The sequence below is a fragment of the Aliiroseovarius salicola genome, from assembly GCF_027891095.1.
GTDB classification, from domain to species: Bacteria; Pseudomonadota; Alphaproteobacteria; order Rhodobacterales; family Rhodobacteraceae; genus Aliiroseovarius; species Aliiroseovarius salicola.
This window is the reverse complement of record NZ_JAQIIO010000008.1, coordinates 57,374-113,129: the sequence shown is the minus strand read 5'-3', so window position 1 is coordinate 113,129 and position 55,756 is coordinate 57,374. Positions and strand designations below refer to the sequence as shown.

At 56.7% G+C, this 55,756-nt stretch carries 57 protein-coding genes (2 of these 57 cut by a window edge); 33 read left to right on the top strand and 24 right to left on the bottom strand.

The window, feature by feature from the left end:
• The 4 genes from O2N63_RS14230 to O2N63_RS14215 all read right to left on the bottom strand — a co-directional run.
• Positions 1–564, bottom strand: partial view of an AbrB family transcriptional regulator gene (locus O2N63_RS14230; protein WP_271054949.1) — the 5' portion only. The gene continues 519 nt to the left of window position 1, outside the view; the window shows 564 of its 1,083 coding nt (coding positions 1–564); the start codon lies at positions 562–564; its stop codon lies off the left edge, out of view.
• On the bottom strand, positions 545–1,420 hold the full coding sequence (locus O2N63_RS14225; RefSeq protein WP_271054948.1) for a branched-chain amino acid aminotransferase: 876 nt from the start codon (positions 1,418–1,420) through the stop codon (positions 545–547). The genes O2N63_RS14230 and O2N63_RS14225 overlap by 20 nt, the downstream gene beginning before the upstream one ends.
• Positions 1,421–1,709: 289 nt before the next feature.
• Positions 1,710–2,381, bottom strand: a complete 672-nt coding sequence (locus tag O2N63_RS14220; RefSeq protein WP_271054947.1) for a phytanoyl-CoA dioxygenase family protein — start codon at positions 2,379–2,381, stop codon at positions 1,710–1,712.
• Positions 2,382–2,398: 17 nt separating this feature from the next.
• Positions 2,399–2,827 (bottom strand): DUF1489 family protein, encoded by a 429-nt coding sequence (locus O2N63_RS14215; protein ID WP_271054946.1) that lies wholly within the window; start codon positions 2,825–2,827, stop codon positions 2,399–2,401.
• Between the two features lie 183 nt (positions 2,828–3,010).
• Here O2N63_RS14215 and O2N63_RS14210 point away from each other — a divergent pair, with 183 nt between their 5' ends.
• Positions 3,011–5,266: an adenosylcobalamin-dependent ribonucleoside-diphosphate reductase gene (locus tag O2N63_RS14210; protein WP_271054945.1), complete on the top strand. Its 2,256-nt coding sequence runs from the start codon at positions 3,011–3,013 to the stop codon at positions 5,264–5,266.
• 568 nt (positions 5,267–5,834) lie between these two features.
• On the opposite strand, the gene O2N63_RS14205 is transcribed toward O2N63_RS14210, so the two are convergent.
• Together O2N63_RS14205 and O2N63_RS14200 are read right to left on the bottom strand one after the other, a co-directional pair.
• Entirely contained in the window at positions 5,835–6,542 is a 708-nt protein-coding gene (locus tag O2N63_RS14205; protein WP_271054979.1) for an IS6 family transposase, read from the bottom strand.
• A 255-nt stretch (positions 6,543–6,797) separates the two neighbouring features.
• Positions 6,798–7,721, bottom strand: coding sequence for a zinc ABC transporter substrate-binding protein (locus O2N63_RS14200; protein ID WP_271054944.1), 924 nt, complete (start codon positions 7,719–7,721; stop codon positions 6,798–6,800).
• A gap of 124 nt (positions 7,722–7,845) precedes the next feature.
• Here O2N63_RS14200 and O2N63_RS14195 point away from each other — a divergent pair, with 124 nt between their 5' ends.
• The 4 genes from O2N63_RS14195 (at position 7,846) to O2N63_RS14180 (ending at position 11,170) form a co-directional block, all read left to right on the top strand.
• Positions 7,846–8,337: a Fur family transcriptional regulator gene (locus tag O2N63_RS14195; RefSeq protein ID WP_271054943.1), complete on the top strand. Its 492-nt coding sequence runs from the start codon at positions 7,846–7,848 to the stop codon at positions 8,335–8,337.
• Positions 8,334–9,125 (top strand): ATP-binding cassette domain-containing protein, encoded by a 792-nt coding sequence (locus O2N63_RS14190; protein WP_271054942.1) that lies wholly within the window; start codon positions 8,334–8,336, stop codon positions 9,123–9,125. Before O2N63_RS14195 ends, O2N63_RS14190 begins: the two co-directional genes overlap by 4 nt.
• Entirely contained in the window at positions 9,122–9,928 is an 807-nt protein-coding gene (locus tag O2N63_RS14185; RefSeq protein WP_271054941.1) for a metal ABC transporter permease, read from the top strand. Before O2N63_RS14190 ends, O2N63_RS14185 begins: the two co-directional genes overlap by 4 nt.
• Before the next feature lie 180 nt (positions 9,929–10,108).
• A complete protein-coding gene (locus tag O2N63_RS14180) occupies positions 10,109–11,170 on the top strand; it encodes a Hint domain-containing protein (protein WP_271054940.1) in 1,062 nt (353 codons plus the stop codon).
• A 43-nt stretch (positions 11,171–11,213) separates the two neighbouring features.
• On the opposite strand, the gene O2N63_RS14175 is transcribed toward O2N63_RS14180, so the two are convergent.
• Entirely contained in the window at positions 11,214–11,663 is a 450-nt protein-coding gene (locus tag O2N63_RS14175) for a DsrE family protein (RefSeq protein ID WP_271054939.1), read from the bottom strand.
• A 94-nt stretch (positions 11,664–11,757) separates the two neighbouring features.
• A complete protein-coding gene (locus O2N63_RS14170; protein ID WP_271054938.1) occupies positions 11,758–13,056 on the bottom strand; it encodes a hypothetical protein in 1,299 nt (432 codons plus the stop codon).
• 332 nt (positions 13,057–13,388) lie between these two features.
• Here O2N63_RS14170 and rpsD point away from each other — a divergent pair, with 332 nt between their 5' ends.
• Complete coding sequence (rpsD, locus tag O2N63_RS14165) at positions 13,389–14,009, top strand: 30S ribosomal protein S4 (RefSeq protein ID WP_271054937.1); 621 nt, start codon at positions 13,389–13,391, stop codon at positions 14,007–14,009.
• 81 nt (positions 14,010–14,090) lie between these two features.
• On the opposite strand, the gene O2N63_RS14160 is transcribed toward rpsD, so the two are convergent.
• Positions 14,091–14,624, bottom strand: coding sequence for a cysteine dioxygenase family protein (locus tag O2N63_RS14160; protein WP_271054936.1), 534 nt, complete (start codon positions 14,622–14,624; stop codon positions 14,091–14,093).
• A 222-nt stretch (positions 14,625–14,846) separates the two neighbouring features.
• Between O2N63_RS14160 and O2N63_RS14155 the strand changes: the two genes are divergently transcribed.
• Complete coding sequence (locus O2N63_RS14155; protein WP_271054935.1) at positions 14,847–15,098, top strand: hypothetical protein; 252 nt, start codon at positions 14,847–14,849, stop codon at positions 15,096–15,098.
• Positions 15,099–15,320: 222 nt separating this feature from the next.
• Here O2N63_RS14155 and O2N63_RS14150 read toward each other — a convergent pair whose 3' ends face one another.
• Complete coding sequence (locus O2N63_RS14150) at positions 15,321–15,734, bottom strand: universal stress protein (RefSeq protein WP_271054934.1); 414 nt, start codon at positions 15,732–15,734, stop codon at positions 15,321–15,323.
• Positions 15,735–15,956: 222 nt separating this feature from the next.
• Between O2N63_RS14150 and hisC the strand changes: the two genes are divergently transcribed.
• From hisC to O2N63_RS14135, 3 genes are read left to right on the top strand one after another with little or no spacing between them, the layout of a single operon-like run.
• Positions 15,957–17,081 carry a histidinol-phosphate transaminase gene (gene hisC / locus O2N63_RS14145; RefSeq protein WP_271054933.1) on the top strand — a complete coding sequence of 375 codons (1,125 nt, stop codon included), beginning with the start codon at positions 15,957–15,959 and terminating at the stop codon, positions 17,079–17,081.
• On the top strand, positions 17,078–18,007 hold the full coding sequence (locus tag O2N63_RS14140; RefSeq protein WP_271054932.1) for a prephenate/arogenate dehydrogenase family protein: 930 nt from the start codon (positions 17,078–17,080) through the stop codon (positions 18,005–18,007). Before hisC ends, O2N63_RS14140 begins: the two co-directional genes overlap by 4 nt.
• The gene (locus O2N63_RS14135) at positions 18,004–18,924 is read left to right on the top strand and encodes an extensin-like domain-containing protein (protein ID WP_271054931.1); all 921 of its coding nucleotides are present in this window, start codon (positions 18,004–18,006) and stop codon (positions 18,922–18,924) included. Before O2N63_RS14140 ends, O2N63_RS14135 begins: the two co-directional genes overlap by 4 nt.
• 94 nt (positions 18,925–19,018) lie before the next feature.
• Here the strand turns inward: O2N63_RS14135 and O2N63_RS14130 are convergent, their stop codons facing one another.
• The gene (locus O2N63_RS14130) at positions 19,019–20,020 is read right to left on the bottom strand and encodes a DUF2125 domain-containing protein (protein WP_271054930.1); all 1,002 of its coding nucleotides are present in this window, start codon (positions 20,018–20,020) and stop codon (positions 19,019–19,021) included.
• Between the two features lie 66 nt (positions 20,021–20,086).
• Here O2N63_RS14130 and O2N63_RS14125 point away from each other — a divergent pair, with 66 nt between their 5' ends.
• The 3 genes from O2N63_RS14125 to O2N63_RS14115 all read left to right on the top strand — a co-directional run bounded on the left by O2N63_RS14125 (position 20,087) and on the right by O2N63_RS14115 (position 23,685).
• Complete coding sequence (locus O2N63_RS14125; RefSeq protein ID WP_271054929.1) at positions 20,087–20,632, top strand: gamma-glutamylcyclotransferase; 546 nt, start codon at positions 20,087–20,089, stop codon at positions 20,630–20,632.
• 89 nt (positions 20,633–20,721) lie between these two features.
• Complete coding sequence (locus tag O2N63_RS14120) at positions 20,722–21,945, top strand: biopolymer transporter ExbB (RefSeq protein ID WP_271054928.1); 1,224 nt, start codon at positions 20,722–20,724, stop codon at positions 21,943–21,945.
• Positions 21,946–21,948: 3 nt separating this feature from the next.
• Positions 21,949–23,685, top strand: coding sequence for a peptidoglycan -binding protein (locus O2N63_RS14115; RefSeq protein WP_271054927.1), 1,737 nt, complete (start codon positions 21,949–21,951; stop codon positions 23,683–23,685).
• Positions 23,686–23,838: 153 nt separating this feature from the next.
• Here O2N63_RS14115 and O2N63_RS14110 read toward each other — a convergent pair whose 3' ends face one another.
• From O2N63_RS14110 to gloB, 3 genes are all read right to left on the bottom strand, one after another.
• On the bottom strand, positions 23,839–23,994 hold the full coding sequence (locus O2N63_RS14110) for a hypothetical protein (protein WP_271054926.1): 156 nt from the start codon (positions 23,992–23,994) through the stop codon (positions 23,839–23,841).
• 223 nt (positions 23,995–24,217) lie between these two features.
• Positions 24,218–26,542, bottom strand: a complete 2,325-nt coding sequence (gene clpA, locus O2N63_RS14105; protein WP_271054925.1) for an ATP-dependent Clp protease ATP-binding subunit ClpA — start codon at positions 26,540–26,542, stop codon at positions 24,218–24,220.
• 306 nt (positions 26,543–26,848) lie between these two features.
• Complete coding sequence (gloB, locus tag O2N63_RS14100; RefSeq protein WP_271054978.1) at positions 26,849–27,613, bottom strand: hydroxyacylglutathione hydrolase; 765 nt, start codon at positions 27,611–27,613, stop codon at positions 26,849–26,851.
• A 151-nt stretch (positions 27,614–27,764) separates the two neighbouring features.
• On the opposite strand from gloB, the gene O2N63_RS14095 reads away from it, so the two are divergent.
• The 11 genes from O2N63_RS14095 to O2N63_RS14045 all read left to right on the top strand — a co-directional run bounded on the left by O2N63_RS14095 (position 27,765) and on the right by O2N63_RS14045 (position 37,833).
• Positions 27,765–28,427 (top strand): DUF938 domain-containing protein, encoded by a 663-nt coding sequence (locus O2N63_RS14095; RefSeq protein WP_271054924.1) that lies wholly within the window; start codon positions 27,765–27,767, stop codon positions 28,425–28,427.
• Between the two features lie 396 nt (positions 28,428–28,823).
• Positions 28,824–29,612: a methyltransferase domain-containing protein gene (locus tag O2N63_RS14090; protein WP_271054923.1), complete on the top strand. Its 789-nt coding sequence runs from the start codon at positions 28,824–28,826 to the stop codon at positions 29,610–29,612.
• Between the two features lie 29 nt (positions 29,613–29,641).
• Entirely contained in the window at positions 29,642–29,920 is a 279-nt protein-coding gene (locus tag O2N63_RS14085) for a hypothetical protein (RefSeq protein ID WP_271054922.1), read from the top strand.
• A 481-nt stretch (positions 29,921–30,401) separates the two neighbouring features.
• The gene (locus O2N63_RS14080) at positions 30,402–30,962 is read left to right on the top strand and encodes a F0F1 ATP synthase subunit delta (protein WP_271054921.1); all 561 of its coding nucleotides are present in this window, start codon (positions 30,402–30,404) and stop codon (positions 30,960–30,962) included.
• Positions 30,962–32,500 (top strand): F0F1 ATP synthase subunit alpha, encoded by a 1,539-nt coding sequence (gene atpA / locus O2N63_RS14075; protein ID WP_271054920.1) that lies wholly within the window; start codon positions 30,962–30,964, stop codon positions 32,498–32,500. The genes O2N63_RS14080 and atpA overlap by 1 nt, the downstream gene beginning before the upstream one ends.
• Positions 32,501–32,515: 15 nt before the next feature.
• Positions 32,516–33,391 carry a F0F1 ATP synthase subunit gamma gene (locus tag O2N63_RS14070; protein WP_271054919.1) on the top strand — a complete coding sequence of 292 codons (876 nt, stop codon included), beginning with the start codon at positions 32,516–32,518 and terminating at the stop codon, positions 33,389–33,391.
• An 18-nt stretch (positions 33,392–33,409) separates the two neighbouring features.
• Positions 33,410–34,834 (top strand): F0F1 ATP synthase subunit beta, encoded by a 1,425-nt coding sequence (atpD, locus tag O2N63_RS14065; protein WP_271054918.1) that lies wholly within the window; start codon positions 33,410–33,412, stop codon positions 34,832–34,834.
• Positions 34,835–34,893: 59 nt separating this feature from the next.
• Positions 34,894–35,304: a F0F1 ATP synthase subunit epsilon gene (locus tag O2N63_RS14060; RefSeq protein ID WP_271054917.1), complete on the top strand. Its 411-nt coding sequence runs from the start codon at positions 34,894–34,896 to the stop codon at positions 35,302–35,304.
• A gap of 148 nt (positions 35,305–35,452) precedes the next feature.
• Positions 35,453–35,938, top strand: coding sequence for a GNAT family N-acetyltransferase (locus tag O2N63_RS14055; protein ID WP_271054916.1), 486 nt, complete (start codon positions 35,453–35,455; stop codon positions 35,936–35,938).
• 289 nt (positions 35,939–36,227) lie between these two features.
• On the top strand, positions 36,228–37,421 hold the full coding sequence (locus tag O2N63_RS14050) for an MFS transporter (RefSeq protein ID WP_271054915.1): 1,194 nt from the start codon (positions 36,228–36,230) through the stop codon (positions 37,419–37,421).
• Between the two features lie 61 nt (positions 37,422–37,482).
• Positions 37,483–37,833, top strand: a complete 351-nt coding sequence (locus O2N63_RS14045; protein WP_271054914.1) for an H-type lectin domain-containing protein — start codon at positions 37,483–37,485, stop codon at positions 37,831–37,833.
• Between the two features lie 69 nt (positions 37,834–37,902).
• Here O2N63_RS14045 and O2N63_RS14040 read toward each other — a convergent pair whose 3' ends face one another.
• On the bottom strand, positions 37,903–38,916 hold the full coding sequence (locus tag O2N63_RS14040) for a ribose-phosphate pyrophosphokinase (RefSeq protein ID WP_271054913.1): 1,014 nt from the start codon (positions 38,914–38,916) through the stop codon (positions 37,903–37,905).
• Between the two features lie 105 nt (positions 38,917–39,021).
• Between O2N63_RS14040 and O2N63_RS14035 the strand changes: the two genes are divergently transcribed.
• Both O2N63_RS14035 and O2N63_RS14030 read left to right on the top strand, forming a co-directional pair.
• On the top strand, positions 39,022–39,618 hold the full coding sequence (locus O2N63_RS14035) for a 2-hydroxychromene-2-carboxylate isomerase (RefSeq protein ID WP_271054912.1): 597 nt from the start codon (positions 39,022–39,024) through the stop codon (positions 39,616–39,618).
• A 10-nt stretch (positions 39,619–39,628) separates the two neighbouring features.
• On the top strand, positions 39,629–40,474 hold the full coding sequence (locus tag O2N63_RS14030; RefSeq protein WP_271054911.1) for an alpha/beta fold hydrolase: 846 nt from the start codon (positions 39,629–39,631) through the stop codon (positions 40,472–40,474).
• Between the two features lie 109 nt (positions 40,475–40,583).
• Here O2N63_RS14030 and O2N63_RS14025 read toward each other — a convergent pair whose 3' ends face one another.
• From O2N63_RS14025 to O2N63_RS14000, 6 genes are all read right to left on the bottom strand, one after another.
• A complete protein-coding gene (locus O2N63_RS14025) occupies positions 40,584–41,633 on the bottom strand; it encodes a threonine aldolase family protein (protein WP_271054910.1) in 1,050 nt (349 codons plus the stop codon).
• Positions 41,633–42,085, bottom strand: coding sequence for a YcgN family cysteine cluster protein (locus tag O2N63_RS14020; RefSeq protein WP_271054909.1), 453 nt, complete (start codon positions 42,083–42,085; stop codon positions 41,633–41,635). Before O2N63_RS14020 ends, O2N63_RS14025 begins: the two co-directional genes overlap by 1 nt.
• A 7-nt stretch (positions 42,086–42,092) precedes the next feature.
• On the bottom strand, positions 42,093–42,392 hold the full coding sequence (locus tag O2N63_RS14015; RefSeq protein WP_271054908.1) for a Dabb family protein: 300 nt from the start codon (positions 42,390–42,392) through the stop codon (positions 42,093–42,095).
• A gap of 11 nt (positions 42,393–42,403) precedes the next feature.
• On the bottom strand, positions 42,404–43,342 hold the full coding sequence (locus O2N63_RS14010) for a bifunctional riboflavin kinase/FAD synthetase (RefSeq protein ID WP_271054907.1): 939 nt from the start codon (positions 43,340–43,342) through the stop codon (positions 42,404–42,406).
• Positions 43,343–43,487: 145 nt separating this feature from the next.
• Positions 43,488–43,925 (bottom strand): MaoC family dehydratase, encoded by a 438-nt coding sequence (locus O2N63_RS14005; RefSeq protein ID WP_271054906.1) that lies wholly within the window; start codon positions 43,923–43,925, stop codon positions 43,488–43,490.
• A gap of 105 nt (positions 43,926–44,030) precedes the next feature.
• Positions 44,031–44,906 carry a TIGR01459 family HAD-type hydrolase gene (locus O2N63_RS14000; RefSeq protein ID WP_271054905.1) on the bottom strand — a complete coding sequence of 292 codons (876 nt, stop codon included), beginning with the start codon at positions 44,904–44,906 and terminating at the stop codon, positions 44,031–44,033.
• A gap of 112 nt (positions 44,907–45,018) precedes the next feature.
• Here O2N63_RS14000 and O2N63_RS13995 point away from each other — a divergent pair, with 112 nt between their 5' ends.
• A complete protein-coding gene (locus tag O2N63_RS13995; RefSeq protein WP_271054904.1) occupies positions 45,019–45,819 on the top strand; it encodes a M48 family metalloprotease in 801 nt (266 codons plus the stop codon).
• 135 nt (positions 45,820–45,954) lie between these two features.
• Positions 45,955–46,758 carry a glutathione S-transferase family protein gene (locus O2N63_RS13990; protein ID WP_271054903.1) on the top strand — a complete coding sequence of 268 codons (804 nt, stop codon included), beginning with the start codon at positions 45,955–45,957 and terminating at the stop codon, positions 46,756–46,758.
• Between the two features lie 59 nt (positions 46,759–46,817).
• Here the strand turns inward: O2N63_RS13990 and O2N63_RS13985 are convergent, their stop codons facing one another.
• A complete protein-coding gene (locus O2N63_RS13985; protein ID WP_271054902.1) occupies positions 46,818–47,738 on the bottom strand; it encodes a manganese-dependent inorganic pyrophosphatase in 921 nt (306 codons plus the stop codon).
• A 247-nt stretch (positions 47,739–47,985) separates the two neighbouring features.
• On the opposite strand from O2N63_RS13985, the gene O2N63_RS13980 reads away from it, so the two are divergent.
• Positions 47,986–48,636 (top strand): DUF2161 domain-containing phosphodiesterase, encoded by a 651-nt coding sequence (locus O2N63_RS13980; protein ID WP_271054901.1) that lies wholly within the window; start codon positions 47,986–47,988, stop codon positions 48,634–48,636.
• 190 nt (positions 48,637–48,826) lie between these two features.
• Here the strand turns inward: O2N63_RS13980 and O2N63_RS13975 are convergent, their stop codons facing one another.
• Positions 48,827–49,846 (bottom strand): TraB/GumN family protein, encoded by a 1,020-nt coding sequence (locus O2N63_RS13975; protein WP_271054900.1) that lies wholly within the window; start codon positions 49,844–49,846, stop codon positions 48,827–48,829.
• Positions 49,847–50,065: 219 nt separating this feature from the next.
• On the opposite strand from O2N63_RS13975, the gene O2N63_RS13970 reads away from it, so the two are divergent.
• The 4 genes from O2N63_RS13970 (at position 50,066) to O2N63_RS13955 (ending at position 54,255) form a co-directional block, all read left to right on the top strand.
• Positions 50,066–50,353: a co-chaperone GroES gene (locus O2N63_RS13970; RefSeq protein ID WP_271054899.1), complete on the top strand. Its 288-nt coding sequence runs from the start codon at positions 50,066–50,068 to the stop codon at positions 50,351–50,353.
• A gap of 41 nt (positions 50,354–50,394) precedes the next feature.
• Positions 50,395–52,044 (top strand): chaperonin GroEL, encoded by a 1,650-nt coding sequence (groL, locus tag O2N63_RS13965; RefSeq protein WP_271054898.1) that lies wholly within the window; start codon positions 50,395–50,397, stop codon positions 52,042–52,044.
• 184 nt (positions 52,045–52,228) lie between these two features.
• Complete coding sequence (locus O2N63_RS13960; RefSeq protein WP_271054897.1) at positions 52,229–53,365, top strand: hypothetical protein; 1,137 nt, start codon at positions 52,229–52,231, stop codon at positions 53,363–53,365.
• A gap of 128 nt (positions 53,366–53,493) precedes the next feature.
• Positions 53,494–54,255 (top strand): lipase family protein, encoded by a 762-nt coding sequence (locus tag O2N63_RS13955; RefSeq protein ID WP_271054896.1) that lies wholly within the window; start codon positions 53,494–53,496, stop codon positions 54,253–54,255.
• Positions 54,256–54,513: 258 nt separating this feature from the next.
• On the opposite strand, the gene hemN is transcribed toward O2N63_RS13955, so the two are convergent.
• Positions 54,514–55,756, bottom strand: the 3' portion of a protein-coding gene (gene hemN / locus O2N63_RS13950; protein WP_271054895.1) for an oxygen-independent coproporphyrinogen III oxidase. It continues 113 nt past the right edge of the window; the window shows 1,243 of its 1,356 coding nt (coding positions 114–1,356); the start codon falls outside the window, past its right edge — the gene reads right to left on this strand; the stop codon is at positions 54,514–54,516.

The window sequence follows — 55,756 nt, the reverse complement described above, 5'->3', positions numbered from 1 at the left end:
GATCCCGATCATCGGCCATGAGGATACGGCACGCCCAACCGGCAGACCCGGGCCCAGTTCCAACCCTGACAATCTGGCGGCCAAAGGGACAAACAGGCTGATTGCGAGTACCCTGAACGATGCCAGCAAGGCAGGTCGGGTCAGCGCGATGTTCAGCGTGTCTGCCAATGAAACCACAAGGCTCAGATGTCCCGGCGCGGCTGACAAGAACCCTTCAGTGCGGGAAAACCCCATATGCCGGGTGAGCAGGCGCTGTCCGACAAACGGTGTTGCGGCGGTCAGGCAGGCCAGAATGGCAAAAGCCAACGGCCAGCGTGCAATGGCGGCGATGCTGGTGGGCGTGACCATTGACCCCACTGCGATGCCCACAAGCACAAAGATTACGTTTCGCAGAGGCATGGCGATGGCGGTTTTCATGCCCATCACGCTGGCAAATGCCACGGCCAATGCCGGGCCTGCCAGCAGACCCAGCGGCATGTTGATCGCCCAGGCAAAGGCCGCCCCTACCGCACCGACGCAAATCGTGAGCGCCGTTTGGCGCAGATCAGCTGGTACGACCATCATCGGAATGGGCCCAATCCCAGTAAAGTTCACGCGCGCGGCGAGCAACGGGGCCAAGTTGATACATGGTGCCATCAAACTCGGTCACTGGTGTGATCTTATGCATGTTGCCGGTCAGGAACACCTCGTCCGCCGCACGGAAATCATCGAAGGTAAGGGTGCATTCATGTATTTTGACTCCCTCGGACCGGAGGTTCTTCATGTGGCGCGCACGGGTGATGCCGGCAAGGAAGGTGCCGTTGGCAATCGGGGTGAAGACTTCGCCATCCCTGACCATAAACACATTCGAGGACGCACTTTCCGCGACATTTCCCAAAGCATCCGCCACCAGCGCATTGCCATACCCTTTCGACACCGCTTCTGCGACCATCCGGGCGTTGTTGGGGTAGAGGCACCCCGCCTTGGCATTCACCACCGCGCTTTCAAGCACGGGGCGGCGAAACCGTGTGGTGGTGAGGGTGGTTGTGGCCGTGTCTGGCGCCAGTGGCACCTCTTCCAGACTGATGGCAAACCCGGTGGCGTTCTGCCCGGGTAAAATCCCCAACGCCCCACTGTCCAATCCCCAATACATCGGGCGGATATAAACGGCTTGGTCCGGGGAATAGGCAGATAGGCCTTCGCGTACGATCTCGACCATATCTTCAGTGGAAACGGTTGGCGTGAGCATCAGCGCCTCTGCCGAGCGGTTCACCCTTTCACAATGGGCGCGCAGATCAGGTGACAGCCCATGGGCATAACGCGCACCATCAAACACCGTGCTGCCCAGCCAGCTGCCATGATCGGCGGCCTTCATCACCGGAACATCCCCGTCATGCCAGCTGTCGTTGAAATAGGTGCGGATATTGCTGCCAAGCGCCATGGCCGGATCCTTCTGATCGGGAAGGGTAGAGGTTGCGGTGATCCTAGCGACCCGACAGACCTTGTCCAGAGCATTAGAGCGCGGGGAAAGCTCCCCCGGGGAAAGGACCGACCCCCGAGGGAGGGCGCATGCCACGTGGAATGGATCGGCACGCACTTGCCCGCGAGGATCCTGACCGGACGGGCAAGCCGGTTAGGAAGGGGAAACGGCGGGCAGGGACAGGGTAGCCGAGGAAAGAATCGATTCTGTGACAGGTCTATCCACTGCAAGAAGCCTGAACTCAGCAGGCTCAGTTTAGCCCATCGGTCAGATCGAACGGTGCGTAGTCGACTCGTAACGTGCGTCGTCGCTCATTGGATTCTTTGGCAGTTGCCGATGATCCAGATCGATGCAGGGTCAACATGGCGAGGACAAGCACGTCCCCAGCTTCTGCAGTTGTTATTTCGGTTGGATAGGTTCCGGCGATTTCTGATGCCCGGGGAGAGGAAACCTTACCTTCGCGATGGCTGCCAAGGGCGATTTCCATCGCGCCGTTTTCAACCGTGCTACGATCAAGGTGCACACGAACAAACAGCATAGTTTCAAGCTGTTCCAACGGTGGTTCGCAATGCCAGATGCCCGCCTTCTGTGACCAGTTGGTGTAACCGGGGACCTGTGTTTTTTCGGCAAGCTCAATGATGCGATCCTGATGCCAGGGCACACCCCAGTTTGCTTCTTTGCTTTTGTCAAATGACAGGAGCCGAACCTGTTGCATATTAGGCCAGGTTTGAGTGATCAGCTCATTAAACCCCATGTCGGGCAGAGTTTGGAAAAGAGGATCGGTATGAGCGATCCGCGCACCGGGTCGCCCCTCCATTACTGAAAGATTTCGAAGGCCTTCCAGCTCTTCCTCAGTCAGGGCCTTGCGAAGCCAGACCCGCCCTTCGGATTTCAACTGTTCACGATAATGATCCGGGTCCATGAAAAGTGTCCTGATTTCTAGCGGATACCTATTTCCGCAAGCGCCGAAGCAAGCTCGGAGGGCAGATCATCATCGCCCTCTCGCAGTTCGGGCAGGTCGCGGGGCGCGTCTTCGGGTTTAAGATAGCGCCAGCCCTGAAAAGCTCGGCGGGGTTGGGATTCGGTAAGAATGACGTCGTTCGAGAGGACAATGCCACAGCGGCGGATCCCATCCTGCCCGATCACCTCTTCGAGCCGCAACACCTCTTGCCGGGCCAGCACCTGCCCCTTAAAGACCCAATATAGCGAGCCGCCGTTCACCAGTTCAGATTCGCGCTTGGGCCACATTCGGGTGACATGCACCGGATTGGGTCGTCCGGTCTCGCCCCGGCGCATCTCTTGCCAGGCGGTCAGATCTTCGACTTTTTCCGCTCCAACGCAGAGTTTTAGCAGGTTTACATAGCTCATAGTATTTACCAGATGTATGTGGCGCTTTGGTGACGACACACTAAATGTTGATATTTTTTTAACAAAGCTGGTGACAGCCCCCACATTATTGGTATAAATGCCATCCCTGACAGGGAGGGGCAAGCCGCTGCCAAAAAGCTATGTCCCAATTAAAATCAACAAGATAGCCAAGAGAGAGCTTTGATGACTCGTTTTGCCGCCCCCATTGCCGAACAAATCTGGGACATGAAATACCGACTCAAATCGTCGGAAGGGGAGGCGCAAGACAAGACGGTTGAAGATACCTGGCGTCGGATCGCCCGCTCGCTGGCAGAACATGAGCCGGATCGCGAAGGCGACTTTTACGACGCGCTGGAAGATTTCAAATACCTGCCCGCTGGCCGCATCACCGCAGGTGCTGGCACGGGTCGTTCGGTCACGCTCTTCAACTGCTTCGTGATGGGCACGATCCCGGACAGCATGTCTGGTATTTTTGACATGCTGAAAGAGGCGGCCCTGACCATGCAGCAGGGTGGCGGCATCGGTTATGACTTCTCGACCATCCGCCCGCGCGGTGCGGATGTGAAAGGCGTTGCCGCAGACGCCTCTGGCCCGCTTTCCTTTATGGATGTTTGGGACGCGATGTGCCGCACCATTATGTCGGCAGGCTCGCGCCGTGGGGCCATGATGGCGACCATGCGCTGTGATCACCCGGATATCGAAGACTTCATCACCGCCAAATCGGATGCCGCCCGCCTGCGCATGTTCAACATGTCGGTGCTGGTGACCGATGACTTCATGAAGGCGGTGAAGGAAGATGGCAGCTGGGATCTGAAATTCGGCGGCAACGTCTATCACACGGTTGAAGCCCGTGATCTGTGGAACAAGATCATGCGCGCCACCTATGATTACGCCGAACCCGGTGTGATCTTTATCGATCGCATCAACCAGATGAACAACCTGAACTATTGCGAGCAGATTGCGGCAACCAACCCCTGTGGTGAACAGCCCCTGCCGCCTTATGGCGCTTGCCTGCTGGGCTCGGTCAACCTTGCCCGTCTGGTGAAAAATCCGTTTGAGAAAAACGCCAAGCTGGATCCGAAAGCGCTCGATAAACTGGTGCGCACAGCGATCCGCATGATGGACAACGTGGTCGACGTGTCGAAATTCCCGCTGGAAGCCCAGCGTCAGGAAGCACAGGCCAAGCGCCGTGTGGGTCTTGGTGTAACCGGTCTGGCCGATGCACTTCTGATGCTCGGCCTGCGTTACGGGTCGGACGAAGCTGCAAAGCAAACCGAAGCCTGGATGAAGCTGATCGCCCGCGCATCGTACCTCGCGTCGGTTGATCTGGCGAAAGAAAAAGGTCCGTTCCCGCTGTTTGATGCCGAGGCCTATCTGAACTCGGGCAACATGCTGCAGATGGATGATGACGTGCGCGAAGCCATTCGTGAACACGGCATCCGCAACGCGCTGCTGACCTCGATTGCCCCCACCGGGACCATCTCGCTTTACGCGGGCAACGTGTCTTCGGGCATCGAGCCGGTCTTCGCCTACGCCTATACCCGCAAGGTGCTGCAAAAAGATGGCACCCGCACCGAGGAAGAAGTGGTCGACTATGCGGTGCAGATGTGGCGCGATAAGTTCGGCGACAAACCGCTGCCGGATTACTTTGTAAACGCGCAGACGCTGGCCCCTGCGGACCACGTGAAAATGCAGGCTGCTGCGCAGAAATGGATCGACTCTTCGATTTCCAAAACCATCAACTGTCCGGAAGACATCTCGTTTGACGCGTTCCAAAGTGTCTATATGCAGGCGTGGGAGTTGGGCTGCAAAGGCTGCACCACCTATCGCCCGAATGACGTGACCGGTTCGGTTCTGTCGGTGAACGAAGAAAGCGAGAAGGCACCTGAGGTCGAAACCGGTGCCGATGTGGTTTACCTGTCAGAACCGCTGGGTCGTCCGCAGTCGCTCGAAGGGCATACCTACAAGGTGAAATGGCCTGACAGCGAACACGCGATCTACATCACCATCAATGACCTGCTCATTAACGGCCACCGCCGCCCGTTCGAAGTGTTCATCAACTCGAAGAACATGGAGCATTTCGCCTGGACGGTTGCCCTGACTCGCATGATCTCCGCCGTGTTCCGTCGCGGTGGCGAGGTGAGCTTTGTGGTCGAAGAACTCAAGGCCGTGTTCGACCCGCGTGGCGGGGCGTGGATGGAAGGGAAATACATCCCGTCGATCCTTGCTGCGATCGGCGGTGTGATCGAGCGCCACATGATCGCCACCGGGTTCCTTGAGGCCGAAGGCATGGCGCCGAAGTCAGATCCGCAAGCCGAAGTTATCGCCGTGGGTGAAGCCCCGCGCGGTCCGGCCTGCCCAAGCTGTGGTCAATTCGACATGCGCATGGTCGAAGGTTGCATGACCTGCGGCAGCTGCGGCCATTCCAAGTGCGGTTGATCTGACGCTCAGACAGTTGTTGTTGTGGGACACGCCATAACTTGGCCACTTAGGGGTGATTTTTGACCACTCTGCACAGATCAAATGACCATCGGCAGGTAACCTGTCGGTGGTTTTTTATATTTATCAGTGGGTTACCATGTTTAAGATGTTTCGGCTTTGGCATGAGGTAGTGGTTCGCCGTCATTGAAACGTCCTGTTGATCTTCCGCTGATTTCGTTCCCTAAGTGTTCTCACGGGCTCCGGAGCCTTTCATACACAATCGCCGAACCAATACGGTTCAGGCCTTTGGCAAGAACCACATGGGTTCGCGCTCTGAAAGGAATCCACCATGACGCTTTCGAAAATGCCTATACCATTTTGTTCCCTCAAATTTGTCGATGAACTCCCCCGCCTTAGAGAGGTTGATGATCGCCTGAAGGAAACCTTGCGGGAGATAAAGAACCGGAAGCTGATGGCAGCGGGAAGCGTTGATCACAGCAATGATCCAGTCCTATGGCATCAACTGATCAACGTGTGCTGTCAGACTAATTCGAACTCGTCTCAGCTAGGCCCGTATGGCTGTCCATTATCCCGCGCAAAGGCTGCGCCACTCAGAGAGAGCGACGGTTCGGTTGAGCTTGAAATGTTCACGTTTCGATAGGCTGCGGTCCTGATTGAAGTGGTTGAAGACTGAGGAGTGGATGGCGACAAATTTTTGCAAACTTCGCATACGCCGAAACCGCGACATGGCGCGCTCTCGTCGTCGAAAAGGAAGATGCGAGTTCTCAATCCGGTTGTTTAAATAGCGACCAGTTGACTGCTCGTCCGCGTTTCCAATCTCGCGCATGGCAGCCGCATAGGACCGAAGACGATCTGTAACGACAAGCTCTGGCTGACCATATCGCTTCATCACCTTCCTCAAGAATTTAAGGGCTGCGCGCTTGTTTCGACGCTTGGTGACGTAGCTTTCCTGCACCTCTCCTTCGTGATCCACGGCCCGCCATAGGTAGTGCCGCTCGCCGTTGATCTTCACGAACACTTCGTCCAGGTGCCACTGCCATCGTGAAAATGCACGAAGCTGCTGAACTCGTTTTCTCTGAATTTCCGATGAGAACAGCGGTCCAAATCTGTTCCACCAATATCTCACGGTTTCGTGGCTGATATCGATGCCACGTTCATGGAGCAAATCTTCCACATTGCGCAGCGAAAGTGGAAACCGAACATACATCATTACCGCGAGGCGGATGATCTCAGGGCTGGTTTTGAAATAGCGGAAAGGGGAGCGTTTAGGCATGGCAGGATGCTTGATTAGCGTCCTGCCCGTCTCAACCCGGTTTCCTCTGACAGAGCCGGTTGGCTTGTTCAAGGTGTGGGTTTCAGCAATGGCTCATCACTTTCACCTTCGCTCAGCCGCTTCATAGCCACCGGGTTCCAATGCGTTTGGACGCGCGCGCTTGTGGCCCGATATACGTCCATTACGTCCCTGAAATAGCTTATTGAAACCACCGCCAAACATGTCGCCGGGGCTCTTAGTCGACGTTCTCATCGTCTATTCTGCGCAAGAAGTCAGCCCCCGCGCCATATCGTTGATCAGATCGCCATAAAGCGTCGTGCCGGGGGTGAGCTTGGTTCCCAATGGGTCAATCACGCGGATCGACGCCTTGGTGTCTTCAAACACAGTTTCGAACAGGCTTGAATTGAATTGCGGCTCGGTCAGTGCGCAACGAATGTCGGCCTGTTTGATTGCGGTCTTCAGTTCAGCAATGCGGGCGGGGCTGGGGCGCGTGGCGTCGCTCATTGAAATCGCGCCTGTCGCCGCCAGATCAAACCGAGCTTCAAAATACTGATAGGCGTCATGAAAGACGATATACGGGGTGTCTTTTAGTCGAGCCAACTGGGTGCGGATCTCGTCAATCTGCCGCGTCAATTTCGCCTCGGCCCGTGCTGCGTTGTCCTGATAAGCCTGTGCATTGGCTGGATCCAGATTGGACAGAGCCTCTGCTATGACATCCAACCAGATGCGTGCGTTTTCCGGGTCAAGCCAGACATGCGGGTCGGTGGCGCCGTCTGAATGGTTGTGCGCGTCGTGATCATGCTCGTCCTCATGTTCCTCAGGCGCAAACAGCGCGGTTTCCCGGTTGGTCAGGCGCATCGTGTCTTTATGTTCCAGCAATGCAAGCTGAGATGTATTCGCTGAGATTGTTCGCAGTGGCTTTTCCAGCCAAGGGGTAAGTTCCAGCCCGACCCAGACCACCAGATCCGCATTTTCCAAAGCGGCCGCTTCGGATGGGCGCATCGCATAACCATGAGGCGAGGCGCCGGGCGGCAGGATCAAATCAGGTGTGCCAACGCCTTCCATAACCTGTGCAACAATCGAATGGATTGGGGCAATGTCGGTGACGACATTGGGGCTTTCGGCCAGTGACGGACTGGACAGAAGGCAGGCAAGCGACAGGAGGGTTGCGCGAAACATGGGGCCTCATTCGGGTCAGTTGGGCGGTTTTGGGGTGTTACTCTATAACAATCTGCTGCTTGCTATATGTAATACTATATCATATCAACCGCTAAATGCTCTCAGCCTAGAAACCGGATTTCCTATGAACACGCTTGGATTTGCCCAACATGATCACCGCAGCTGCATCAACACCGCCCTGGCCGCGGCAGAAGCGCATTGTGCGCGAGAGGGGTTGCAGCTGACCCCGGTGCGCAGGCGGGTGCTGGAGATCTTGTTGGAGCGTCACACAGCGTTGGGCGCCTATGACATCCTGGATGTGCTGCGCAATGAAAATCTCGGCTCGCAACCGCCGGTCGCTTACCGGGCGCTGGATTTCCTTGTCGCCCATGGGTTTGTTCACAAGATCGAGCGACAGAATGCGTTCATTGCTTGCGCCCATCCCGACGAAGAGCATGCCCCGATCTTTCTGATCTGTCGCGGCTGCGGCAAGGTGGCGGAAGCGCATTCCGACCTGTCCGTCGGTCGCCTTGGAAAGGCGGCTGATGCAGTTGGGTTTGCCATCGAGCGGATGGTGGTGGAGGTTGAGGGGCTCTGCCCTGCCTGCCAGTCCGCTCCGGAAGGGGCGCCCGCATGAGCTTAATCACAACCGACGGGCTAACCATGCGGCAGGGGGGCAAAACCGTCCTCTCCAACGTGGATTTTTCCATTTCGAAAGGCGAGATTGTCACCATCCTCGGCCCTAATGGATCCGGCAAGTCCACGCTGCTGCGCCTGCTGATCGGGGCGCTGCGCCCCAGCGCCGGCAAGGTGGTCCGGCAAAAGGGGTTGAAGATCGGGTATGTGCCGCAAAAGCTGCATATCGACCCGACATTGCCCCTTGCCGTGTCGCGGTTTCTTCAGCTGCCGGGAAGGGTTGCGCCTGCTGCGGCCAAAGCAGCCTTGCAGCGGGTGGGGGCAACGGGTTTTGAAGACCAGCAACTGGCCAGTCTCTCTGGCGGTCAGTTTCAGCGGGTGCTTCTGGCCCGAGCCCTGTTGTCGCAGCCCGACATTTTGGTTTTGGACGAAGCCACGCAGGGGCTCGACCAACCGGGATCTGCTGCTTTCTATTCACTGATCGAAGAGCTGCGACAGGAGCTGGGTTGCGCCGTCCTCATGGTCAGCCATGAATTGCATGTGGTGATGGCCGCCTCTGACCGGGTTCTCTGCCTGAACGGCCATGTCTGCTGCCAAGGCGCACCGGAACACGTGGCATCAGCGCCAGAATACCGCGCACTCTTTGGGACGGGCACCCATGGGGCGCTGGCGCTGTATCGCCATGAGCATGACCACGACCATGACCATGACGGGCATCACCATCACGATGGGTGCGACCACGATCACGCCCACACCCATGATCATTCCCATCAGGAGGGCAGCGTATGAGTTTCCTGGATGGTTTCATGATCCGCGCCGCCCTCGCCGGGCTTGGTGTGGCTTTGGCAGCCGCCCCGTTGGGCTGCTTTGTGGTCTGGCGGCGCATGGCGTTTTTTGGCGACGCGACCGCCCACGCGGCCATTCTGGGCGTGGCCCTTTCCCTGACATTCGAAGCCCCGATCTTTGCCGGTGTCCTTATTGCCGCGCTTGGCATGGGGTATATCGTGTCCACTTTGGGCGCGCGGGGGCATGCAATGGATACTCTCTTGGGGGTATTGTCACATTCCGCGATCGCCTTCGGCCTTGTGGCGGTGTCCTTCTTGTCCGGCGTGCGGGTTGACCTGATGGCTTACCTGTTTGGCGATATCCTTGCAGTGAGCCGTATGGATCTGCTGGTGATCTGGGGTGGGGCCATATCGGTTTTGGGGCTCTTGTGGTGGCGCTGGTCAGCGTTGCTCACGGTAACGCTCAACCCGGATCTGGCTGCCGCATCCGGGATCGACCCAAAGCGCGAACAATTGGTGTTGACCCTTGCTCTCGCGCTTGTGGTGGCGGTCGCGATCAAGGTTGTGGGAGTGCTGTTGATTGGCGCCATGCTGGTCATCCCGGCCGCGGCAGCCCGCCCGCTGGCCCAGACACCCGAGCGCATGGCGCTGGGCGGTGTGGTGATTGGCGCAGCTTCTGTGATCGGCGGGTTGCAGTTGTCATTCTGGTTTGACACCCCAACCGGCCCAACCATTGTCTGTGTCGCGGCATCCTTATTTGTGGCGGTGACATTGGCGGACGCTCTTCGCCAGGCGGTGCGCCACTGAGGGATCTCAAGCCGCGCCTTGTTTGATTGCCGGGGGGATGACATTGCCGCGCATGTGGACCCGCACCGGTGTGACCTTTTCGCAAGGGCACCTATCCAAAAGGTTAAGAAACCGCTTAACACTCCGAATCACCCGTGTTAACTTACCGTTAATAAAAAAATAAAATGGCAGGTTACGGGCATGAAGACGGGCTTTCACGGCACGTTTGTCATCTCTTGGGCGCAGTCGGAAATTGATGGATTGGCCAATGCAGCCAAATCCGCATTGGGTGTAGGTGCCATTTGGCGCTGGACCGGCGAGGCTCTTCGGGTTGACGGACCGCAGGACATTCTGAGGCTGGAACACGCCTCGGGTGAAGCTGATCAACGCAAGCGGGCGGCGCGCATTGTGCACAAGCTTGTAGGGGCGGCGATGGACCCGCAGATGTCGATTTATTCAGCGCAGGTCGAAGATCCGCTTCTGAACATGGGCTTCAAGGTCACCGACGGACACCAAAGCTATACCATCACGTTGATTGAAACAGGACCCGAGCGCTCTCCGCTTCTGATGTTTGTGGATGATGTGCCCCCGGCGAACGCGGATCTGTGGGTGGTCGAAGCCAACCTCGAACCGAGCCACATGAACCGGCTGACCGACCAACCCACAGGTGTGATCTGTTTTACCCCCGGCACGCGCATTCGCACCCCCGAAGGCGAAGCCCGGATCGAGGATCTGTCTGAAGGGGATCACATTCAAACCCGCGACAATGGCGCCCAGAAAGTGCTCTGGATCGGCACGCGTCGTATCTCGGGTGCCCGTCTGTTTGCCATGCCGGAACTGCGTCCGATCCGGGTGCGGGCAGGGGCTCTGTCCACTGGCGAACCGGATGAAGATCTTCTGGTGTCCCCACAACACCAGCTGTTGCTGCGCGGTCCCCGTGCGCTAGAGTTGTTCAACACCGACGAAGTGCTGGTCCGGGCGCAGGATCTGGTGGATGAACGCCGGGTGATCGTTGACAGTTCGGTGCGCGAAGTCACCTATTACCATCTGCTTTTGGAGCGGCACGAAGTGGTCTGGGCCAATGGCGTCGCTGCGGACAGCTTTCATCCCGCCGCCACTGCGCTCGATGCTGTCGAAGCAGGGCAACGCGCCCGCCTGATCGAGATGTTTCCGGCGTTGGATTATGACCCTATGGCCTATGGCGCCTATGCCCGCCGTACGCTGACACGGGCCGAAGCGGCAATCATGCAAGGGGTGGCATAAGCATTGACGTGAATTGCGGGCAGTCTCCTGCCGCAATCGCAATCTATGGCCTGATGATGAAGTAACCCTCGCTGTCCAGCTCCATCAGCCGCACCACACCTGCCGGAACGACCTGTGCATGAGCAGAGATCGGCGGAGAGGCTCCCTCTTTCTTCGTCATACCTTTGATCGTGTTGCCGCAGGCGCTGAATGTCACCTCTGGGATGCTCGCCGAAATGCTGGTAATTCTGTCGATCACCGGAGACGTATCCTCACGCAAGAGGTGAAGCCCAGCATTGAAAGCAACAATTTCAATTTCGTAGAGTTCGCCGGCTTCGCTCATTCCACGGGCGAAATTTGTGGCAACATTCAGGGCTTTGTTGAACGTTGCAGGGTTGTTGTCGCTGATCTGCAGGGCCAGCCGCTTGATATCGTCATCCCCTTCGTCGGCATAAACAGGAGCAACCATGATGGCGATAATCGTGCTTAGTATCGTCAATATTCGGCGTATCATTGATGGTCTTCCTTCTCTGTTGGATAAGGAAGGATACTTCTACATATGCGAATGAGTCTAGGTATCTGGATGCTGATCTCGAACTGGGTGCCGTTTATTGTTCTGATTGCTGAGGTGCAGCTTCGGCCCGGGGCTTCTTCAAACGCTTACCTATCCGGGCAATTAGCCCGTGTTCAGCGATGTGCCGTTCATACGCGCGGTAAGAGGGGGAGGGTCGCAGGCACCGCTCTTCGCATTTTGCACGCAGGTAGTAGATACAGTTCACCCCGGCCAGCGAGAGGCAGTTTGACAAACCGGTCACAACATCCGCTGCGATGAATGGAATTTCGATCAGCCACCAAGTGGCATTCTTGGAGATATATTGCGGGTGTTTGGTGAGGTTGAACGGAAACCCGTAGGATACGCCGCGATAGGTCAGGTTGGAAAACCGCAGCCCCATGCGCATTGTCCCCATGGTGTAGATCGCCAGAAGGGCCAGGATTGTTGTCCCCCAGATCCCGTAGAGCACCGGGTATTCCCACAGCCAGTTTCCCCAAGTGTAGCTTGGGCTGAAATAGTCAAAATATTGGCGGGAAAACATTTGCCAGAACGGCGCGTAGCACAGGATGCAAACGACCCAGCCCAACATGGTAGATTCCGTCCAGCGAATTTGTGAATTCAAGAACCGGGCCGCAAAGGCATACCCCACCACCACGAGGCTCAGATCTGCGAAAAAGAAGAACCGATACATGAACTCGTAGACGCTGGGAAATCCCGAGAACGCGCCGAGGTCGATGCCCTGTAGATAGTCCCAGTCATAGACCAGGTAACAATACATCAAGGGCGTGAAGAATCCTTTTACACACAGGCTCAGCATATGGGCGCTGATCTTGTCATAGTCGATGTCGCCGCGTCCTAGAGAAAGCAGCATATATCCCAGATGCCAGATCCCGTCTCTTGGCCGAACCATCGAGAAATGTGACAACGTTACATTCGCAAAGATCACAAAGAGGAACAGCGCCCAGTAGTCCGAGAGGGTGGTGAAAAACGGGGCATACCACTCGTCTTTATAAAGATCGGCCACAGTGTAGAACGCGGTCAATAGGGCCAGCGTTGCCACCAGCCCGACCATCTTGACCCCATAGTCCATCTGATAGGCGGAATTTGAGAAGTTCCGGGGATCAAACCGAAGCCCGGTGCCCGCGCTGTTATGGATCTTGAGGAAGACAAGCTCATAAAACGCAAGGACGAGAAACAGGGACAGGATGTAGAGGTTGCAGGCGTCTCTTGGCGACAGGAACTGAGTGTCGGGCCACAGGAAAAACAGCGATGGTATGGCCGTGGCCGCCACCCAGCCCGATGAAAGCGGAATATAATAGGCGGGGCGCTTCATTGAGGTTTTGGACTGTGCCATGTGAGGTCTCGAAATAGTCTGCCTGTATTTGATTGATAACTAGCACATTTTATTTACATGCAGGGAAAGAAGTTTGTGAGGTGCAGGGCTGAATTCGAATTTCGTGACCTCGCGAGGTGAAATCCGCCTCTCAACCTGTTGACTCCCCCATCCATGGCGCTATAAGCCCCCAATCCGGTTCCGAGAGGTGCCGGTTTCATTTGGTGTTGGTGGCCCTCGCAAGAGGATGCCTGTCACGCCCGAGAGCCCCGGGGTTTCAGCTTCATGAAATTCAGGACCCGGTTCAAAGGCGAGAGGACAACGCCCTTCGAAAACTTAGAAGGAGATCAGCCGTGACGAAACGTACGTCTGCCAAGTATAAAATTGACCGCCGCATGGGCGAAAACATCTGGGGTCGCCCGAAGTCGCCGGTGAACCGCCGCGAATATGGCCCCGGCCAGCACGGCCAGCGCCGCAAGGGCAAACTGTCGGACTTCGGTCTGCAGCTGCGCGCCAAGCAGAAGCTGAAAGGCTACTACGGCGACCTGACCGAGAAACAGTTCCGTCGCATCTACGGCGAAGCCGAGCGTGTTAAAGGCGACACAGGTGAAAACCTGATCGGTCTGCTGGAGCGCCGTCTGGACGCTGTTGTGTACCGCGCCAAATTCGTTCCGACCGTATTTGCTGCACGCCAGTTCGTGAACCACGGCCACGTGACCGTGAACGGCAAAAAAGTGAACATCCCTTCCTACCGCGTGAAAGAAGGCGACGTGATCGAAGTGCGTCAGAAGTCGAAGCAAATCGGTCTGGTTCTGGAAGCTGTTGCTCTGGCCGAACGTGATGTGCCGGACTACATCGAAGCCGACCACTCGAAAATGACCGCCACCTTCACCCGCACCCCCGGCCTGTCGGACGTGCCTTACCCGGTGATGATGGAACCGAACCTCGTGGTCGAATTCTACGCGAAGAACTAATCTTCGCCGCACCACAGAATTTCCGAAAGGGCTGCGCATCGCGCGGCCCTTTTTTGTTGTGAACAGGAAATTTGCTCGTGGTCAGGATGAAAACCGTGCCCTGATGGCATCTATGTCCAAAGGTTGCTCAGTGAGTCCTTCCGGGTCCCATTCGCTGCGCTCGGTTTCAAAGAAGTCCCCACCATAGACATGGATTGCCGCTGTCAGACGGTTGATCGGGTTAGTGACTGAATGAATGATGTTTGGTCCCATCGGACAGACATCCCCCGTGCTGAGCGCCTTCGCTCCTGCCGCTTCAATCAGACCGTCGGGGTGATCTTCTACACGGCGCCAGAAGATATTGTCTTCCCGGCCTCCATAAATCCCGATGACAGCCCACATTTCGTGATTATGTGGCTGAAGGGTGAATTGAGGTTTCCAGGCCAGGTTCAGAATTGTCAGATCGTCGGATTGGTAAAGTGGAGTGATGCCGGGCTCGGTTGGCTCCCCCAGTGTCTTCAACATGCCTGCCGGATCTGCCACGGCCCTGGATACCAGCTCTTGAACGGATTTATGGGTCGGGTCTTTTGCAACGGCATCTCGGCAATCGGCAACAAAGCTATCAAGGTCGAACATTGTATCGCCCTCCTTTTTTCCAGATGCAGAATTTAACAGATGAAGTATAGCACAGTTTCGTATGGCCCCTTTCTGGAACCCAGCTGTCCCGACGAACGTTCTGGTCAGATTCACATTTCAGTGTGGTTCTCTACGAATATTGGAATTGGCAGCTGAAATCTGAGATGATCCGATCGGATGCTCGCAAGCTGCGAGACATTTCAGGGTACGAAAGGTGAGGTCATGAATAGAATTCATGTTGCTGCCGCGCTGATGATAAGCCTTGCAACTCCTGCGTTTGCAGGACATTGCCCCGCTGATGTGAAGCGCATTGACGAAGCAATTCTGACCGTTGAGGGGATGTCTGCCGAACAATTGGATGAGATCAGGGCGATGCGGAACGAGGGGGCAGAACTCCACAATAGTGGAAGCCACAGTGCCTCGTTGAAGGTTCTGCACGAGGCCCTCGAACTGCTCGGAAGTGACGGCCATTAATTGTCGCGCGTGATTTGTTGGTCTGGGACGGTCATGCCTGTTGCCTGACAGTCAGGTGACGGGTGGTACTCTTTGCGGCGAAGTCGGCAAAGTTGCGGGCGTCCAGAATTTGGTAAAGCTAAGTTCAAAGAAAACCCGTTTAAACACAACCTAAGAGGTTGTAGCATTCGAACGCGCAGGAACGGCGCGCGAAGGTTCTTTACTTACTTGTTGGCATCCCGTTCACCTGACCACATAAACCGAGCATTTCGCGTGGCTGGCCACATAGCCTGCATTTGACGCAATGATATGTTCGATAAAACCGGGCACATGGGAGGCCATCACGATCAGGTCAGCCCCCAGATCCTCGGCAGCTTTTATGAGTACGCGACCCAGGTCGGCTTCTACATCAACATCCACTAGTGTTTGCGTATCGACCGGAAGCCCAATGCGCGCGGCGACTTCGGAACCATATGCGGCGAGTTTTTCACTGAACTCTGTCGGGTTGTGTGCTGCTGCCGAGGGGACGCTTCCGGTAACACCAACCAAGGTGACTTTTGCGCGCTCAGGTGCAGCGACCACTCGAACGGCGGATATCGCGGCTTCCAGTGCGTCTGTATGTGCAAGATCGACGGGAACTAATACGGATTTGGTCATAACAGGCCTCCTTCCATTTTTGCTCAAAGATATAGGGGCATGTTTTCAACATCTTCACCATGATCTGGCGCAACCTTCAGTTGGATGGCTGGGAAGCGAGGTGGAAAGTGCGATTGCCGTGCAGCAAAGCCTCACCTCACCACCGATCCCACCTGTTAGCGCTTTCCCCCTTTCCCCTCTCTTTGAGCGCCACTACAACCGCCCATAGAAGGAGTAACGGTGATGGCGAAGATTGAGCCCCAACCCGGGATCATGACAATCAAACCCTATGTGGGCGGCGCGGCCAAGGTGGCAGGTGTCTCCAACGTGGTGAAGCTGAGTTCCAACGAAAACCCGTTTGGGCCAAGCCCGGATGCGGTTGAGGCATTCAAGCGGGCGGGGCATGAGCTGCATCGCTATCCCAACACCGATCATGCGAGTCTGCGCAAGGCCATTGGCGATTTGCATGGGCTGGATCCCGAGCGGATCATCTGCGGTGTCGGCTCTGATGAGATCATCACCTTCCTCTGTCAGGCCTATGCCGGGCCGGGGGATGAAGTGATTTACACCGAACACGGCTTCTCCATGTACAAGATTTCAGCACTTGCCGCCGGGGCGACTCCGGTCGAAGTGCCAGAGCGCGAGCGCTTGGTTGATGTGGACGCAATCCTTGCGGGTGTCACCAAAAAGACCCGGCTTGTGTTCATTGCCAATCCCGGCAACCCCACCGGCACGATGGTGGGTGTGGGCGAACTGGCACGCTTGGCCGAAAAGCTGCCAAAACGGGTACTGCTGGTGCTGGATGGTGCCTATGCGGAATATGTCGAAGGATTCGATGGCGGCGCGTCTCTGGTCAGCATGCGGGAAAACGTGTTCATGACCCGCACGTTCTCTAAGATGTATGGGCTTGGCGGGCTGCGCATTGGCTGGGGCTATGGCACCGCCGAGGTAATCGACGTGCTCAATCGCGTTCGCGGGCCCTTCAACCTGTCGATGCCGCAGCTTGCCGCCGCTGAAGCCGCGCTTCGGGATCGCGAACATGTCGCAAAGTGCCTGTCCGAAAACACCCGACTGCGTGCTTGGTTGGCCGAAGCGCTGGCCGAGCTTGGGGTGCCGTCTGACACATCCTGCGCAAACTTCATTCTCGCGCGTTTCGCCAGTGAGGAAGAAGCAAACGCCGTGGATGATTACCTGCAGTCCGAGGGGATCATCGTGCGCCGGGTGGCAGGATACGCCTTACCCAATTGCCTGCGGATCACCGTTGGGGATGAACCGTCATGCCGCCGGGTGGCGCATTTGGTGAGGCGCTTCAAAGGGGTGATCCCGGATCCCAACGGGAAGGTGGACGAGAAGGAAGGTGAGGCATGAGCCAGATCTATGATCGTGTCGCCCTGATCGGCCTTGGGCTGATCGCATCCTCAATGGCCCATGCAATACGCCGTGGCGGGTTGGCGGGCGAGATTGTTGGCACCGCGCGATCGGCTGAAACGCGTGATATCGCGCGTGAGCTGGGATTTTGCGACCGGGTTGTCGACAGTGCTGCCGAAGCCGTTAAAGGCGCTGATCTTGTTGTGCTTGCCGTGCCGGTGGGTGCCATGAGCGCCGTCGCTGCTGAAATTGCCCCACATCTGGCCAAGGGCGCGACCGTGACCGATGTGGGGTCGGTCAAGCAAGCGGTGATCGACGCCGTGGGCCCGCATCTGTCAGAAGATTTGCATTTCATTCCCGGCCACCCGCTGGCAGGCACTGAACATTCCGGCCCACGGTCAGGCTTTGCCGAACTGTTTGACAACCGTTGGTGCATCCTCGTTCCGAATGGGGCGGATAAAGATGCCACCATACGTTTGCGCAAGCTGTGGGAAGGGTTGGGGTCAAATGTCGAAGAGATGGACCCGGAACACCATGACCTTGTGCTGGCCGTGACCAGCCACACGCCCCACCTTATCGCCTATACGATGGTGGGGGTAGCAGATGATCTGCGGCGGGTGACCGACAGCGAAGTGATCAAATATTCCGCCGCCGGTTTTCGGGATTTCACTCGGATTGCGGCCTCTGATCCCACCATGTGGCGTGATGTGTTTCTGACCAACAAGGACGCAACACTAGAGATCCTTGGCCGGTTCACCGAAGAGCTGTTTGCCCTGCAGCGCGCCATTCGTACCGGGGATGGAGACGCGCTTCATGATTACTTCACCCATACCCGTGCCATTCGTCGGAGTATTATTGAAGCTGGCCAAGATACAGATGCACCGGATTTTGGACGTGTGGGGCAGCACGAGGTGAAAAAATCATGATCCGCAGGGGCGCAGGATATCTTGCGCTGGCTGCGCTCTTGACAGAAGCGGCGTGGGCCAATGCACCGATACGTTCCCTGCGTCCAGAGTTGCGCCCCGAGTTGCATCAGAGCGGTGACATGGTGCGTTCAACTTCTATGGTGGTTGTGCATATTGAAAGAACCCTGCGTCCACGTCCGCGTCCGGGCAGCGTGGTGATTGAACAACCAACGCCTGTGACTACGGCCAGGCCGGTGTCTGCGGGGGCAGTATCCGTGGCTGGTTTCAGCCATACCGCAGTGGCACGATCACTTCGTCCGATGTTGCGACCAGCCAGTTTCCGGGAAGTCCAGTCGGTCCCGACCGTGGTGGCCACCACCACTCCGGCCATTGTTCCAAAGGCGACCGGACGGGTTGGCAAGGTTTGCGGATTGCGCAGCATTCGCGGACAGAAGGTCAGTGCAATCCCGGGCAAGCTGCGTGGCTGTGGATTATCCGAGCCGGTGAAGGTGAGCGAAATATCAGGGGTGCGGTTGAGCACGCCAGCCATCATGGATTGCACCACGGCCAAGGCACTGGACAAATGGGTGCGCAATGGGGTTGCGCCTGCGATTGGGCGTCTGGGCGGTGGCCCGGCCGAACTCAAAATCGCGGCGCATTATTCGTGTCGCACACGCAACAACCGCCCCGGCGCCAAGATTTCCGAACACGGCAAGGGCAAGGCGGTCGATATCTCGGGGCTGACACTGAAGAACGGAGCGAAGATATCGGTTCTGAAAGGGTGGCGAGATCCGGTGCAGGGCAAGGTTCTGAAGGCCATGCACAGTTCCGCCTGTGGGACGTTTGGCACCGTGTTGGGGCCAAATGCAGATCGCTATCACAAAGATCATCTTCATCTGGACACAGCAAAGCATCGAGGCGGCGCTTATTGCCGGTGAGGTTGCAAGAGGGGCGCAGCCCCTCGGCCTGACGGCCTCACCCCGAGGTATTTAGGGCAAGAAAAAAGCAGCATGACTGGCGCTTGTATGGGTGTCAGCGGAGACGAACAACGGGCGCGCGGCCTATGGGCAACGGCCCGAGGGTCATATAGCCACCTGAAAACCCAAGCGGTACATCGATGGTTTCAGGATCTCCGGAGAGCCCGGCGATCAATCCCAGCGCCCCCATGACCGTGCTTTCGAAGGCTGGGTCCAGCAGGCCGGAGGATTTGGCCAAAGTGACCATTTGGCGCCAGTTCTCTGCCTTCACCGTGATCTCGCCTTCTGGCACCCCGGCTGCATCAATTGTCACATTTCCGGCCATTCGAAGGTTCATCTCACCCCATTTGGCGGTCAGAAGCTGAAGGTCGATCTCGGTCGGCTGCGGGCGGGCGCGTTCGATCGCCAAAAGATCCCAAGGCGCATCAAACCCAAGCTTGGCTTTCAGCGTCACCCCTTCAAAGACCGGGGGAAGCACCCCCTCAGGGCTGAGGCTTTGCACAAAGGAAGAGGCGGGCACGAGGTTCTTGGCTTCGAAATGAAGCTCATGTGCGTTTTCCTGTCCTTCAACCTGACGGGTGGCGATATTTGCGTGGCCCAGTTTGGCGATCCAATCCTGAGATGATGTCAGCGCCAGATCCTCAATCACAAATGACGCACGATTGAGAGGTAGGTTGGGGGAGGGGTCCACCACCAGAGACCCTTTGAAATCGGTTGAGGTAATGTCGATCTTCTGATCCGGGGTCGAGAGGCGCTGCACTCCGGGCCAGACCGCAATCAGATGATTGGGTTTGTAGCTGAGGGTCAGGATCTGAAAGCTTTCGGCGTCCCAGGCCAGCCCGGTGTCGGGATCTGCCAGCGATAGCCCTTCGGCCACCATGTCAAACCGGTTGGGAAAGCCCTGCACCCGCAGACTGTCATAGTCAGCAACCCAGCCTTCAGCGCGGCGCTCGTCAAGCCAGCCGATATATCCGCGCTCAGTGGCCCCCGCGCCAACCCACCAATAACCGGCCCAGAGACCGGCCAGAACCAGAGTGATCACGATCAGTTTGCGCATCTTGCTTTCCTCTTTACCCGTGGCCCCTTATATGGGGGTCTTGTGACGGACGAAAAGGGCGTGAGTATGAGCAATTCGGAATTGTGGGTCTTTGGATACGGATCACTGATCTGGCATCCCGGGTTTGACCATGATGAGACCACGATTGCGACACTGGGGGGCTATCACCGGTCGTTCTGCATGCGCTCGATCCATCATCGCGGCACCGAAGAGAAACCCGGTCTGGTGCTGGCTCTGGATGCCGAAGAGGGCGCGTCTTGCCAGGGCGTCGCTTTTCGCGTGACCCCCGGCACGGAAGACAAAACCATGGCCGAACTGCGGGAACGCGAGTTGGTGTCATCGGCTTATCTTGAGAAAAACCTGATGCTCACCCTTGCCGATGGGCGCGAGGTTGAGGCGGTGACCTATGTGATCGACCCGGATCACGTCCAATACTGCCATATCGAGCTGACCGAACAGGCCCATATCATTGCCACCGCCGTGGGTGGGCGCGGTCCAAACACCGACTATCTTTACAACACCGCTGACCATCTGGCGGAGTTGGGCATTGAAGATCCCGACCTCACTTGGTTGTCTGCGCGCGTGCGTGAAATCACCGAGGTTCTGAGCTGATCTTGCGCAATGCCCCACATCGTTCTTGGCAGGGCGGGATTTCCTGCCTATCCTGAGCCAAAGCATTCAGGCGATGGGGAAAACACCCGATGGAAGAGCCAGATCGCAGGCCGCCGCAGGCGCGCCGCAAAGAGGCCGAGCCACAATTTTCGCAACCGTTTCGCCAGATCTTCGTGATGCTGGTGGTGCTGGGCCTTGTGGGGTTCGGTGGATTTGTTGCTCTGCCACAAGTATTGCCAGTGTTTTTGGCGAATCTCTACCTCAACGCCTTTATCGCGCTGGTCTTTGTGTTCGGCCTTCTCGCCTGTTTCTGGCAAGTCTGGCAGGTGGCAGGATCCGTGATCTGGATCGAAGGTTTTGTCGGTGAACGTGAAGGGCACAACCCAGACCGGGCGCCACGTCTTCTGGCCGCTCTGGCCAAACTGCTCTCCACACGGGGCGCGCGCCTGCAAATCGGGGCGTCCTCGTCACGCACCATTCTTGACAGTGTGGCAACCCGGATTGACGAAGCGCGTGACATCACACGTTATATCGTCAACCTGCTGATCTTCCTTGGTCTCCTCGGGACGTTTTTCGGTCTCGCCACCACGGTTCCTGCTGTGGTCGAAACCATCCGTTCGCTGGCCCCATCTGGGGATGAAGGCGGTGCGGAGGTCTTCAATCGGCTGATGACCGGGCTTGAGGAGCAGCTGGGCGGCATGGGTACTGCCTTTTCCTCGTCCCTGCTGGGGCTCGCAGGATCATTGGTCGTGGGTTTGATGGAGCTGTTTGCAGGCCACGGACAAAATCGGTTCTATCGCGAGTTGGAAGAGTGGCTTTCGTCGATCACCCGTGTTTCCGTTGCCTCGGGCGACAGCGAAGGGGACGGGGCCGCGGTGGCATATCTTGCGGCCATGTCAGAGCAGGTCGAAGCCATGCAGGTCATGTTCACCCAAACCGATGTGAACCGAGCGATGCTTGACGAACGGTTGGGGCAGCTTGCGGGGACGGTCGAAGGGCTGACCTACAAAATTGCCGAGACGCAGATCAATCGTCCCGAGCCGCCGATGCATCAGATGAATGAACTGAACCTTGCCATGTCCCAGCTGATCGCCGGTCAGGACCGGGTGATTGAAGCGCTGGAAGGCAAAGGCGAGGTGGGCACCCATCCCGATGCGGAAAGCCGGATGCGCCTTCGGTCCATTGATGTTCAGATGTTGCGGATCCTTGAGGAAATGCAGGCCGGGCGGCAGGAAAGCCTTGCCGATCTGCGGCAGGATCTCGCCATGCTCATCCATGTAATCCGCGTCGCTTCGGGTCAGGATCAGGTGTAACCGATGGCAATGTCGCGCCGTTCCACCAATCGGGTCAGCGGGTCAATCTGGCCCGGTTTCGTGGACGCGATGACCGCGCTTCTCCTCGTACTATTTTTTGTCCTGACCATCTTCATGGTGGTGCAGTTCATCTTGCGTGAAACCATTTCCGGTCAGGCGGATGAGCTGGATGAACTGACCCTTCAGGTGGCTGAACTGGCGGATGCATTGGGGCTGGAACGCAACCGCTCCGAAGTGCTGGAAGGGCAGGTGGGGCTTTTGAATTCGACCCTGACCGAGGCGCGCAATATCGCCGAGGCGCAAACCGCGCTGATTGCCCAGCTCACCGCCCAGACCGAGGTGCAAGAGGCTCAGATCTCGGCGCAGGCCGCGCAGATCACCAGTTTCGAGGCGCAGGTCGCGTCGCTTCTGTCGCAACGGGATGAAGCTTTGGCGGCTGGCACGGCAATGACAGCCACAATCGAAGAGCTTGTGGCAGCACAGGCCAAACTCATCACCGAACAGGAAGCGTTGCAACTTGCTCTTGTACAGGCGCGAGACGAAATCGATGAGGGTGTGGAAGCCGCTCGGCTCGACGCCGCCCGCCGCGAAGCGCTTGAGGCGCTGGTCAAGGATCTTGAAGGTAAGGTCGAGGAAGGACAGCAAGCGCTGAGCGACGAAGAAGTGGCCCGGATTGCAGAAGCCGCTGCCGCCCAAGCCCTGCGCGCACGTCTGGAAAATGCGGATGCCGAGCTCACCGCAATGACACTGGCACTTGAGGCGCAGCGCAAAGAAGCCGAGGAAACGCTTACCCTTCTGGCGGCTGCGAAATCCGCGGGCGTAGACCTTGATGCCCGACTCGCTGCGGCCCTTCTGGAGCTTGAAGCGATGAGAGCGGAAGGTGTGGATGCGGAACGACTGGGAGAAGAACTGAAAGCTGCACTTGCCGAACGGCTGGCGGCGGAAACGCGAACCGAAGTTGCGTTGTCGGATGCCGAAGAGCAAAAGCGCCTGCTGTCCATCGCCAACCTTGCCTTGGCTGAGGAAGAGGCTGCCAGTGCTGAAAGCCAGCGCCGGGTGGCGCTTTTGAATGAACAAGTGGCCGCCCTTCGTGCGCAGCTTGGCACATTGCAATCCATCCTTGATGACAGCAGGGCGGAGGATCAGGCGGCGCAGATCCAGATCCAGCAATTGGGGACGGAACTGAACGCAGCCCTTGCCCGCGTGGCCGCAGAAGAACGCAAACGCGCCGCCCTTGAAGAAGCCGAACGCAAACGGCTTGAGGAAGAAGCGAAAGAACTCGCCTCATACCGCTCTGAATTCTTCGGCAAGCTGCGCCAAATTCTCAGCAATCGCGAAGGGGTCAAAATTGTTGGCGACCGTTTCGTGTTCTCATCCGAAGTGCTGTTTTCGTCAGGCCGGGCTGTGCTGCAACCCGAAGGTAAGGCGCAGGTGGCGCAGGTGGCCGCACTTCTGTCCGAGGTGGCGGACGAAATCCCCCCCGAAATTGACTGGATCATCCGTGTGGACGGTCACACCGACAACCAACCTTTCACCGGCATTGGCAAGTTTCGCAACAATTGGGACCTGAGCCAGGGGCGGGCATTGTCGGTCGTCGAATATATGATCGACGCGCTGGGCTTTCCGCCGGATCGGCTGGCCGCCACCGGATTTGGGGAATACCGCCCGGTCAATCCGGCTGATACGGAAGAAGCCCGCGCGCAGAACCGGCGGATCGAGTTAAAACTGACCGAGCGTTGAGTGTGCCCCACGCCACGTGGGTCTGGCTTACCACGTGTTTCGCGTCTCAATTTCACTTAGGCAACCTTCACAAATCGCCATGATTTGCGCATGACCATCCGAGCTGTCATCCTACGCCCCTTGCTCCGGAAGCACATGGTCGCAGGCGCTGCATTACGCCATGCGAAATGGAAGGTCCGGGTCGTAGTCCTTGGCTTCCACGAAACCAAGACCCTCTCCATGTTGCAGATGCCTGCAAATGAAAGCCGGGCGATGCTGTCCGTGCTGCGGGCAGTCCATTCTGCTGTCTTTTGACAGTTTGCGTGCCATGTCTGCTCTTGAGTGTGGCCTGTTCGTTATGGCATCCACATCGCGGTTTCATGTCAATGGGCAGGCCATGAAGGCAGAGAGCGGGCGATTGCCCGATGAAAGTCAGACCGGTGTCGCGTTGATGATCGGGCGGGGGAGAGGTGAGGCGCGCACTACGACCCAACAAATGAAAACGGCCGCGACTGGGATCGCGGCCGAAATTGATTTTAGGCAGAAGATGCTCTTAGTCGGCGGTCAGAAGAGGAGGCTTCTTCTTCGGGCTGATCTGGCGGCTTTTCGGTTTCTCCATCCGAAGTTCCAGCTCGCCGGATTTGACACCAACCTGCACCATGCCGCCTTTGGACAGCTTGCCAAAGAGCAGCTCTTCGGCGAGCGGCTTTTTGATGTGCTCCTGAATGACACGCCCCAGCGGGCGGGCGCCCATCCGGTCGTCATAGCCTTTATCCGCAATCCACTCGGCCGCGGCTCGGGTCAGTTCAATGGTCACACCGCGGTCCAGAAGCTGGGCTTCCAGCTGCATGACGAATTTTTCGACCACTTGCAGGATCACCTCTTTGCCAAGTGGGGCAAAGCCGATCACCGCATCCAGACGGTTGCGGAATTCGGGAGTGAAGGTGCGTTCGATGGCGGCGGTGTCTTCGCCTTCGCGACGATCCCGGCCAAAGCCGACGGCGGCCTGTGCCTGTTCGCGAGCCCCTGCGTTTGAGGTCATGATCAGGACCACGTTGCGGAAGCTCACGGTGCGGCCGTTGTGGTCGGTGAGTTCGCCGTTATCCATGACTTGCAGAAGGATGTTGTAAACATCCGGGTGGGCCTTTTCGATCTCATCCAAGAGCAGCACACAATGAGGATGCTGGTCGACCCCATCGGTCAGAAGGCCACCCTGATCAAAGCCAACATAGCCCGGAGGCGCACCGATCAAGCGGCTGACGGCGTGTTTCTCCATGTATTCCGACATGTCGAAGCGCAAGAGTTCCACACCGAGATTGTCGGCCAATTGCTTGGCCACCTCGGTTTTGCCGACACCGGTCGGCCCGGCAAAGAGATAGTTGCCAATCGGTTTTTCCGGTTCGCGCAAGCCTGCACGGGCCAGCTTAATGGCAGAAGACAGGGCTTCGATCGCCTTGTCCTGGCCGAACACCACGCGTTTGAGCGATTTTTCCAGATCGCGCAGGGTTTCCGCATCGTCTTTCGAGACGTTTTTCGGCGGAATGCGCGCGATTTTGGCCACCACGGCCTCGATCTCTTTCGTATCGATCAGCTTTTTACGCTTGTTTTCCGGCAGTAGATGCTGCGCGGCCCCGGCTTCATCAATCACGTCGATTGCCTTGTCAGGCAGCTTGCGGTCATTCACATAGCGGTCCGACAGTTCGACGGCGGCTTTGATCGCATCGGCGGTAAACTCCACACTGTGATGTTCTTCGAAATAGGGTTTCAGACCCTTGAGGATTTCGATTGCGTCATCAACCGTTGGCTCGTTCACGTCGATTTTCTGGAATCGACGGCTGAGCGCGCGGTCTTTTTCGAAATGCTGGCGGAATTCCTTGTAGGTGGTCGATCCCATGCAGCGCAGTTTGCCGCCCTGAAGGGCAGGCTTCAGCAAGTTCGAAGCATCCATCGCCCCACCCGAAGTGGCACCCGCACCGATCACAGTGTGGATTTCGTCGATGAACAGAACCGCATCGGGATGGTCTTCCAACTCTTTCATCACCGCCTTCAGGCGCTCTTCAAAATCGCCGCGATAGCGGGTGCCCGCCAGCAGCGCGCCCATGTCGAGCGAAAAGATTGTGGTTTCCGATAGGATCTCTGGCGTCTCGCCCACCACGATCTTGGCGGCCAGACCTTCAGCGATGGCAGTTTTGCCCACGCCCGGATCACCCACCAAAAGCGGGTTGTTCTTGCGGCGGCGGCACAGAACCTGGATCGAGCGTTCAACTTCATGCTCTCGCCCGATCAGCGGGTCAATGTCCCCCGCACGCGCCTTGGCATTGAGATCCACGCAATATTTCCCCAGCGCGGTTTCCTTTTCCTCAACAGGTTGCGCCTCGGACATTTCTTCTTCGAAATCAGGGGTGCCGGACACCGGGCGTGCGTCACCAAAGCCAGGGTCTTTGGCAACACCATGTGCGATGTAGTTCACCGCGTCATAGCGGGTCATGTCCTGTTCTTGCAGGAAGAAGGCGGCGTTCGACTCGCGTTCGGCAAAGATTGCCACCAGCACGTTGGCCCCGGTCACTTCGGTGCGACCCGAGCTTTGCACATGGATTGCCGCGCGTTGGATCACCCGCTGGAACGCGGCGGTGGGCACCGCTTCATTGCCCTCGACATCGGTGATCAGGGTGGCAAGCTCATCTTCAATAAATTCGATCAGCGTCTTGCGCAGGTCGTTCAGGTCTACCGAACAGGCCTGCATGACCCGTGCGGCATCCGGTTCATCGATCAGCGCGAGGAGCAGATGCTCCAATGTGGCCAATTCGTGCTTACGCTCATTTGCCAGCGCCAACGCGTGGTGAATGGCGTCTTCGAGTGGTTTTGAAAAAGACGGCACTTGGCTTCTCCTCGTTATCTGCGCGGGGCCTTGGGTTCCTCGCGTGGGTCTGATGCACCGGACAGGTGCCCCAAGACTGGCCTCATATGATTAAGTTTCGGTTTTCCCGGCGCGGCTTCAAGGGGTTTTTGGTAAATTTCTCGGGAAACCTGTGTGACTGACCCGGAAATTCCCCCTGATTAGAGCCAGGGTGTATTGGTATTTGGAACGGCCTATGGGTCAGGCCGCCCACATGTGAAGCACCTCAAGATATTGATATGTTACACCTAATTCCAGCGATGGTGAACGCGTGAAATGGCGAAATCATCAAAACGTGTCTTTTCGGCGTCGGATTTCGGCGAAAACCTCTGTATCGGTTGCATCCTCCATGCCCAGACCGGATTTGACCGATGGCAGATGGGCGCGCAGGAAAGGGTTGGTTTCTCGTTCAAGGGACAGAGGCGCGGGGACGGTGGGCAGGCCCTGTGCGCGGGCCTCTTCGATATCTTGCCGGCGGGCGGCAAGGGCGACGTTGTCAGGTTCGATGGTCACCGCAAAGGCGGCATTGCTGGCCGTGTATTCGTGGCCTGAACAGATATTGGTATCGTCAGGCAGCTTTGCAAGGGTTGTTAGGCTCGACCACATCTGATCCGGTGTTCCTTCGAACAAACGACCGCAGCCCATGACCATCAGGCTATCACCTGTAAAGGCGGCGCGGGCGGCGGGAACGTGAAAGGCAATATGGCCCACGGTATGGCCCGGTGCGTCCAGCACGTGAACATCATGGGTGGCAAAGGAAAAACTCTCGCCAGGGGCAAGCGCGTCGGTCAATGGGGGCAGGCGGTGGGCGTCAGCCACGGCACCACGCACGATCGCGCCTGTTGCGGCGACCAGATCCGCCACCCCGTCCACATGGTCATAATGGTGATGGGTCAGCCAGATCTCGGTCAGCTGCCAGCCTCGCGTGGCCAGCTCTGACAGGATCGGAGCCGCCTCTGGTACATCCACCACAGCGGTCGAACCGGTCTCATTGTCATGCAGAAGATAGGCGTAATTATCGGACAGGCAGGGCAACGTGACGAGAGAGAGCATCCGGGGATCCTTTGCGGTTTTTTCGTGGGATCCGACAAGAAGGCGATCGGCGGGATTATCGGTGTTTTCGTCGGTCCAGAGGCCAGTCTTGCGCAAATGGCCGGTAAGCTCAATACTGGTTTCATGGGGATCTGAAGTATTGGAAGCACCGATGGCCGGGGAAAGACCTCACTCCACCGCAACCCCCCTGTCCTCGCAGGACGGGGCCAGCGATGACGTGCGCCTTTCCGCTCCTTCCGCTGAGCGGAATATTGCTCCTATCGTGAAAGCTCTGAAACCCTATCTGCCCGCGCAGGGCTATGGGCTCGAGATCGCATCGGGTACGGGGCAGCACGCCATCGCCTTTGCCGCCGCCTTTCCCGGCATCGTCTGGCAGCCCACCGATATTGCAGATGAACGATTGGATAGCATTGACGCCTGGCGCGCGCAGGCCGGACATCGCAATATGCGGCTGGCGCAGTATCTGGATGCTACCGATCCAGGATGGTGTGCGAGCGGGTTTGACGTGATTGTCACCGTGAACCTTATGCACCTGGTCACCGATCACGACATGACAGCGGTGATCGCCGGGGTGGGGCGATCTCTGGACAACGGTGGACGTTGGTGCCTTTACGGCCCGTTCAGATCCGGGGGCGGGTTCCGCTCGGAAGGGGATCTGATCTTTCACAATGCGCTGCGCAAGGATGACCCCACCATCGGCTATAAGGAAATCGAAACCATCGGCGAAATAGCCGCAGCCCACCGTTTGGTGCGTGTGGATTTGAGTGACATGCCAGCCAATAATCTGATGGGGATCTTCGAGAAACGGCCATAGCAACAGCCATTTATAATGGCCCGTCATCTATAAAGGCCCGTCATCCGTCGCTCTGCATATCCTCCCGACATGACCTGCTCCCAACCGTGCCGCCGCTCTCCCCAACCGTCGCCTCCCTCACTTCAAACCAGAGGCACCCAGCGGCCCCGCTTTCGGAGCCCCTGGGGTAGACCCGCCTGTCTTCTTCTGACCGGAAATATCCCGGGGTGAGCGCAAAGCGCGAGGGGCAGCGCCCCTGACCGAGCGCCACGAGGCCACCGGCAGCGCGACGCAGCAAAGGCAAATGTCGCCCACCACAAACTGTGCCACGCATTTGATCAGCCCTTCTGGCATTTTTCGGAAACTGCGTTACTGTGCCTTGAAAAACCACAATGTTCCTCAGTTCCAGGCGTTCCCATGCATCTCGATGTGCAAGACCTTCGAAATTTCTATTACCGCAGCATGTTGGGGCGTGCTGCCCAAAAGGCGGTGCGGGATAAGGTCGTGGCGCTCTGGTCGCCCGAGCGATGCAAAGGACAGACCGTGGCCGGGTTCGGATTTGCGGTGCCTTTGCTGCGCCCCTACCTCAAACCGGCCCGTCGGGTGATCGGGATGATGCCGGCGCCGCAGGGGGTGATGCCGTGGCCCATTGGCATGAAGAATGTCTCGACGTTGGTTGAAGACACGATCTGGCCGCTCGAAAACGGTGTGGTGGATCGACTGGTGTTGATGCATGGGCTTGAGACCAGCGAAAACCCAGCCTTCCTTCTGGACGAATGCTATCGCGTGCTGGGGCCGGGCGGGCGCGCGCTTTTTGTGGTGCCGAACCGGGCCGGGCTCTGGGCGCGCTCGGACAAGACGCCCTTCGGTTATGGCCGCCCCTATTCAGCGGGGCAGCTTGAAGCGCAGCTCAAAACCTATGGGTTTAATGTCGAGCGTCACCTCTCCGCCTTGTATCAGCCCCCGTCGAGCAAGCGGTTCTGGCTCAAGACCGGCAATTTCTGGGAACGCGCCGGCATGCAGTTGCCGGTCGTGATGGCCGGCGGGGTCTTGATGGTGGAAGTGTCGAAACAAATCCCGGCCCCGAAGCGCCCCGGCCTTGCACAACGCGTGCGTCAACCGCTGAAAGTGCTGGAGGGGATGGGGCAGCCGGTGGTGGAGCCCGCAGGGCGATTGTCTGTCACCGCGGAGCGCCACCCGAAGTAAGAGTATCAAGCGTTGCGAAGAATACGTTTATGGTCGAATGGGGATCGTTGAAGCTGCCGGAACCGGAGTTTTTACGTAACTTCGGGCAAGACTATATTTGCGGTGAATTTACTCCTGAACCGGGGTCTGAAATGCCCGATTGGACCGAACAACGGCGCGACGCTGTTGTGATGTTGCTGTTTTGGTATTTGGTAGAGAACGCATCAGCCGCCAATCGGAGTGATCCGTACCCATCCAAGATTGAATTCAAAAAAGATGTGCCTGAGTTTTTTCTCTGCACGTATAGCAACCCCGTTTGGAAGCGTTGACATCGGGGACAGGGGCTGCGGGTGCAGCACAGGTCCAAATGGAGTGGCACGCGTTTGATCAGGGCGAAGAGCGAGCAAGGCCCCGACGGCGCAATTCGCTCTGATTTGGCGAGAATCACATGGCTGATCTGCCCCGAGATCATTGGAAAAAGGGCAGTCGCACAGACGTATTGGTAGATTCGTTAACCTGAGAACGGGTTTCGGTATGCAATTGTATTCAGAAATTTGACGGTCATTTTAACAACCACCCCCGGCATTTTCTCCTATCCGTAAAGGGGTCTGGGCCAATCCGCAGGTGGTGCAGTGTCATAAAGGTCCAATATGTTGGCGTTAAACCCCACCAAGCCTGTTGCGAGGAAGGGTTTTCCCTGCTACATCCCGACGCGATTTAGATGACACGCGACAACCGCGGCATCTGTAGGCCGCCCCGATGTGCTTCACGGCACGTCTCGAAGGGGCTCAAGACATCGGAAGGGTGGACGTGTCCGAACCAGTCGCGATCTCTGCTGGAATTGCCCAGCGATATGCCACGGCCGTTTTCGAACTGGCTAAGGAAGGCAAAGACCTGAAAGCTGTTGAAGGGGATGTTAATGCCCTTGATGCGGCTCTCGCCGATAGCGCCGATTTCCGCAACCTGATCTCTTCACCGGTCGTAAGCCGGGAAGAACAGGGTGTGGCTATCGACGCCATCGCCAAGAAAATGAAACTTTCGCCAATGGTGGCAAACACGCTGGGTCTGATGGCCCAGAAGCGTCGTTTGTTTGCATTGCCTCAATTGATCGCTGCGCTGCGCGCACTGATCGCCGAGGACAAGGGTGAGGTGACCGCTGAGGTGACTTCGGCCAAGGCCATGACCAAGGCGCAACAAGACAAGCTTGCCAAGGCGCTCAAGGGCACCACCGGCAAGGATGTGAAAGTGGACGTGGCCGTTGACGAAAGTCTCATCGGCGGCCTCGTTGTCAAAGTGGGCTCGCGCATGATCGACACCTCGATCAAAGCCAAGCTCAATGCACTGCAGAATTCCATGAAAGAGGTCGGATAATGGGTATCCAAGCAGCAGAAATTTCTGCGATCCTTAAGGACCAGATCAAGAACTTTGGTCAGGAAGCCGAAGTGGCCGAGGTTGGTCGCGTGCTCTCCGTCGGTGACGGTATTGCTCGCGTACATGGCCTCGACAACATCCAGGCTGGTGAAATGGTCGAATTCCCCGGTGGTATCCGCGGAATGGCCCTGAACCTTGAAGCTGACAACGTTGGTGTTGTTATCTTCGGTTCGGACCGCGACATTAAAGAAGGCGACACCGTAAAACGTACGAACGCAATTGTGGACGTGCCGACCGGTGACGAACTTCTGGGTCGCGTAGTTGACGGTCTGGGCAACCCGATCGACGGCAAAGGCCCGATCAAAGCAACCAAGCGCGGCGTTGCCGACGTGAAAGCACCGGGCATCATCCCGCGTAAATCGGTTCACGAACCGATGGCAACCGGCCTGAAATCGGTTGACGCGATGATCCCAATCGGTCGTGGCCAGCGTGAGCTGATCATTGGTGACCGTCAGACCGGTAAAACCGCCGTTGCTCTGGACGCGATCCTGAACCAGAAATCCTACAACGACGCCGCTGGCGACGATGAATCGAAAAAGCTGTACTGTGTGTACGTGGCCGTTGGCCAAAAGCGTTCGACCGTTGCCCAGCTGGTGAAGAAACTGGAAGAATCCGGCGCGATCGAATATTCGATCATTGTGGCTGCGACCGCATCCGACCCGGCGCCTATGCAGTTCCTGGCACCCTACGCCGCGACCGCAATGGCCGAACACTTCCGTGACAATGGCCGCCACGCGCTGATCATCTATGATGACCTGTCGAAACAGGCTGTGTCCTATCGCCAGATGTCGCTGCTTCTGCGCCGTCCGCCGGGACGTGAAGCTTATCCGGGTGACGTTTTCTATCTTCACTCGCGTCTTCTGGAACGTTCGGCCAAGCTGAATGAAGATTACGGTTCTGGTTCGCTGACCGCGCTGCCCGTGATTGAAACCCAAGGTGGTGACGTGTCCGCGTTTATTCCGACCAACGTGATTTCGATCACCGACGGTCAGATCTTCCTGGAAACGGAACTGTTCTACCAAGGGATCCGCCCCGCTGTGAACACCGGTCTGTCGGTGTCGCGCGTTGGTTCCTCGGCTCAGACCAAAGCCATGTCTTCGGTTGCTGGCCCGGTGAAACTGTCGCTCGCTCAGTACCGCGAGATGGCCGCGTTTGCCCAGTTCGGTTCGGATCTTGACGCATCGACCCAGCAGCTTCTGAACCGTGGCGCACGCCTGACGGAACTGATGAAGCAAGCCCAGTATTCGCCGCTGACCAACGCCGAGATCGTTTGCGTGATCTTCGCCGGTACCAACGGTTATCTGGACAAGGTTGGTGTGAAAGAAGTTGGTCGCTATGAGACCGGCCTTCTGAACCACCTGCGTTCCAAACACGCCGATCTGCTCGAAGACATCACCAACAATGACCGTAAGGTTAAAGGTGAGCTTGAGGACAAAGTTAAAGCAGCGCTGGACGCCTTCGCCGCTGACTTCGCTTAAGGGGGGCTCTGAACGATGCCTAACCTTAAGGACCTCAAAAATCGGATCGAGAGTGTCAAAAACACTCGGAAGATCACGAAGGCCATGCAGATGGTGGCCGCCGCAAAACTGCGGCGGGCACAGGAAGCTGCCGAAGCAGGTCGTCCCTATGCAGAACGGTTCAACACCGTTCTGGGTAGCTTGGCGGCCGCCTCGGCTGGGGGCAATGCACCCATGCTTCTGTCCGGCACCGGCAGCGATAAGGTCCACATGCTTGTGGTCATGACCGCTGAACGGGGCCTCTGCGGTGGCTTCAACTCGTCGATCGTGAAAATGGCACGTGCCAAAGCGGACGAGCTGCTCGGTCAGGGCAAGACGGTGAAAATGATCACTGTCGGCAAGAAAGGCCGCGAACAGCTGAAACGCGAGTTCGGCGACATTATGGTACACCATGTCGATCTGTCCGAAGTGCGCAACGTCAGCTACGGCAATGCCCAGGGCATTGCCAACGATCTTATCCATCGTTTCAACGAGGGTGAGTTCGACGTGGCGACGATCTTCTACAACACGTTCGAAAGCGTGATCAGCCAGGTCCCGACGACTACGCAGGTTATCCCTGCCAGCTTTGATGCCCCTGAAGAGGGCGCAGATGCGTCGGTGGTCTACGATTACGAACCGTCGGAAGAAGGTATCCTGAAAACGCTGCTGCCCTCGGGCGTGGCCACTCAGATCTTCTCGGCTCTTTTGGAAAACGCTGCCTCGGAACAGGGCGCGCGGATGTCCGCAATGGACAACGCAACCCGCAACGCAGGCGACATGATCGACAAGCTGACCATTCAGTTCAACCGGTCACGTCAGGCAGTGATTACCAACGAACTTATCGAAATCATTTCGGGCGCTGAGGCGCTCTAAGGAACCGGAGAAACAACAATGGCTAACGCTAAAGGTAAGATCACTCAGGTGATTGGCGCCGTTGTGGACGTTCAATTCGAGGATGCCCTTCCCGAAATTCTGAACGCGCTCAACACCGACAACAATGGCAACAAACTTGTCCTCGAAGTGGCACAGCACCTTGGTGAAAACACCGTCCGCTGTATCGCTATGGACGCATCCGAAGGTCTGGTCCGCGGTCAGGAAGTAACTGACACCGGCGCACCGATCTCGGTGCCGATCGGCAACGCAACTCTGGGCCGCATCCTGAACGTCATCGGCGAGCCGGTTGACGAAAAAGGCCCGGTCAAATCGGACGCCAGCCGCCCGATCCACGGTGACGCGCCTGCATTCGAAGACCAGTCGACCGAAACCGAAATTCTGACCACCGGCATCAAGGTTATCGACCTGCTGGCCCCCTACACCAAGGGTGGTAAAATTGGTCTATTCGGCGGTGCCGGCGTGGGCAAAACCGTTCTGATCATGGAACTGATCAACAACATCGCTAAAGTGCACTCGGGTGTGTCCGTGTTCGCTGGTGTTGGTGAACGTACCCGTGAAGGCAACGACCTTTACCACGAGATGATCGAATCCGGCGTTATCGTTCCTGATAACCTGGAAGAATCGAAAATTGCGCTGGTTTATGGCCAGATGAACGAGCCTCCCGGAGCACGTATGCGTGTTGCTCTGTCGGGTCTGACCCTAGCGGAACAGTTCCGTGACGACACTGGCTCGGACGTTCTGTTCTTCGTCGACAACATCTTCCGCTTTACCCAAGCTGGTTCGGAAGTTTCGGCTCTGCTGGGCCGTATTCCTTCGGCGGTTGGTTATCAGCCGACGCTGGCCACCGACATGGGTGCCATGCAGGAACGTATTTCGTCGACCAAATCGGGTTCGATTACTTCGGTTCAGGCCGTATATGTTCCCGCGGATGACCTTACCGACCCTGCACCTGCAACCTCGTTTGCTCACCTTGATGCGACCACCGTTCTCGACCGTTCGATCTCGGAAAAAGGCATCTACCCGGCGGTTGACCCGCTTGGTTCGACCTCGCGTCTGTTGGACCCACTGGTCATCGGTGACGAGCACTATAAAGTTGCTACCGACGTTCAGGAAATCCTTCAGCGCTACAAATCGCTGCAGGACATCATCGCCATTCTTGGCATGGACGAACTGTCGGAAGAAGATAAGCTGACTGTTGCGCGCGCTCGTAAGATCGAACGCTTCCTGTCGCAGCCCTTCGACGTGGCAAAAGTGTTCACTGGCTCGGACGGTGTTCAGGTTCCGCTGGAAGACACCATCAAGTCGTTCAAGGCTGTTGTGGCTGGCGAATACGATCACCTGCCCGAAGGCGCCTTCTACATGGTTGGCGGCATCGATGAGGTGATTGCCAAAGCCGAGAAAATGGCCGCTGACGCTGCTTAATCTGGGACCGCGACGGGGTGAGGAAACTCACCCCCGACCATCCTGAAAGGAGACCCTAAATGGCAGATACGATGCAATTCGACCTGGTATCGCCCGAGCGCAGCCTGGCTTCGCTTCAGGCCACCGCAGTTCAACTGCCCGGGGCCGATGGCGACATGACGGCCATGCCGATGCACGCGCCGACCATCACCACGCTGCGTCCCGGTATCGTGAAAGTGGAGAGCCCTGAGGGCGACGCCGCTTATGCCGTGACCGGTGGGTTTGCTGAAATCACCGCCAATGGCACTTCGGTTCTGGCCGAACGCGCCGTTCCGGTGGCGGAAGTGACCCAAGAGGTTGTGGACAGCTTTGTGCAAGACGCCGCCAACGCGTCCGACAACGCCACCGCAGAAAACCTCGACGAACTGGCAAAACGCACCGTCGACATCGCCGCACTGGCCAGCGAACTGGGCTTCAACGCCAACTCGTAAGCTACCCGGCAGATAAGAATTTAAAAACCCCGTCCATTGAGGCGGGGTTTTTTGTTTGAATGTCCCGCTATGAGCCCATTGTGTCGAATGCTGCGAGGGGAACCAACAGCGGCTATTCAACTTGATCTATCGCGCGTAATGTATGTGCATGAACAAATTTCGAAACGCCCAGCCCTCCGACGCAATTCGATGTTTTGAGATCGAGACTTCTGCCTATGAAGGCGACGAAGCAGCAACCCTCGAAAAGATATCCAAGAGGATTGAGGTCTATCCCGATGGTTTCCTCATTCTTGAGATCGAAGGCGAGACCGTTGGCTTTATGAATTGCGGATGTGCGCACAACGTCGAAATGTCAGATGAGGAGTTCAAGGAGCTTGTGGGGCATGACCCTAACGCTCCAAATGTCGTTATAATGTCTGTCGTCGTTGATCCGGCCCAGCAGGGAAAAGGCCTTTCACGGGCATTGATGGTCGAGTTCGTAGGACGCATGAAAAAGATGGGAAAATCCGCAATCTACCTCATGTGCAAAGAGCATCACGTCCCGCTCTATGAGAGATTTGGGTACAGATATTTAAATCCATCGACCTCTGGCCATGGAGGAATGACTTGGCATGAGATGTCCATGGAACTTTGAACCGTAGTTTGGTTGAGCCGCGCAGAGCAGACATTCAACCTTGCGACGGGATAGCCCGCTTTGCCCGCATCACTGATATTCGGTCTACAATTATGCAAAAGCAAGATCTGCTCTGGACTCGCACAGGAAACCCAATCCCATACTGGAAAAACTTTAAACTTTCCCCTTCCAGCCCCTCAGAACTTTAAACTTTGCCCGTCTGAGCCTTTAAAAACTTTAAAGATTGCACCTCGCGCCGCTTCCGGGCAGAACTTGACCCATTGGTTAAGTGATCGCGGTGAAAGCTCCCATGAAAAATCGCTCCGCCCTCTGGTTCATCCTTGCCACCCTGTTGCTCGACGCAATCGGGATTGGCATCGTGTTCCCAATCATGCCGGATCTGATGCAGAAAGTCGGAGCGACCAATACCGCAGACGGAGCGTTCTGGGGCGGGATATTGATGGCGTCTTACGCCGGGATGCAATTCCTCTTCGCGCCGATTATTGGTGGATTATCAGATAGTTTTGGGCGCAGGCCGGTGCTTTTATTGGCTCTTGTCACGCTCTGTATTGACTATGTGATCATGGCGATGGCCACCACGTTCATCTGGCTTTTGATTGGACGAGCCATGGCCGGGATCGCGGGCGGAACCTACATTACGGCGACGGCCTATCTTGCGGATATCTCGAAACCCGAGGAACGCGCAGCGAATTTTGGCCTGATCGGGGCCGCTTTCGGGATTGGATTTGTCATGGGGCCCGCCATCGGTGGGGTGGTTGCCAGTTGGCACATTACAGCCCCGTTCTGGCTTGCAGCCGCAATGGCAGGGATCAATGTCCTGTTCGGAATTTTCGTTTTGCCAGAAAGCCTTAACCCTGAAAAGCGCCGCGGATTTGCCCGCCGCGATCTAAATCCATTCAGTTCGATCCTTGATGCATTTCGCCTTCCGGGGCTGGCGCTGCCACTGACGTTGCTGTTCCTGTTTGAGTTCGCCAACATGGTCTACCCCGTACTTTGGGCCTTCTGGACCCGTGAGGTGTTTGGCTGGGGCACCGCCCTGATTGGTGTGACCCTTTCGGCCTATGGGATCGGAATTGCGATCACCCAAGGGGGCGTGATGCGTGTGCTTATCCCGCGCTTGGGTGAGTATAAAACTCTCATCTTTTCAATGGCCTGCGCCACAGTCGCGCTAATCGTATTTGGCCTGACAGCCAGTGTTGTGGTGATGTTTACCTTCCTCGCGGTGGCCGCTCTGGCCGATATGGCACCCCCGACGATGACGGCAATCATGGCCAATAAAGTGTCCGAGGACCGACAAGGCCTGTTGCAAGGGGTGATTGCCTCTCTTGCTTCGATTTCGGCGGTGCTTGCCCCAATGGTAATGACCGGACTTTTCCAAGAATTTGCAGCAGAAGACGCCTATATTTACTTGCCCGGCGCGCCGTTTCTTTTCTCCGGCCTCATTCTGCTCGCGATCTTTCCGTTCTTTCTGAAGCTGCGTTGAGTGTCTTGAAAAGGCCGAAATTATTTGGCCAAATCACAGAGGTGAAGTAGCGGGTTCAATTATGAAGAAATTTAATCGCAATCAATTGGGTGTCGAACAGGGCAGCCGTGTCTTGTTTTCAGATTTCGAACACGACGGGAAGATGTGGACCGGCAGCGGGCCGCGAGAGTTTCGTGAGCCTGTCAATTTTGACGGGCGGTTTTTCGAGCTTCCATCGGTACAGGTTTCGATTTCCATGTGGGACATTGCTGGCGAGACGAACCAGAGGGTGGATATCACAGCCGAGAATATCTCGCATGACGGGTTCGAGATCGTGTTCAAAACCTGGGGTGACACGCGGGTCGCCCGCATTCGAGCCGATTGGCTTGCGATCGGCAGCTTGTCTGATCCGGATGACTGGGATGTTGATTAGCCGGGCAGGCCGGCGCAATAGAAAAAGGGCCCTCTCGGGCCCTTTGTTATTTTAAGTAATTGTAATCACTTAGGTATACATGCCTTCGTAAAGCGGCTCGAGCGTGTCATGATCGAAGAGCGAACTGACCGACATGCCGCCCCAGATGTTCTGGATCGCTTGGGCAAAGATCGGTGCGGTGGGTACGATGCGGATATTCGGCGCGTTTTTCACATGGTCGGTCGCCTCAATCGAATCGGTGATCACCAGAGACTTCATCACCGAGTTGGAAACACGCTCGACGGCGGGGCCGGACATGACGCCGTGGGTGATATATGCGTGGACTTCGCTGGCACCTTTTTCCATCAAGACTTCGGCCGCCTTGCACAGGGTGCCAGCAGTGTCGCAGATGTCGTCCACGATAATGCAGCGCTTGCCGGTCACGTCACCAATCACGGTCATTTCAGCCACTTCACCAGCTTTCTCGCGACGTTTGTCGACGATGGCGAGCGGAGCGTTGATCCGCTTAGCCAGTTCACGTGCGCGGCCAACACCACCCACGTCCGGCGAGATCACCATGACTTCGTCGAGGCAATCCTTGAAGTGATGCTTCACATCCAGTGCAAAAACCGGGCTGGCATAAAGGTTGTCCACCGGAATGTCGAAGAAGCCCTGGATCTGGGTGGCGTGCAGGTCCATGGTCAGAACCCGTTCAATGCCAGACTGGGCAATCAGGTTGGCGACCAGCTTGGCCGAGATCGGCGTCCGCGCCTTGGTCCGGCGGTCCTGACGAGCATAGCCGAAATAGGGGATCACGGCGGTGATGCGGGCCGCAGACGAGCGGCGCAATGTGTCCGAGATGATCAACAGCTCCATCAGGTTGTCATTGGCCGGGTTTGATGTCGGCTGAATGATGAACATGTCTTCACCACGGACGTTTTCGTAGATCTCAACGAAAACCTCCTGGTCGTTGAAGCGTTCGACGCGGGCATCTACCAGCCCCACGCGTTCACCGCGATGAAGCGACATGCGCTTGGCGACAGATTTGGCAAGTGGTTGGTTGGCATTGCCGGAAATGAGTTTCGGTTCAGTGATCGAAGGCATGGTCGTGTCCCCAAGTGGCCCGTATGACAGAATCGTGACGATGGCACCCCCTTACCATCCATGCAGATTCCTTTAAACAGGTTGGTGAAACAAGGAGGGCAGAAATTGGCGCATATTGACTATTATTTCACAGTCCTTTCGCCTTGGGCGTATCTTGCCGGGGCGCGGATGGAAGAAATGGCGGCCCGCCATGGGGCCAGCGTGACCTACAAGCCAATGGATATCATGTCGATCTTTGATCGTACCGGGGGTGTGAAGCAATCGGAACGGCATCCGAGTCGAAATGAATATCGGATGCAGGAACTGCAGCGTTGGTCAAAATCTCTGGAGATGGAGCTTACCCCAAATCCTGCCTTCTGGCCCACCAATGCAGCTCCCGCGTCTTACGCAATCATTGCCGCGCAAAAAGCGGGTGGTGGAGATGTCGGGGCGCTGGTGCAAAAGATCCTCCGGGCCTGCTGGGCCGAGGAGAAAGACATCGCGCAGGATGAGGTGATTGGCGATGCGCTTGAGGCCTGTGGATTCTCGCGCATGTTGACGATGACTGGGATGCTGGAAGGGGCTGAGGTCTATTCCAGAAACACTGATGATGCGGTGAAGGCCGGTGTATTCGGGTCGCCTTTCTATGTCACGGATGATGACGCAAGGTTCTGGGGACAAGATCGGCTCGCACAGCTTGACGCCCACCTCGCCACCCGCTGATAAGCGGGTTATGGCAAAGGATACTCTGGCTGGCACTGAAATACATTGGACCCGGATGGGGCAGGGGCGCCGGGAGGCGCTGCTGCTGCATTGTTCTCTTGCCCATCTCGGGGCATGGCGCGGCGTGGCAACGCAGCTTTCCTCTGACCTGTCTATGCTGATGATGGATTTGCCCGGCCATGGGCAATCTGGGGATTGGGATCCTGAACGGGACTACCAGACGCAAGCAGCCGAAGCGGCGTTGGCGCTACTGGACACAGAGGCGCAGGAAACGGTTGATCTGGTCGGGCACAGTTTTGGAGCTACTGTTGCCCTTCGCGTTGCCCAAATGGTTCCAGAACGGGTGCGAAGCCTGACTTTGATTGAACCGGTTCTATTTGCTGCTCTCAGCAACCATCCGCAATATGCTGGGGAATATGACGATGTCGACGCCTTTATGAAGGGAGCGTTTGCAGATGCGATGCGGGCCGGGGATCATATCGAGGCTGCGCGTCTGTTTCATGGTGTTTGGGGTGGAGCTGTGTCCTGGGAACGACTGCCGGTGATCCTGCGCGATGACATGGCAGCACGTATTCACCTGATCTCGGCCTGCGCTCCGGTGACCTCAATGGATGTGCATGGGCAAGCCGCACCTGGGGCACTGGAAGGGCTTAAAATGTCTTGTTTGCTAGTTGAGGGGCAGGGCACACCACGCATCATCGCTGCGATTCACGATGTCTTTGAGGCGCGGTTGCCGGATGCGCGCCGCGTGGTGATCGAAGGGGCGGGACACATGTCACCGATTTCGCATCCTGAGCGGGTGGCATCTGAGATCCGTCGTTTGCTAGAGCGTACTCCGGCCGAAACCACGGTCTAAAGACCTGATATCGTTGGGCGCGGCCTCGGCTTTGCCTCGGCTCAGGGGCTTTGCCCCTCGCCCTGCGGGCGTACCCCAAGGTATTTGCAGCAAGAAAATACCGAAGGCTCTAGCGTCGGATCAGGTTCAGAAACATGTCGATGTTTTCATCGGTGGCGGACCAATCGGTAACGAGGCGTGCTTCTAATAGTTCGTCCGGGTCATTGCCAATCAGATCGTCATTCCACACAAGATACACGGCCCCGGCATCATGCAAGAATTGATGGCCTTGCCGCGACCAGCGGGCGAAGCTGATATTGGCTTCGGGTTCGAACATGTAGGACGTGCCTTCAACCTGTTTTAGACCGCGTGCCAGACGTGCATTGGCGGCGTTGGCGCGACTTGCCAGATCAAGCCACAATCCATCTTCGAGATAGGCCAGCATCTGGGCAGACAGGAAGCGATGTTTTGAGAAGAGATGCGCGCCGCGTTTGCGGCGGAGTTCAAATTCCCACGCGTGTTTCGGGTCAAAGAAGATGACGGCTTCAACCCCCATGCAGCCGTTTTTGGTGCCGCCGAAGCTGACCACATCAATGCCCGCTTTCCAGGTCATCTCAGCTGGAGTGCTGCCTGTTGCCACCACCGCATTGGCAAAGCGCGCGCCGTCCAGATGAGTGGCCAGACCAAATTCTTTGGCAACGCCCGTCAGGGCGGCGATTTCCGCCACGGAGTAGACTGTACCGCGCTCGGTCACATTTGTGATGGAAACAGGTCCGCGTTGCGGCCCATGCACGCCACGGGAACCTTCCTTGGTAACTGTGGTGCGCAGGGTTTCCGGTGTCATCTTGGCGTTGATCGACGGTACCAATGTGAGCTTTGCCCCACCGGTGAAAAACTCGGGCCCGTTGCATTCGTCTTCATGGATATGTGCTTCGGGAGTACAGAATATCGTTTCGAATGGTTGGCTCAATGTGGCAAGCGAGAGCACATTTGCAGCGGTGCCGGTGGCGACCAGAAAAACCGCTGCATCGGGGGCTTCAAAAATGTCTCGGATGCGTGCCGTGACCTGAGCGTTCAAATCGTCCGCCCCATAGGGCATCGCATACCCATTGCTCGCAGCACCGATCGCTTCAAGGATTTTCGGATGCACCGGGCCGGTGTTGTCAGAGGCAAAATACATCAGTGGGGCTCCTCGATCAGATGCTCTTCCCATTCTTCTTCGGGCACGTCGAATTCCGGGATGGTCCAGCCTTTGACAGACCTTCCTTCTTCATGCATTCGTTCTGGCCCACCTGCAACAAGCGGATGCCAATCGGCAAGTGGCTTTCCTTCGTGCCGCAGGCGATATGCACAAGAGGCGGGCATGAAATAGGCAATATCGGCGATATTCTTCTGACTGAGCACAATGCATTCCGGCACGAAATTCAACCGGATGTCATATTGCGCGCAGCGGCAGGTTTCATTGTCCAGCAGGCGACAGGCGATGCGGGTGAAAACCACCTCACCAGTCTCTTCATCTTCTAACTTGTTCAGGCAGCACTTGCCGCACCCATCACAGAGGGCTTCCCACTCTTCCGGGGTCAGATCCTGCAAAGGGCGTTCCCAGAATTTCTTGCGCAAAACAGGGGCCATGGCGATGCTAATTGCCCTGACCGGACAGGAAATCCGCGGACATGCGCAGGTCGCGCAGGGGGCGCACCTTTTTGATGCTTTCCTGATAAAGCGGGTGGTCCTTGAAGGCGATCAGCTGGGCCTCGTCGTCAAATTCTCCATAAACCACGAAATCCGGGTGAGTACCCGGAATTGGGTCGGTTGCCAGATTGCACCCCACCTCAAGGAACCGTTTGTGCGGAATACCCTGCAAGAGATTAAGCCCATCAAAGATCATGTCCCGATCATTGGGATTGCGTGCGGTGAAAAAGACGACATGTCGGATCATGATATCTCCTTTCAGCGCGCCGCGAGTATCTCGCGCGCAGTGGCGCAATCGGCGTTCATTTGGGTGATCAGTGCTTGCAGGTTTTCGAATTTGCACTCGGGGCGCAGATATTCAATCAGGGCGACGGACAGATGTTCACCGTAAATGTCGCCTTTGAAGTCGAAGATGAAGCTTTCAATATTCGGCAGGTTCTCTCCGAACATCGGGCGCGTCCCCATTGAGGCTGCACCGCCATAAGTGCCTTGATACGGTCCTGTCAAAATATCGATCTCTACCACATAGACACCGAATCTTGGTGGATGCAGACCCGCGATGGACATGTTGGCGGTTGGGAAACCCAGATCGCGTCCGCGCTGGTCACCCCGAATTACCTCGCCTTCGATCCTGTGCAAATGCCCCAGCATACGGGCGGCATCCTGAGGTCGCCCATCGGTCAGCGCCTTCCGGATCGCGGTTGAACTGACTTCTTCGCCCGCATCGTGCATCAGTGGGGCGATGGTCACGCCAAACCCAAGTTCCTGCCCCAGGGCAATCAGGTCATCCGCATTGCCAGCACGCCCCTTGCCAAAACAGAAATCCGCGCCAACAACGATATGGGCAAGCCCCAGCCCGTCAACGATCACATTTTGCGCAAATTCGCGAGGCGTCAGCGCGGAAAGCGTATCGTTGAAACTGAGTTCATAAAGGCGTTCAACATCCAGCTTCTCCAGCCGGTGTGCCCGCGCTTCGGACCCCATCAATCGAAACGGCGGGGCCTTGGGTGCAAAATATTCTCGTGGATGAGGTTCAAAGGTCATAACCCCCAGCGGGGCACCGGTGGCGGTGGCCTCTTTCCGAGCAATATCGATCACATATTGGTGGCCCAGATGGACCCCATCGAAATTGCCAATCGCGGCGGACGCGCCGCGATCTTCAGGGGCTACAAATTGATAGTCTCGAACGATGCGCATGGGGCTGCTCTACCGCTCCAAACGCGCGTGTGCAACCCCAGTGAGCACAGAGCACAGGTGAAACCTGCTCACCTCTTCCTCTTGCAAAAAATATCCCGGGGTGAGCCTCGAAGAGGCGAGGGGCAGCGCCCCTCATTCCAACGTATCAGCTGCGCCGCGGTGCCAGCACCTTTGCCTCACCGGTCAAAACCGGTTTGCCATCCACAAGACACTCCGTCTTGAGCGTGGCGCGACCCTTGACAGGATCCACTTCCATCACCGTCACTTCTGCGGTTACCACATCGCCGGGGCGTACCGGTGCTTTGAAGGCGAGGTTCTGGCCCAGATAGATCGTGCCATGGCCAGGCAGCTGCTCGCCGATCACGGCTGAAATCAGACCGGCGGTCAGCATCCCGTGGGCGATGCGGCCCTTGAACATGGTTGCGTTGGCATATTCGTCATCCAGATGGACCGGATTGCGATCGGTCGACACTTCGGCAAACAGCTCAATATCGCGGTCGGTGACTTCCTTGGTGAGGGTGCGACACATGCCGACCTCAAGTTCATCGGCATGGATGGTGCCACGGGTGATTGTGTCTGACATGGTGTTCCCCTTGCTGTCATTCTTCGAGTAACAAAAGGACGCTCCCCACGTCCATGGCGCAACAATATTACTTTGCAGTCGCAGAAAGCAAGGGGGATTTTACCCTTAACGCAGATATCCAATCGCAAAAGTTGGGGTGATCATTTCCTTTTTCACAAAAGCACTTAGCGCATCGGGATCAGGCTGTGTCGTGGTTCTTGTGTCCCTGCGCGCCAATCCACCGGTGATGAACAGCGAATCGATGTCTTCCCCAAGCGCTCCGCGAATATCGGTGTGGATACCGTCGCCGATGGCTAGAATGCGGGTGTTGGGCACATCGCGCCCCTCGGCCATCATCCGGCGGCGGGCAAGGTCATAAATCGGTGGGTGGGGCTTGCCGAAATAGAGGCTCTCGCCACCCATTTCGGTGTACATCCGTGCCACTGCCCCTGCACACCACTCGCGTTCCTCGCCACGGTCCACAATGATATCCGGATTGGCACAGAGAAGCTTCTGCCCGTGTTGCTTTGCCATCAAAAGGTCAGCGCGCCAGGTGTCGGGATCAGCCATCGGATCAAACGGGCCACAGCAGACAATACCTTCCGCCTCCGCCACCGGCACGCGTGTGATCTCAACCGGGTTGTCGATCACGTGAAGCGGCTCAAAAAATCCCGCATCCCGCTCCCATTCCCCCATGAAAAAGACCTTGTGGCCCACGGCCCCGGTGAACATCGCGGCCCGCGCACTGTCGCCTGAGGTTGCGATGGTGTCATAGCAATCTGCCGGTACGCAAAATTCCGGCAGTTGATTGGCCACGCCTGCACGGGGTTTGGGCGAGTTGGTCACCAGAACCACAAAACCGCCATTTGCGCGGTAGGCGCGCAGTGCGGCCACGGCCTCGTCAAATGCTGTGATGCCGTTATGTACGCAGCCCCAGAGGTCAACGAAGAGGGCGTCATAATTGGCGGATATCTCGGACAGGGCGGTGATGATACGGGTCATGGGGATCCTTTTCGCTTATGGGCGGGATATGCCAAATCAAAGCTGGTTTGACCATGAATATTCGCTAGAACTTATACCAGTTTAGATCATCCAGCCGGGTTTGGAGAGTGACATGACAGAGTTTTTCCAGATCGTGATTGCGTCACCTCTGCGCAAAGTGATCGCCGTGTCGATGCTGGCGCTCGCAGGCTGTACCACCACCACTGACCTGCCAGAAGCACAGAGCAGCCATCAGTCGCAGGCGGAAGGGCTATATCAGGCAGCGCAATACCAGAACGCGGGCAAGCTGTCGCGCGAGGCTGCCGTGGCCCGGTTTCACCGGGTCATGCCGCGGGTCCGTCAGGCTGGCGTGAATTACTGTCGGACCACTCGTCCCGGAGGAAGTGACGCGTTTTGTGCTGTCGATATTGCTATTGACCCCAAACTCAAGGAACCCAACGCCTATTTCACCTTCAACAAGGGACGACCGATTGTTCGGGTCTCAGTGCCGCTGTTGCAAGAAAGCGGATCGGATGACGAGGTCGCTTTTGTGATCGGTCATGAATACGGGCATATGCTGGGGCAGCACATCCAGAAAACTGTGCGTCAGGCACAGGCCGGAGCGTTGATCCTCGGCGCCCTGACCGCAGCGATGGGCGCGGATGCTTCGACTGTGGATCTGGGCATGGATATCGGTGCCACCATCGGCGGGCGCGCCTATTCAAAGGAATATGAGTTGGAAAGTGATATCCTTGGCACCCGTATCGCCTATGCGGCGGGTTACGATCCCGTGAAAGGGGTGCAGTTCTTTGTGCGTTCCGCAGCCAAAAGTGGATCACGCGGGCAGGGCAATTTCTGGTCCACCCACCCGTCGGATCGTCGCCGTGTGGAAGTGGTTCTGGCGGAAGTGGAGCGGATCCGGGCGGGGCGGTGAATGCTCCATAAACGCATGATAGAGTGACTGAAAGGCATGTTAGAGTAGGGTCGGTGGCAGGCTCATTGCAGGCTTTCTCATGCAGATGACAGGAAACATCAGCATCGCTAAACTTGCGAGTATTGAAGGCAAAGCATGAGAGATATTTTGCAAAACCCAATTCTTTATCACATCCCTGTTTGTCCGTTTTCACAAAGGTTGGCCATTCTTCTCCACCTCAAGGGGCATCAGAAAGCCGTAACCTATTCTGTGATCGACATCACGCGCCCTCGGGATCCGGAATTTTTGCGCAAGACGCGTGGCTCGACTGCCTTGCCTGTATTGGAGTTCCCTGATGGGCGAATCCTCAAGGAAAGTTTGGTGATCCTGTCCTATTTTGATGAGACCATCGCTCCACAAATTGCAAGGAGCGATCCGTACGAGCGCGCAGTTGAACAGATGATGGTTTCCATGGAAGGCCCCTTCACAATGGCCGGATATATGATGGTCATGAACCAGGATCGCACCGCTCGCTCAAACCATTTAGAAAAGATGCGATCTCTGTACCGGGATCTCAACGGGTTTCTGATGGATCACAATCCTGATGGGGTGTTTCTGTTCGATCAGTTCGGATTGGCAGAAGCTGTGTTTACCCCCATGTTCATGCGCTTCTGGTTCCTTGACTATTACGAAGGGTTCGAGCTGCCGGAAGGAGAGGAATATGATCGTGTACGCCGTTGGCGGGACGCTTGTCTTTCCCATCCTGCGGCCCAACAGGTGAGCCGCGAAGAGATCGTGAAACTCTATTTTGACTATGCTTTGGGGGCTGGGAATGGTGCACTTGTTGAGGGGCGCAACCGATCCAGTTTTGTGTTTGAGCCACACTGGCAAGATCGCCCATGGCCGCCGCGCGACAAATATGCGCCTTCTCCGTCCGATGCGGATCTGGGTCTCATCTGAGTGGAAAACGAAACGAGGCGCCAAATGGCGCCTCGCTGATCTTGTCCGTTGGGCCGGGCTTACACAGCCAGGTTCGGGATGATCTGTTTTTTGCGGCTCATGATGCCGGGCAGGACCACGGTGTCGCCGTCAACTGTGGCGCCAAAGCTCTTCTCAGCTACGCCTTTGATCAGGTCGTTCGGCACAAACAGAGTGGCTTCTTCGTTCAGGATGTCGACCACGAAGAGCAGCACCTGATCGAGACCATCTTCCTTGCAGACTTCCGGCATGGCGGCGACCAGCTCGTCCTTGCGATCGAGGATCATCTTCGGTGCAGTGGTTTCCAGAACACCCACGCGGAATTTTACGCCATCTACTTCGTATTCTTTGGAATCAAGGCGGCAAAGTTCAGCGGCGGAGAAGGCCGACACGTCTGACTTCGCTTCGAACATTTCCGACGCGTAGGCCGAAATGTCGATGCCTAGATCGGCAGCCAGTTTTTCGGTCACTTCACGGTCGTGATCGGTGGTGGTGGGCGAACGGAACTCCAGCGTGTCCGACAGGATGCAGGTCAGCGCCGCACCTTTGATATTGTCGGGCATCTTGGCGGCATCGTCGCCCATCAGGTCGATCATGATGGTGGCGGTGCAGGCCAGCGGACGGATGGTGATGTCGATCGGGCCTTTGGTCTCCAGGCCACCTACCAGCTTGTGGTGGTCGATGATCGCCTGAACGTCTGCACCGTTGATGTTGGCGGGCAGTTCGGCGGGGTTGTTGGTGTCGACCACAACACAAGCCTGATTGTCGGCCACGTTCTCGATGATCTCGGGCATCTCAAAACCCCAGCGCTCAACCATGAACTGGGCTTCGGTGTTGGGAGTGCCAAGCAGAACGGGTTTGGCGTCAACGCCTTTCACTTCGTTCAGATACCAGGCCCAGACGATGGGCGAGCCGGTGGAGTCGGTGTCAGGCGATTTGTGGCCGAAAACAAGGGTGGTCATGAGATCATTCCGTCTTTGAAACAGGGAGTTTTGGGGCCTTATAAGAGGGGGGGAAGGGCTTGTCACCTGTGTTGGCGCTGACAGATTGGCGCATGTGTGATTTTGGTTGACGGGGCGGGGCGTCGCGCCTTTTCTAGAAAACTAGAAAACTAGAAAACTAGAAAACTAGAAAACTAGAAAACTAGTATTCTGGTTTTGTGATCAAGAGCAGCGGGTCGGCAAAATGAGACCCAAAGGCAGTAGGACAGTGAGCAAACCCGCCGAAACCGATCTTTACGCCCCGGTGAAGGCCTGGCTCGAAGAGCTAGGCTATGAAGTGAAGGCCGAGGTGGCCGGTGCAGATGTGGTTGCGCTTCGTGAGACATGCGCACCTGTGGTGGTTGAGCTCAAATCCGGGTTCTCTCTGACGCTTCTACAACAGGCCGTCGCGCGGCAGGCGATCAGCGACCATGTCTATGTGGCAGTGCCGCGCTGGGCCGGGCGGGCCGGATGGCGGGCATTCAAAGGAAATATCGGTCTATGTCGTCGCTTGGGGCTGGGAGTGCTCTCGGTTCGGATGAACGACGGTTTTGTGCAGTTGCACTGTGATCCGGCCCCGTTTCAGCCGAGAAAATCAAAGGTGAAATCAGCAAAGCTTTTAGGGGAGTTTGTCCGGCGTAAGGGTGATCCCAATACCGGTGGTACCAATGGAAAGATCGTGACCGCCTACCGTCAGGATGCCGAGAAACTTGCTGTACATCTGGCTGAACATGGTCCGATGAAAGGCGCCGCGCTGGCCAGGGCAACCGGGGTCGCGAAGGCTACGACCATGATGGCGGCCAATCACTATGGCTGGTTTGAGCGGGTAGAGCGCGGCATCTATGGGCTGACGGAGCGCGGTCGATCCGAGATCAGCTGACCGTTCAGTTCGACACCGTTTCCACTGAGTGCAACTCAACTGTAACGCCGGAATATTAAAGGCATCATTCCTGCGTCGCCTTACCTGTCCAAATGGATTGTCCTCAGGCTCTAATTTGTCAGATCTGCCGCCACATTTGATGCACTGATTGAGGAATGACCCGCAATTGGGCCATCCACTCTTTTGCGTTTTATGGAAGATCCAGCGCGATTGAAGAGATATTCCAACCGTCCTGTGCCAACAGGTTCAGAAGCCCGGATTCTCCGGGCATATGCGCCGCTCCAACGGCGATCACTGCCCGAGCAGGTTGGTTCTCTTGGGTCAGTTCTTCCAGCCATAGCTGGTTTCTGACCGTCAACATCTGGTACTCCATCTCGGCGATTTCGGCATCCAGCCAAGCCGTGCGCCCTGTTTTGGCTGCGACGTCGCGCCCCTGTTGAAGGCTGACCTCCCAACCAATCTGAAAGTTGCCATCAAAATAACTTTCTACCAGAGCAACGATACTAGATGGATCGTGGTCCATCAGCATTATGCCGGCTTCCATGTCTTCGATCTGTTCGTCGAGAGGATGATCCGAAAACATATCCATCAATGATTGCGGGTCATCTAGCCCGCCTGCTGGAAGATCCAGCTGTGCCGCTGCTTTCTCAATGCGACGGTCAAGCCCAAGTTTTCCTTGGGCAAGGGAGTCGAACATGCAAGGGGGCATGGCGAGCAATAGCCCAAGGAACCAGGGCTGAAGCCGGCTGGCGGCTTCAGGAGGGAGGCCAAGATGTGGAAGATCCGCAAGGGTATCTGTCAGCTTGCTCCACGCTTCGGGGGAAAGCCTCTCATCCAATCCAGGTCCGGACATGATCAGAAACTTTGCAGGATCTCTTTGCATCATGGACTGAAACAGCTGTTCTTCTTCGGATGTGAGTTCAAGAAAGAGCTTATCAGCGCTGGCAAGATGCGGTTGTAGCTGCGCCAACAGAGTATCAAGCCGCGGATCAGGAACGTGGATCGTTCCGATCAAGACCAATGAGCGTTGATCTTTCTCGGCTAGCCACAGCAGCCCCTCAGAATACGGTATGCCATCTACCCGGTCTTGAATGGCCACACGTGTCGACGCAGGCAGGCTGTCCAAAGCATTCGCACCGGTGCACAGAGCATAGGCGGCGCCGTTCAATGCGAACAATGTGGCGAGCGCCAAAGAGAAAAGACGTTGCATGTAATCACTCCGTTTTGTCAGGGTCTTAAATTCTGAAAACGTATAAGTTGAAATGAATTGCAGTGAATGACATTTCGCAAGTGGAAAAAATGAGCTAGGTGCTGTTGACACCCCCCAATCACATGCCTAACTGTTTCGCCGTTAGCACTCTCCTCAGGTGAGTGCCAAAGCGCAAGAAAGCGCAAATTGAAACGAAACTGAGCTTAGGGAGCCTCAGAAATGGCATTTACTCCGCTGCATGACCGCGTTCTGGTTCGCCGTGTTGAAAGCGACGAAAAAACCGCAGGTGGCCTGATCATCCCCGAAAGCGCCAAAGAGAAACCCGCCGAAGGCGAAGTGATCTCGGTTGGCGAAGGTGCCCGCAAAGATAGCGGCGAACTGATCGCACCGGCCGTGAACGCAGGCGATAAAGTCCTGTTCGGCAAATGGTCCGGCACCGAAATCACCATCGACGGTGAAGAGCTGCTGATCATGAAAGAAAGCGACATCATGGGCATCCTGTCCTGATCGTCTGACCAGATTTACCAAGAATACTAGGAGCAAGCATAATGGCTGCTAAGGACGTAAAGTTCGATACCGATGCCCGCAACGCAATGCTGCGCGGCGTCAACATCCTCGCTGACGCTGTCAAAGTGACCCTCGGCCCGAAAGGCCGCAACGTGGTTCTGGACAAGTCGTTCGGCGCCCCGCGCATCACCAAAGACGGTGTATCTGTTGCCAAAGAGATCGAGCTGGAAGACAAGTTCGAAAACATGGGCGCGCAGATGGTCAAAGAAGTGGCTTCGCGCACCAATGACGAAGCTGGCGACGGCACCACCACTGCAACCGTTCTCGCTCAAGCCATCGTTCGCGAAGGTCTGAAGCAGGTTGCTGCTGGCCTGAACCCGATGGACCTGAAGCGCGGCATCGACCTGGCGACTGCCAAGGTTGTTGAAAGCATCAAAGCATCGGCGCGCCCGGTTGCTGACAGCGACGAAGTTGCTCAGGTTGGCACCATCTCGGCCAACGGCGAAGCTGAAATCGGCCAGCAAATCGCAGATGCGATGCAAAAAGTTGGCAACGAAGGTGTGATCACCGTCGAGGAGAACAAGGGCCTCGAAACCGAGACCACCGTCGTTGAAGGCATGCAGTTCGACCGTGGCTACCTGTCGCCTTACTTTGTGACCAACCCTGACAAAATGATCGCTGATCTGGACGACTGTCTGGTTCTGCTGCACGAGAAGAAACTCTCGTCGCTGCAGCCGATGGTTCCGCTGCTGGAGCAAGTGATTCAGTCGCAGAAACCGCTGCTGATCATCGCTGAAGATGTTGAAGGCGAAGCGCTGGCAACTCTGGTTGTGAACAAACTGCGCGGTGGCCTGAAAATTGCTGCTGTTAAGGCTCCTGGCTTCGGCGATCGTCGTAAAGCCATGCTGCAAGACATCGCGATCCTGACCGGTGGCCAGGTGATCTCGGAAGATCTGGGCATGAAGCTCGAAAGCGTGACCATGGACATGCTGGGTTCGGCCAAGAAAATCGAAATCACCAAAGACGAAACCACCATCGTTGACGGTGCTGGCGAGAAGGCCGAGATTGAAGCACGTGTTGCTCAGATCCGCACTCAAGCCGAAGAAACCACCTCGGATTATGACCGTGAAAAGCTGCAAGAGCGCGTTGCCAAACTGGCAGGCGGTGTTGCGGTGATCCGCGTTGGCGGCATGACCGAAGTGGAAGTGAAAGAGCGCAAAGACCGTGTTGACGATGCGCTGAACGCGACCCGCGCTGCTGTACAAGAAGGCGTGATCGTGGGCGGTGGCGTTGCTCTGGTTCAGGCTGGTAAGGCGCTGGCTACTCTGGAAGGTGCAAACTCTGACCAGAACGCTGGCATCGTGATCGTCTCGAAAGCTATCGAAGCCCCGCTGCGTCAGATCGCAGAAAACGCCGGTGTGGATGGTGCTGTTGTGGCTGGTAAAGTGCGCGAAAACGACGATACCTCGTTTGGTTTCAACGCTCAGACCGAAGAATATGGTGACATGTTCTCGTTTGGCGTGATCGACCCGGCCAAAGTGGCGCGCACCGCGCTGGAAGATGCAGCATCCATCGCTGGTCTGCTGATCACCACCGAAGCCATGGTAGCCGACAAACCGTCGAAAGACGGTGGTGCTGGCATGCCGGGCGGCGGCATGCCCGACATGGGCGGCATGGGCGGCATGATGTAAGCAGTTTGCCAGATGGTAAACGCTGCATCTCGCAGAAATTAGGAATGGCGGTCTTCGGGCCGCCATTTCTTTTGCCGAAAGAGGGCGAATAAGGGGGGGGGGAGAATTTTTCGTTTCCCCCTTACAACTTCCGGTCATCCCGCCTATGTTAACGCCTGTAACATGAATTTTGGCGGAGACAGCCATGTTTCGACCTTTGCTTATTTCTTTGCTGACCCTTGCAGCGCTGCCTGTGAGCGCGCAAGAGGTTTATCGGTTTGGCGATGACGCCTATATGGCAGGTGACAATGTCACCCTAAGTGGCGACGCGGTTGATGATGCCTTTATTGCGGGCAACACCGTGGTGATTTCCGCCCCGGTAGAAGGATCCGCCCATGCTGGGGGGCGTTCGGTCTCTGTTTCCGGCCCCGTGGGCAACAATGTCTATGCTGCGGGTATGAATGTGAACCTGGCCGCAAGTGTGGGCGGAGATGCGCAATTGGCAGGGGATACCGTGCTGGTGGCCGCACCTGTCTCGGGTGATCTGCGCGTTGCAGCGCAACGGGTTGAAATTACGGGCTCTGTTGGTGACAGTGCTTTGGTTGCTGCGGAAAACATTCTGTTGACCGAGGTGATCGCAGGTGACGCCAGCTTTGCCACCGACAACATCTCTTTCGGGGCGAATGCGCGTATTGATGGCACACTTTATCTTTATGCCGAAGATGTGGATGCAATCGATGTGCCGGATCATGTGGTTTCAGCGGATCGCATTGAACGCCTCGCTGCGGACGAGTTTGACGGATCTGCCTCGCCTGAAGGGGGCGCAACGCGTGCCCCCGAAAGCAATGGGGGCTTTCTGTCCTGGCTCGGAGGAAAAATCGGCGCAATCCTCACCCTCACCGTTGTTGCCAGCGTTGTTGCTTATTTTGCCCCAGGTTTCCTGATGGGATTGCGTGATCGCACACTGGAAAGCCCGTTTCGTGCGATCTGGATGGGCTTTCTATCCATATCCGCATTGGCTGGAGCCTTGTTCGTTTTAGGGGCCACCGGTTATGGCATTCTCCTCGCGCCCTTCGCGATCCTTGGTGCGGTGCTGTTAGGGATTGCGGGATATGTAATCGGGACCTACCTCCTGGGAGTTGGTGCGGTCAAATTGGCGGGGCAACCGTTGCCAGTGACCTTCCTGGAGCGCGCTGTTGCAGCCTTGGTAGGAGCTGTGTCCGTCACCGTTTTGGCATTGATCCCGGTGGTGGGGTGGCCAATGGTGCTTGCCGTCACATTGGCAGGCGCAGGGGCTCTCATGATCCGCTGGTTTGCCCCGGGTTTCTATACCGAAGTCTGAGTGTCTTCAGGTGATACCTGAGCAACAATGGAGGGCGCCTGCGGGCGCCCTTTTCGGAGCAATGCGCAAATCCGCGCATGTCCCAGCTACCCCTCGCATCGTGATAAAATCTTTCCTATTTATGTTTCATGTTCAAAAGATCCTATAACAAATTTCTTCTGCCGCTTCTGATGGCACTGAGTGCCCCTCTTCCCGCGGCAGCGGAATGCGTCGTCCTGCTGCACGGATTGGCACGATCTCCGTCGTCTCTTTGGGTGATGGAGGAGGCGCTGGAACTTGAGGGTTATGAAGTGGTCAATCTTGGCTATCCCTCAACTGAGGCGAAAATTGGCGCTCTTGTGGAACAGGCTATACCGCCCGCGGTTCAGGCCTGTGGTGATCAGCCGACCCATTTTGTCACTCACTCGATGGGAGGGATCCTTGTACGGGTCTGGTTGGAAGAAAATCAGCCAAAGGTTCTCGGTCGCGTGGTTATGCTGGCCCCCCCAAACAATGGCTCACAGCTGGTGGATGCCTTTGGGTCTCTGGAGCCATTTGAATGGATCAATGGTCCGGCGGGCTTACAACTGGGCACAGGTCAGCACTCTGTTCCGAACCAAGTTGGAAGCCCGGATTTCGAGCTCGGCGTAATTGCCGGAAACAGGTCGCTAAATCCGATCTATTCGGCGCTGATTGAGGGAGAGGATGACGGAAAAGTTTCTGTGCAAAACACGATGATAGAAGGGATGTCGGATCACATTACCCTTCCGGTGACCCACACGTTCATGATGACCAATCCATTGGTCATTGCTGAGGCGATTTCGTTTTTGCAAACCGGAGCGTTTGAGCATGGTCTGACAATCGGGGATGTGATCGAACGGGTTGCTCGGGAGGCTGGGTATCTGGATTGAGGATGCGAGATCACTCTGAACCAGAAGCCTGTGATTGTGTTTAAGGTTGGCGTGACAGGTCACTTATAAGCGCTGGTTCATTGGCTGCCCCGTTTTGCCAGATACAGCCTTGCCAACACTTCAAGGATCGATTCTAGTTTTCTAGTTTTCTAGTTTTCTAGTTTTCTAGTTTTCTAGTTTTCTAGTTTTCTAGTTTTCTAGTGAAATGAAAAAGGCGCACCGATAATCGATGCGCCCAAATCGGAGTATCTTTTCAGGTTATACGGCTTGGCTGTGCCCTGCTTCATTCATTTCATAGGCGTCGAAATACCTTGCTACGATGCGGGCGAGGGGGCGCGCCGTGTCTTCGATTCGCATAGTGTTGCCTGTGAAGGAGATTGTGCCCGGCATAGCTTCATCCAGACCATCAGCCATGGCGATCAGGCGCGCAGTGTCATCCTTCAACTCAGATGCCACCTGTTCAAAATCCACTTCGAAGTCGCACAACAGAAGTTCGATGATACGACCGCGTACAAGATCGTCATGATCAAACGCATGGCCTTTTGCCGTCGTTAGTGTGCCGGCGCGGGCCGCAACCTGATATTTCGATGTGGCTGGTTCGTTTTGTGCGTATCCCTGAGGGTAACGTGAGATTGAGCTGGCGCCCATACCGATCAGAACCTCGGAACTGTCTTCCGTATAGCCCTGGAAATTCCGACGCATCGTGCCGGCTTTGTGGGCCGTGGCCAAACCGTCTTCGGGTTTCGCGAAGTGGTCAATTCCGATTTCTTCATACCCCGCTTCGAGGAACAGCTCGCGGGCGGTATTGAACAACTCCAACCGACCTTCCGGGGTGGGCAGGGCTTCGGTTGGGATCAGGTTTTGGCGTCGCGCCATCCATGGAACATGTGCATAGCCAAAAAGCGCAACCCGGTCGGGGCTGAGGCTGATCAGCTTGTTGACCGAATCCGTGATCCGCGCCTCATTCTGATGGGGCAGGCCATAGAGAATATCCATGTTCAGGCTGGTGATGCCGCGCGCGCGCAGCCCATCCACGGTTTCTTTGGTGATCTCATAGCTCTGAGGGCGGCCAATGACTTCCTGGATCATCGGGTCGAAATCCTGCACGCCAATTGAGGCGCGGTTCATACCCGCTTCGGCTAAGGCATCCAAGCGGGCGCCGTCCACTTCGGAGGGGTCGATTTCAACCGAAAACTGTGCATTGTCCGCAAGGGGAAGCGTGTCCAGGATCGCTTCCGTCAGTTCGGTGATCATCTCGGGTTGCAACAAGGTCGGCGTGCCACCGCCCCAGTGCAGGTGCTCCATCTTTACCCCAGGGGCAATCAACCCTTTCAGCGTCGCCAATTCCTGCTTGAGCGTATCGAGATAGGCACGCACGGGCTCTGCCGTAGCTGTGCCCTGGGTGCGACAGGCGCAGAACCAGCACAGGCGGCGGCAAAACGGGATGTGGACATAAAGTGAGATCGAATCTCCCGACGGGATCGCCTTGATCCAATCGGTA

Excerpts from the sequence above, each read along its gene's own strand:
- O2N63_RS14200 (WP_271054944.1), bottom strand. The coding sequence starts at position 7,721 with ATGTTTCGCGCAACCCTCCTGTCGCTTGCCTGCCTTCTGTCCAGTCCG.
- O2N63_RS14030 (WP_271054911.1), top strand. The coding sequence starts at position 39,629 with ATGGCAAAGGATACTCTGGCTGGCACTGAAATACATTGGACCCGGATG.
- O2N63_RS14125 (WP_271054929.1), top strand. The coding sequence starts at position 20,087 with ATGAGCAATTCGGAATTGTGGGTCTTTGGATACGGATCACTGATCTGG.
- O2N63_RS13995 (WP_271054904.1), top strand. The coding sequence starts at position 45,019 with ATGACAGAGTTTTTCCAGATCGTGATTGCGTCACCTCTGCGCAAAGTG.
- O2N63_RS14205 (WP_271054979.1), bottom strand. The coding sequence starts at position 6,542 with ATGCCTAAACGCTCCCCTTTCCGCTATTTCAAAACCAGCCCTGAGATC.
- O2N63_RS14085 (WP_271054922.1), top strand. The coding sequence starts at position 29,642 with ATGGTCGAATGGGGATCGTTGAAGCTGCCGGAACCGGAGTTTTTACGT.
- O2N63_RS14130 (WP_271054930.1), bottom strand. The coding sequence starts at position 20,020 with ATGCGCAAACTGATCGTGATCACTCTGGTTCTGGCCGGTCTCTGGGCC.
- O2N63_RS14005 (WP_271054906.1), bottom strand. The coding sequence starts at position 43,925 with ATGTCAGACACAATCACCCGTGGCACCATCCATGCCGATGAACTTGAG.
- O2N63_RS14160 (WP_271054936.1), bottom strand. The coding sequence starts at position 14,624 with ATGTTCGACCTTGATAGCTTTGTTGCCGATTGCCGAGATGCCGTTGCA.
- O2N63_RS14155 (WP_271054935.1), top strand. The coding sequence starts at position 14,847 with ATGAATAGAATTCATGTTGCTGCCGCGCTGATGATAAGCCTTGCAACT.
- O2N63_RS13970 (WP_271054899.1), top strand. The coding sequence starts at position 50,066 with ATGGCATTTACTCCGCTGCATGACCGCGTTCTGGTTCGCCGTGTTGAA.
- O2N63_RS14115 (WP_271054927.1), top strand. The coding sequence starts at position 21,949 with ATGGCAATGTCGCGCCGTTCCACCAATCGGGTCAGCGGGTCAATCTGG.
- O2N63_RS14110 (WP_271054926.1), bottom strand. The coding sequence starts at position 23,994 with ATGGCACGCAAACTGTCAAAAGACAGCAGAATGGACTGCCCGCAGCAC.
- O2N63_RS14190 (WP_271054942.1), top strand. The coding sequence starts at position 8,334 with ATGAGCTTAATCACAACCGACGGGCTAACCATGCGGCAGGGGGGCAAA.
- O2N63_RS14175 (WP_271054939.1), bottom strand. The coding sequence starts at position 11,663 with ATGATACGCCGAATATTGACGATACTAAGCACGATTATCGCCATCATG.
- O2N63_RS14025 (WP_271054910.1), bottom strand. The coding sequence starts at position 41,633 with ATGTATTTTGCCTCTGACAACACCGGCCCGGTGCATCCGAAAATCCTT.
- O2N63_RS14185 (WP_271054941.1), top strand. The coding sequence starts at position 9,122 with ATGAGTTTCCTGGATGGTTTCATGATCCGCGCCGCCCTCGCCGGGCTT.
- O2N63_RS13990 (WP_271054903.1), top strand. The coding sequence starts at position 45,955 with ATGAGAGATATTTTGCAAAACCCAATTCTTTATCACATCCCTGTTTGT.
- O2N63_RS13955 (WP_271054896.1), top strand. The coding sequence starts at position 53,494 with ATGTTCAAAAGATCCTATAACAAATTTCTTCTGCCGCTTCTGATGGCA.
- O2N63_RS14095 (WP_271054924.1), top strand. The coding sequence starts at position 27,765 with ATGGCCGGGGAAAGACCTCACTCCACCGCAACCCCCCTGTCCTCGCAG.
- O2N63_RS14055 (WP_271054916.1), top strand. The coding sequence starts at position 35,453 with ATGAACAAATTTCGAAACGCCCAGCCCTCCGACGCAATTCGATGTTTT.
- groL (WP_271054898.1), top strand. The coding sequence starts at position 50,395 with ATGGCTGCTAAGGACGTAAAGTTCGATACCGATGCCCGCAACGCAATG.
- hisC (WP_271054933.1), top strand. The coding sequence starts at position 15,957 with ATGGCGAAGATTGAGCCCCAACCCGGGATCATGACAATCAAACCCTAT.
- O2N63_RS14120 (WP_271054928.1), top strand. The coding sequence starts at position 20,722 with ATGGAAGAGCCAGATCGCAGGCCGCCGCAGGCGCGCCGCAAAGAGGCC.
- O2N63_RS14060 (WP_271054917.1), top strand. The coding sequence starts at position 34,894 with ATGGCAGATACGATGCAATTCGACCTGGTATCGCCCGAGCGCAGCCTG.
- O2N63_RS14050 (WP_271054915.1), top strand. The coding sequence starts at position 36,228 with ATGAAAAATCGCTCCGCCCTCTGGTTCATCCTTGCCACCCTGTTGCTC.
- O2N63_RS14220 (WP_271054947.1), bottom strand. The coding sequence starts at position 2,381 with ATGGACCCGGATCATTATCGTGAACAGTTGAAATCCGAAGGGCGGGTC.
- O2N63_RS14135 (WP_271054931.1), top strand. The coding sequence starts at position 18,004 with ATGATCCGCAGGGGCGCAGGATATCTTGCGCTGGCTGCGCTCTTGACA.
- O2N63_RS14170 (WP_271054938.1), bottom strand. The coding sequence starts at position 13,056 with ATGGCACAGTCCAAAACCTCAATGAAGCGCCCCGCCTATTATATTCCG.
- gloB (WP_271054978.1), bottom strand. The coding sequence starts at position 27,613 with ATGCTCTCTCTCGTCACGTTGCCCTGCCTGTCCGATAATTACGCCTAT.
- O2N63_RS14010 (WP_271054907.1), bottom strand. The coding sequence starts at position 43,342 with ATGCGCATCGTTCGAGACTATCAATTTGTAGCCCCTGAAGATCGCGGC.
- O2N63_RS14215 (WP_271054946.1), bottom strand. The coding sequence starts at position 2,827 with ATGAGCTATGTAAACCTGCTAAAACTCTGCGTTGGAGCGGAAAAAGTC.
- atpD (WP_271054918.1), top strand. The coding sequence starts at position 33,410 with ATGGCTAACGCTAAAGGTAAGATCACTCAGGTGATTGGCGCCGTTGTG.
- O2N63_RS14020 (WP_271054909.1), bottom strand. The coding sequence starts at position 42,085 with ATGGCCCCTGTTTTGCGCAAGAAATTCTGGGAACGCCCTTTGCAGGAT.
- O2N63_RS14150 (WP_271054934.1), bottom strand. The coding sequence starts at position 15,734 with ATGACCAAATCCGTATTAGTTCCCGTCGATCTTGCACATACAGACGCA.
- O2N63_RS13975 (WP_271054900.1), bottom strand. The coding sequence starts at position 49,846 with ATGCAACGTCTTTTCTCTTTGGCGCTCGCCACATTGTTCGCATTGAAC.
- O2N63_RS14140 (WP_271054932.1), top strand. The coding sequence starts at position 17,078 with ATGAGCCAGATCTATGATCGTGTCGCCCTGATCGGCCTTGGGCTGATC.
- O2N63_RS14090 (WP_271054923.1), top strand. The coding sequence starts at position 28,824 with ATGCATCTCGATGTGCAAGACCTTCGAAATTTCTATTACCGCAGCATG.
- O2N63_RS14180 (WP_271054940.1), top strand. The coding sequence starts at position 10,109 with ATGAAGACGGGCTTTCACGGCACGTTTGTCATCTCTTGGGCGCAGTCG.
- atpA (WP_271054920.1), top strand. The coding sequence starts at position 30,962 with ATGGGTATCCAAGCAGCAGAAATTTCTGCGATCCTTAAGGACCAGATC.
- O2N63_RS14225 (WP_271054948.1), bottom strand. The coding sequence starts at position 1,420 with ATGGCGCTTGGCAGCAATATCCGCACCTATTTCAACGACAGCTGGCAT.
- O2N63_RS14040 (WP_271054913.1), bottom strand. The coding sequence starts at position 38,916 with ATGCCTTCGATCACTGAACCGAAACTCATTTCCGGCAATGCCAACCAA.
- O2N63_RS14070 (WP_271054919.1), top strand. The coding sequence starts at position 32,516 with ATGCCTAACCTTAAGGACCTCAAAAATCGGATCGAGAGTGTCAAAAAC.
- O2N63_RS14045 (WP_271054914.1), top strand. The coding sequence starts at position 37,483 with ATGAAGAAATTTAATCGCAATCAATTGGGTGTCGAACAGGGCAGCCGT.
- O2N63_RS14015 (WP_271054908.1), bottom strand. The coding sequence starts at position 42,392 with ATGATCCGACATGTCGTCTTTTTCACCGCACGCAATCCCAATGATCGG.
- O2N63_RS14195 (WP_271054943.1), top strand. The coding sequence starts at position 7,846 with ATGAACACGCTTGGATTTGCCCAACATGATCACCGCAGCTGCATCAAC.
- O2N63_RS13960 (WP_271054897.1), top strand. The coding sequence starts at position 52,229 with ATGTTTCGACCTTTGCTTATTTCTTTGCTGACCCTTGCAGCGCTGCCT.
- O2N63_RS13985 (WP_271054902.1), bottom strand. The coding sequence starts at position 47,738 with ATGACCACCCTTGTTTTCGGCCACAAATCGCCTGACACCGACTCCACC.
- O2N63_RS14000 (WP_271054905.1), bottom strand. The coding sequence starts at position 44,906 with ATGACCCGTATCATCACCGCCCTGTCCGAGATATCCGCCAATTATGAC.
- O2N63_RS14210 (WP_271054945.1), top strand. The coding sequence starts at position 3,011 with ATGACTCGTTTTGCCGCCCCCATTGCCGAACAAATCTGGGACATGAAA.